The organism is Halorhodospira sp. 9622 (assembly GCF_022228025.1).
Taxonomy (GTDB): Bacteria; Pseudomonadota; Gammaproteobacteria; order Nitrococcales; family Halorhodospiraceae; genus Halorhodospira; species Halorhodospira halophila_A.
Genome location: NZ_JAJNRE010000017.1, coordinates 1 through 55102 on the forward strand (window position 1 = coordinate 1; position 55102 = coordinate 55102).

Sequence of the window (55102 nt, forward strand, 5' to 3'; positions counted from 1 at the left end):
ATGTACTACAGCGTCTGAGCCCTTCGGGCGGATGCTGCATCCATGGGGCGGGGCCGGATGGCTGCCGCCCTTTTTTATTGCATTGCACCAGGATGGTGCGATGGTTGCCTGATCATGGGCGCATCCGCACCGGGTCCACGCGGGACCGTCGGGGTGGCCCGGCCTTTGCACAGGGATGGACATGGACGAACAAGAGCGCGACCACTCGCAGATCCTCGAGGAACTGACGACCGCCGTGCTGTTGGTGGATGATCAGGTGCGCATCCTCCACGTTAACCACGCCGCCGAGACGTTGTTCCGGGTTAGCAGTCGGCAGGTGCTGGGCCAGCCCCTTGCCTCGGCCCTGCGCGGTGCGGAGCTGCTCGAGGGACTCATCCGCCAGACCCAGCGCACTGGCGGTGCCTACACCCAGCGCGAGCGCCGCCTGCCAGTGCGCGACGATCACCCGGTGACCGTCGACTGCACCATCACGCCGCTGTCGGCGCATCGGGTGCTCATCGAGATCGCCGAGGTTGACCGGCACGCCCGGATCACGCGCGAGCAGCACCTGCTGTCGCAGAATCGAGCCGTGCAAGAGCTCATACGTGGGCTGGCGCATGAGATCAAGAATCCGCTCGGTGGCCTGCGCGGCGCGGCGCAGCTGCTCGAGGCGGAGCTGCCCGAGCGCGATCAGCGCGAGTATACGCAGGTGATCATCCGCGAGGCCGACCGCCTGCAGCAGCTGGTTGATGCCCTGCTCGGCCCCAATGCGCCGGCGCGGGCGGAGTGGGTGAACATCCACGAGGTCCTCGAGCGCGTCCGTTCCCTGGTCATCGCCGAGGACGCCGAGAATCGCGAGGATGGTGGCCCGATTGTGCTTGAGCGCGACTACGATCCCAGCATCCCGCCGGTCAGCGCCGAGCACAACCATCTGGTCCAGGCGGTGCTCAACCTGGTGCGCAACGCCCGTCAGGCTGCCGGCCCGGGTGGCACCATCACCCTGCGCACGCGCACACAGCGCCAGTTCACCATCGCCGACAAGCCCCACCGCCTGGTGGCCCGCATCGACATCATCGACGACGGACCGGGGATTCCCCTGGATCAGCAGGAGCAGATCTTCTATCCGATGGTCACCTCGCGCCCCGAGGGCACGGGCCTGGGCCTGCCCATCGCCCAGAGCTTGATCAGTCGCCTCGGTGGTCTGATCGAGTGCGTTAGCGAGCCGGGGCGTACGGTGTTCACCATCTGGCTGCCCATGGAGACGGAAAATGACTGAGGCCGAATCGCAGGTATGGGTGGTGGACGACGACCGTTCCATCCGCTGGGTGCTGGAGAAGGCGCTGCGCCGCGCCGGCTTTGGGGTCCACACCTTCGAGAGCGGCGACGCGGCGCTGGAGGCGCTGTACCGGGAAGAGCCCGACGTGCTGATCACCGACCTGCGCATGCCCGGAATCGGCGGTCACGATCTGCTGCAGCGGGTACAGAGCACCTCGCCGCAGCTGCCGGTGATCGTGATTACCGCCTACTCGGACCTGGATGCGGCGGTCAGCTCCTACGAGGGCGGCGCCTTTGAGTATCTGCCCAAGCCGTTCGACGTGGACGAGGCGGTGGATCTGGCTGGCCGCGCTGTGGCGAGTCGGCGCAGGGGTTCGGCCGCGGAAGCCAGTACCGAGGGCTCGGCCGACATCCTCGGCGAGGCGCCGGCGATGCAGGAGGTCTTCCGGGCCATCGGCCGGCTGTCCCGCTCAAGCGTGACCGTACTGCTCACCGGTGAATCGGGCAGCGGCAAGGAGTTGGTGGCGCGTGCGCTGCACCGGCACAGTCCGCGCGCCGGCGGGCCCTTCGTGGCCCTGAACATGGCCGCGATCCCCCACGACCTGATGGAGTCGGAACTCTTCGGTCATGAGAAGGGCGCGTTCACCGGGGCGCAGCAGACCCGGCGCGGACGCTTCGAGCAGGCCGATGGCGGCACCCTGTTCCTCGACGAGATCGGCGACATGCCGGCTGACCTGCAGACCCGCCTGCTGCGGGTGCTTGCCGACGGGGAGTTCTATCGGGTGGGCGCCCACACTGCGATGAAGGTAGACGTGCGCATCATCGCGGCCACCCACCAGGATCTGGAGCAGCGCGTGGCCGAGGGGCGTTTCCGCGAGGATCTCTACCACCGCCTGAACGTAATCCGCATCCAGCTGCCGCCGCTGCGCGAGCGGCGCGAGGACATTCCTGCGCTGGCGCGGCGTTTCCTGGCGGCCGCTGCGCGCGAACTCAACGTTGATCCGAAGGCGCTGCATCCGGACGTCGAGCGCGAGCTGATGCAGCTCGATTGGCCGGGCAACGTCCGGCAGCTGGAGAATACCTGCCGCTGGCTGACGGTGATGGCCAGCGGCCAGGAGATCGTCCCTGAGGACTTGCCGGCGGACCTGCGCGGGGCGCGCAGCACTGGCGGTGGTGACGGCGGGGCGGCGGATGGCGGGGACTGGGAGACAGCGCTGGCCCGCTGGGCCGAGCAGGCCCTGGACGGTGGCGGGGATCACCTGCTCGACGAGGCCCTGCCGCGCTTCGAGCGCGCCCTGATCCGTGCCGCGCTGAGCCGCAGCGGCGGCCACCGTCAGGAAGCGGCGCGCCTGCTCGGCTGGGGGCGGAATACGCTGACGCGCAAGATCAAGGAACTCGGCATGGACTGACTCGGCGGTGGCCGCTCAGTCATCGAACTCCGCCTTGGGCGTTCGTTCCATGAGTTCGCGTACGGCCTGCTCAAGCGGGGTATCCCCGCCGACGACCCGGTAGACCATGTTGCAGATCGGCATCTCCACCCCGTGCCGTGCCGCCAGGGTGTGCAGCTCGGCGGCGGTGCGTGCGCCTTCGACGGTGCTACCCACCGAGGCCAGCGCACGATCCACGTCGGCCCCCTGCCCCAGGGCGAAGCCGAAGCGCCGGTTGCGCGACTGATCGTCGGTGCAGGTCAGCAGCAGATCCCCCATCCCGGCCAGACCGATGAGCGTCTGTGGATCGGCGCCGAGGGCGGCGCCCAGGCGCGAGATCTCGGCCAGCCCCCGGGTGACGAGCGCGGCGCGGGCGTTGGCGCCGAGCCCGAGTCCGTCGCTGACGCCGGTCGCCACGGCGAGCACGTTCTTCACCGCCCCGCCGAGCTCGACGCCGATCATGTCGGTGCTCGAGTAAGGCCGGAAGCGGTCGTTGTGGAAGGCGTGGACGACCTCGGCGGCCAGGTCCGAATCGGTGGCCGCTACGGTGATCGCGGTGGGCAGGCCGCGTCCAACCTCGGCGGCAAAGCTCGGCCCGGAGATGACCGCCATAGCGGGGGTCGGGTCGAGGACGCCCTCGACGACGCCGTGCAGGAAGCCGCCGGACTCCGATTCGAGCCCCTTGGTGGCCCAGACCACCTTGCCGGGGCGATAGGGCGCAAGGCGCTCGATCAGGCCGCGGAAGGCGCTGCTGGGGACGGCGATCAGCAGCCACTCGGTACCGGCGAGGGCCGTGTCCAGATCGGCCGTAGCAGCGAGGCTCTGCGGCAGCGGACAGTCGGGGAGATGGCGGCGGTTGACCCGCTCGGCGTTGATCGCCGCGGCGTGCTCGGCGTCGCGGGTCCAAAGCTGAACCGCGTGGCCATTGCGACCCAGCACCGAGGCCAGGGCGGTGCCCCAGGCCCCGGCGCCCAGTACCGCGATGGTCGCCACGGCGTTACGCCCTCCCCCCGTCCTGCTCGCCGGCCGGGGCGCTGTCGGCGTTGCCCTGCTCACGGCGCTGCTTCTGCTGCTGGTAGAGCGACTCGAAATTGACCGGGGCCAGAAGCAGCTGCGGGAATCCGCCCTTGACCACCAGGTCGTTGATCGCCTCTCGCGCGAAGGGGAAGAGCTGCGCGGGGCAGTAGGCACCGAGCACCCGCTCCATATCGGCCTCAGGGAAGCCCTCGAGGCGGAACACCCCGCCCTGCTTGACCTCGCAGAGGTAGGCGGTGCGCTCGTTGTTGCGCGCGGTCACGGTGACGGTCAGGACCACGTCGTAGGTGTTTTCGCCCAGTGGCTGGTGGCGGGTGCCCAGCTCCACGTCCAGCTGCGGTTTCCACTCGTCGCGGAAGGCCTCCGGGGCGCTCGGCGCCTCGAAGGAGACATCGCGCAGGTACATCTTGGCGATCTGGAAGCGCTGCCGCTGACCCGCGTCGGTGGCGCCGGTGCTGCCGTTGCCGTTGTTCTCTGCCATCGTCCCTTACCCCTTCTTGACGTTCTCCATCGGGTACCCGCTGCCCTGCCAGGCCCGCAGCCCGTGCTTGAGCCGGTAGACGCGGGAGAACCCGGCCTTGCGCAGCTTGCGTCCGACCCGTGCCGCCTGCGGCCCCTGATCATCGTAGACGATCAGCGGCGGATCACCGTCGGCCTCTTTGCGCAGCTTGTCGATCAGCTGATCGAACTCGGCCTCGGGCAGGCTAAAGGCGCCAGGCAGGTGCCCGCCGTCGAACTCCTTGCGCGGGCGCATGTCGATGAACCGGGCCGACTCACGGTTGTACATTCGCGTGGCGGTCTCGGCGTCGATCATCTTTACGCCGCTGTACCAGTGGAAGAGCTCTCCGCCGATCCACCAGCCGAGGATCAGCACGAAGGCCAGCACCAGGCCCCAATTGTTTTGTGCGAATTCGAGGAATTCCTGCATGGACGCTGCCGTGCCTCTGTCACCGGGATCAAGGCGGGGATGATACCAGCCGTCCGCGGTGCCTGCAGGTCCGGACGGCGTGATCGCGCTACCATGGGCGATCCGTGGTAAGGCAGTGGAGAAGGGCATGGCCGCAAGGCGACCGCGCACAGGTCTGGCGATGGGTGTCGTACTGATGGCGCTCGCCGGTGCGTCGTCGGCGGATTACGAAAGCGAGCGCGAGCAGCTCGAGGCCCTGCGCGACGATCTCGAGACGATCCAGGAGCAGCTTGCGGCGGATCGGGCCGCGCGCGACGAGGTCGAGGAGGAGCTGTCGCGGCTGGAGCGGGCGGTCTCGGAGGCGGCCCGCGAGTTGGAACGCCTGCGTGAGGAGCGCGCCCATGCCCGCGAGCGGGTGGCGGAGCTGCGCGAGGACTACGAGGCGGAGGCCGAGCGCCTCGGCCGCCACCGCGAGACCCTCGCCTGGCAGATCGTTGCTGCCTATGTCAGTGGTGGCGACGATCCCCTGCGCCTGCTGCTCAACCAGCAGGACCCGGCCGCAGTCCAGCGTCTGCTGGTCTACCACGACTACTTCAACGAGGCGCGGGCCGGGCACATCGAGGCGGCCATGGCGGAACTGCAGAGTCTGGCGGCCCTGCGCGAGGAGCTCCGCACCGAACTGACCGAGCTTGAACGCCTGGAGCAGGCGACGCGCGAGGAGCGCCAGGCCCTGGCCGAGCAACGCGCCGAGCGCGATGCCCGGCGCGAGCAGCTGGAGGCGCGCATCGCCGAGCGGGGGGCCGAGGCGGAGTCCCTGGAGGCCGAGGTGGCCGAGCAGGAGGCGCTCCTTGAGGATCTGCGCCAACGCCTTGCCGACGTGCCGGAAGAGGCTGCCGAGGTGGAGGCCTTCAGCGAGGCGCAGGGGCGGCTGCCGTGGCCGGTGGAGGGCGAGGTGGCCGAGGCGTTCGGCGAGGCCCGGGCTGGTGGTCTGCAGCGCACCGGCGTCGTGATCGCCGCCGATACGGGCGATGAGGTCCACGCCGTGGCGCCGGGCCGGGTGGTCTTCAGTGATTGGTTGCGTGGCCACGGGCTGCTGGCCATTATTGATCACGGCGATGGCTATCTGACGCTCTACGGCCATACAGAATCGCTCTATGTGGACGTCGGCGAGTGGGTCGAGGCCGGTGACCTGGTCGCCACCGTGGGCAACAGCGGCAGCCGTCGGGATCCGGGGCTCTACTTCGAGATCCGCGAGGGGGCCGAGCCGCGCAATCCGCTGAGCTGGCTACGCTGAGTCCGCCGGCCCGATGAAGGAGCTGCAATGCAATCCTGGAGCCTGACCCTGGCCGCTGCCCTGCTCGCGCTATGTATCGGCGGTGCCGCCGCCGCGCCGCCGGCGGAGGTCGATGACGACCTGCCCATGGCCGAGCTGGAGCTGCTTACCGAGGTCTACAGCCGGATCAAGCGCGACTACGTCGACGAAGTGGAGGATGCGGATCTATTCCGCGCCGCCATCCGCGGCATGCTCTCCGAGCTCGATGCCCACTCGAGCTACCTCGACGAGCGCGAACTCGAGCAGCTTCGCGAGGGTACCCGTGGGGAGTTTGGTGGTGTCGGGCTGGAACTCAGCCGGCAGGATGGCGAGATCCGCGTGGTCGCCCCCATCGACGACACGCCGGCAACTCGGGCCGGCCTGCAGGCTGGTGACGTGCTGCTGCGCATCGACGGTGAGCCCGTGCGTGGCAACAGCCTCAACGATGTGGTGCAGCGTCTGCGCGGTGAGCCGGGCACCGCGGTGGAGGTGACCATCCGGCGCACGGACGAAGAGGGCCGGACCCGCACCTTCGAGCTTGAGCGCGACACCATCCAGGTGGAGAGCGTGCGCGCCCGGATGCTCGAGCCGGGCTACGGCTACGTGCGCATCAGTCAGTTCCAGGAGCGCACCGCCAGTGACCTCTATCCCGCCCTCGACCGCCTGCTCGATGAGGCCGGCGGCGGTCTCCACGGCCTCATCCTCGATCTGCGCAACAATCCCGGCGGGGTGCTCGATCCGGCGGTGGCCGTGGCCGATGCCTTTCTCACCGAGGGGCGGATTGTCTACACCGAAGGGCGCATGCCCCAGGCGCGCATGAGCTTCGAGGCCACGCCGGTGGACCGGGCCCGCGGTGCCCCGATGGTGGTGCTGATCAATCGCGGGTCGGCCTCGGGCTCGGAGATTGTCGCCGGCGCGCTGCAGGATCATCGACGCGCCGTGGTCATGGGTCGGGCGAGCTTTGGCAAGGGCTCGGTACAGAGCGTTATGCCGCTCGGCGGGGCCGCTATGAAACTGACCACGGCCCGCTACTACACCCCGCAGGGCCGCTCGATCCAGGACGAAGGGATCCAGCCGGATATCGTGGTCGAGGAGCTGCGTCTGGCCGAGGCCGCGGAGCGGGAGGCCGAGGTCGTTCCGGATACCCCGGCGGATGCCGATGACGCCGAGCAGGCGGCGGAGCTGGCCCAGGATGACTATGTCCTGAGCGAGGCGCTGAACCTGCTCAAGGGGCTGCGCGTGTTCGAGGGGCGTTGAGCATGGCGAAGGGTTATCGAGGGTTCTTCGCGGCCGGCGTCCTGGCGGTCTGGGGTGCGCCGCTCGCCGCGCATGGGCCGGCGGGCACAGACTGGATGTCGTTCCCCGAACCGCGGGCGGAGACGCCGGCCGGCCAGCCGGCGGCGCTGATCATCGACGACGTCGGCGACGACCGGGCCGCGGGGCGGCGCGCCATTGACCTGGATGCGGGGGTGACGCTCTCGGTGTTGCCGCACACCCCCCACGGCCGATACCTGGCCGAGCGCGCCCATGAGCGCGGTCGCGAGGTGATGCTGCACCTTCCCATGGAGGCAAAGAACGGGGCCGATCCTGGCCCCGGTGCGTTGTTCCTCGATATGGACGAGGTGCAGGTGCGCGAGACTGTGGCCCGTGCCTTGGAGGCGGTTCCCCACGCCGCCGGCGTCAACAACCACATGGGCAGCCTCATCACGCGCCACCCCGGGCACATGACGTGGTTGATGGAGGAACTGGCGGCGCGCGACGATCTGTACTTCATCGACAGTCGTACCTCGGCGCGCTCGGTGGCTCAGCGGATGGCCGATGAGCAGGGCGTGGATAACGCCGTGCGCCACGTCTTCTTGGACCCGCAGCGCGATGCCGATGTGATCGCCGAGCAGTTCGAGCGTTTCGTGGCCCTGGCGCAACAGGGTCAGGGGGTGATCGCCATCGGCCATCCCTACCCCGAGACCCTGGATCTGCTGGAGGAGGAATTGCCCGGACTGCGCGAGCGGGGTGTGACTCTCGTCCCCGCCGGCGAGCTGGTTGATGAACCGGCCACCGATCCAATCAAGGGAGATCGACGATGAGTGTACGAGTTCTGGTTCCGCTGGCCGAAGGCTGTGAGGAGCTGGAGGCGGTCACGGTGATCGACCTACTGCGCCGGGTCGGAGCCGAAGTGGTGGTCGCCGGCCTGGAATCGGGAACGGTGCGCGCCAGTCGCGGCGTGCAATTGGTCCCGGATACCGACCTGGACCGCGTTGCCGAGGAGAGCTTCGACCTGATCGTGCTGCCCGGCGGACTGGGCGGCGCCGAGCGGCTGGAGAGTGACGCCCGCATCGTCCGCATGCTGCAGGCGCAGAATGAGAGCGACGGCTGGATCGCGGCGATCTGCGCTGCCCCGCGCGTGCTTGCCGAGGCAGGCGTCCTGCAGGGGCGCCGGGCCACTGCCTTCCCGACCCAGCTCGAGCGCCACGGCATTGAGCCGGAGGATAGCGCGGTGGTCATCGACGACAACCTGATCACCTCGCGCGGGCCGGGGACGGCGATGGACTTCGCCTTGCGCCTGATCGAGGTTGTCTACGGTGACGAGAAGGCGGCCGAGGTTGAGGGTACCCTGCAGCGTCCGCTCTCACACCAGCGCTACTGAGTTGCTCGGCCGTGGGGGGGGGGCCCCCCCCCCCCCGGGGGGGGGGGGGGCCCCCCCCCCCCCCCCCGGCAGGGCCAGAACCAAAGCCATCAGCCCCAGTCCGCCCAGGCCCCAGGTGGCCGGGGGCACATCGGCCCAGGCCTCGGGCGTCCCCTCGCCGGTGTGGCTGAGCACGGCGGCGATGATCAGCGCAGCCCCGGCGATGGCGGCGTAGACCCGTCGGTTGCCCCGGTCGACCTCCCGACGCAGCTGTTCCATCTCCTGGCAGTGGCGGTGGAGTTCCGCGCGCATGCTGGCCAGGTCGTCCAGCCCGCGGTCGATTCGGTTGGGCAGCTCCGGTAGCTTGTCCCCCCACTCCGGCAGCTGTTTGCGGATGTTGCGCAGCGCTGCCGCCGGGCCCAGCTCCTCGCGCATCCAGCGCTCCAGGAATGGTTTGGCCGTGGTCCACAGGTCCAGATCGGGGTAGAGGTTGCGGCCCAGCCCCTCGATGTTGAGCAGGGTCTTCTGCAGCAGCACCAGCTGCGGCTGCACCTCCATGTTGAAGCGCCGGCCGGTCTGGAACAGCCGCAGCAGCAGCTGGGCGAAGGAGATCTCGTGCAGCGGGCGGGCGAAGGCCGGTTCGCAGACGGTACGGATGGCGGCCTCGAACTCCTCGACCCGGGTACCCGCCGGGACCCATCCCGACTCGACGTGCAATTCGGCCACCCGCCGGTAGTCCCGGTTGAAGAAGGCCATGAAATTACCGGCCAGGTAGTGGTGGTCCGTCGGTGCCAGCGAACCCATGATGCCGAAGTCGATCGCGATGTAACGCGGCTCGGTGGGCCGCGTGGGGTCGACGAAGATGTTGCCCGGGTGCATGTCCGCGTGGAAGAAGCTGTCGCGGAAGACCTGGGTAAAGAAGATCTCGGTGCCGCGCTCGGCGAGCTTCTTGAGGTCGATGCCGTGGGCCTTGAGGGCCTCGATGTCGCTGATCGGCAACCCGTGCACCCGCTCCATGACCATTACGTTGCGCCCGGTGTAGCGCCAGTAGACGGCTGGCACGTAGAGCAGCTCCGAGTTCTCGAAGTTGCGCCGCAGCTGCGAGGCGTTGGCCGCCTCGCGCATGAGGTCGAGCTCGTCGTAGAGGTTCTTCTCGAACTCGCGGATGACGTCCACCGGGTGCAGACGTCGTGCGTCGGGTACGTAGCGCTCGGCCAGGGCGGCGGCGGTATGTAGCAGGTCCAGGTCGCGGCGGATGACCGCCGGGATGCCCGGGCGTACCACCTTGACCACCACCTCGCTGCCGTCGTGCAGCTGCGCGCCGTGGACCTGGGCGATAGAGGCCGAGGCGATGGGGGTGTCCTCGAAGTGGGCGAAGACGTCCTGGATGGGGCAACCGTAGGTCCGCTCGACGATGCGCCGGGCATCCTCATGGGGGAACGGCGGTACGCGATCCTGTAGCCGCGCCAGCTCACGGGCAACGTCGGCCGGGAGCAAGTCCTGGCGCGTCGACAGGATCTGCCCGAGCTTGACGAAGATCGGTCCCAGCTCCTCCAGGGCACGCCGGACGCGCACCCCGCGGGGGACCTTGCGCCGTACCCAGCGCCAGGGCATGAAGATGACCAGAAAGCGCAGCGGGCGGAAGATGGGGGCCGCCAACACGACGTCGTCGACGCCGTTGCGGAGCATCACCAGCTGGATCCGGGTCAGGCGCAACAGGCGACGCGGTCCGATCATCAGCGCCCTCGTTCCAGCCGCTGGATGCGTACGGCGAGGCGGTCGGTGTCAGCGCGCAGGCGGTCCACGTCTTCCAGGAAGGCGCGGGCGCGCTCGGGCTCCGGCACTAGGCCGGACTCCTCGGCCAGCCACTCGCCGAGGTCGGTGGCGCTCTGCTGCGCGCTGTCGTTGAGCCAGCGGCCTGCGTTGCGCAGGGTGTCGGCGCTCCACTGTGCCAATGGGTCGCCGAGCAGGCGCGCCAGCGGTTCCTCCCAGTCCGGGCGCAGGCCGCTGAACAGGTTGCGCAGGTGCTCGACCACCGCCACCTCACCGCGGATGCGCAGTCGTCCCACGGCGTCGCTGCCCTGACTCAGTAGCGCCGTCAGTGCCTCGCGGCTGGCGATGATCTCGGCGTCGGTCTCCTCGTCGGCGTCGGCCCCGCTGCCGCAGAGCACGACACCCGATTCGCGGAAGCGCACCACCAAGTGCGGGAATCCCTCCACGCTCAGACGCACCCGCCGGCCGAGCAGCGGGGCGAGCAGCTCGGCGGCGTCGGGATCCAGGTGGATCCAGCGGTTGATCAGGGCGTCGAGCATGGCATCGGCGTCTTCAGTAGACCCAGCCGGTGTGGATGGCAGCCACACCGGCGGTGAGCAGGGTGTAGTCGCAGTCCTCGAAGCCGGCCTCCTCCATCATGCCCTTGAGCACCGGGGCCTCGGGGTGCATGCGGATCGACTCGGCCAGGTAGCGGTAGCTCTCCGCATCGTTGACCACCAGCTTGCCCATCATCGGCATGATGCGGAAGGAGTAGAGGTCGTAGAGTGGTCGCAGTGCCGAGACGTACACGTGGGAGAACTCGAGGATCACAGCCCGTCCACCGGGGCGTAGCACGCGGCGCATCTCGGCCAGGGCGTTTTCCTTGCGGGTGACGTTGCGCAGACCGAAACCGATGGTCACCCGATCGAAGGAGGCGTCGGGAAAGGGCAGTTCCTCGGCGTCGGCAAGGACGCAAGCAGCCTGTTCGCCGACGCCCTCGTCGATCATGCGGTCCCGCCCCCGGGCGAGCATGGAGAGGTTGATGTCGCTCATCACCACCCGGCCTTCGGGGCCAACGCGGGGCAGCGCCAGGCTGGCCAGATCGCCGGTGCCCGAAGCGATGTCCAGAACCTCGTGGCCCGGGCGCAGCACGGTCTGGCCGATGGTCTGGCGTTTCCAGATGCGGTGCAGGCCACCGGACATCAGGTCGTTCATGAAGTCGTAGCGGTCCGCCACCGAATCGAAAACCGAGCCGACCCGCTTGGCCTTCTCCTCCAGCGGGACCTCGCGGTAGCCGAAGTGGGTGGTCTTGTCGTCGCTCACGCTGTCCTCCCCCTACCCGCCCCTGCGGGTTGTCTCGGATGGGCCGGTCACAGGATGTACCGACTCAGGTCCTCGTCCTCGGCCAGGCCGGCCAGGTGCTCTTCCACATAGGCCGCATCGACGGTGCGGGTCTGGCCGCTGTGGTCCGCCGCCTCGTAGGAGAGCTGCTCGAGCAGGCGTTCCATCACGGTGTGCAGGCGCCGGGCGCCGATGTTCTCGGTTCGCTCGTTGACCTGACGGGCGATCTCGGCGATGCGGCGCACGCCGTCGTCGGTGAATTCCAGGGTCAATCCCTCGGCGGCCATCAGGGCCCGGTACTGCGCCACCAGCGAGCTGCTCGGCTCGGTGAGGATGCGCACGAACTCTTCGGTGCCCAGGGCCTCCAGTTCAACGCGGATGGGCAGGCGCCCCTGGAGCTCCGGGATCAGATCCGAGGGCTTGGCAACGTGGAAGGCGCCGGAGGCGATGAACAGGATATGGTCGGTACGCACCATGCCGTGCTTGGTGGAGACCGTGGCGCCCTCGACCAGCGGCAGCAGGTCGCGCTGGACGCCCTCGCGGGAGACGTCCCCGCCGCCGCTCTGCTCGGCACGCTTGGTGACCTTGTCGACCTCATCGAGGAAGACGATGCCCTGCTCCTCGACCCGCTTGACGGCCTCGGCCTTGACCTCTTCCTCGTTGACCAGTTTGGCGGCTTCCTCGTCCCGCAGCACCCGTTTGGCCTCGGCGACGGTTAGCTTGCGCCGCTGGGTCCGCTCCTGGCCCATGTTGCGGAACAGCCCCTGGAGCTGGTTGGACATCTCCTCCATCCCCGGCGGAGCCATGATGTCCACGCCGGGCCCGCTGGCCTGGACCTCGACCTCGATCTCGCGGTCGTCGAGTTCGCCGTTGCGCAGCTTCTGCCGGAACTTCTCCCGGGTGCGGTTCTCTACGTCCTCGGGTCCGCCGCCGCTGGGCCCGGGCAGCAGGGTGTCGAGCAGGCGGTCCTCAACGGCCCGATCGGCCTTGTGGCGCATCTCGGCCATGGCCTCTTCGCGAACCAGCTTCAGGGCCAGGTCGGTGAGGTCGCGGATGATCGACTCGACGTCGCGGCCGACGTAGCCGACCTCGGTGAACTTGGTCGCCTCGATCTTGATGAACGGCGCCCGCGCCAACCGTGCCAGCCGGCGGGCGATCTCGGTCTTGCCGACGCCAGTGGGGCCGATCATGAGGATGTTCTTGGGGGTGATCTCGCTGCGCAGCGGCTCGTCGACCTGCATGCGCCGCCAGCGATTGCGCAGGGCGATGGCCACGGCGCGCTTCGCCTCGCCCTGGCCGACGATGTGCTTGTCCAGCTCCTGGACGATCTCGCGCGGGGTCATCGTGGCTTCCGACATGTCGTTACGACTCCTCACGGGTCTCGGGCAGCGTCTCCACGGTGATGTGGCGGTTGGTATAGACGCAGATATCGCCGGCGATCTCCAGCGCCCGCTGGGTGATCTGGGCCGCGGGCAATTCGGTGGACTCGAGCAGGGCCCGGCCGGCGGCCTGGGCGTAGGGACCGCCGGAGCCGACGGCCATCAGGTCGTGCTCCGGCTCGATGACGTCGCCGGTACCGGAGAGCGTCAGTAGGGATTCGGTGTTGGCGACCACGAGCAGGGCCTCCAGGCGGCGCAGGACGCGGTCCGAGCGCCACTCCTTGGCCAGCTCGACGGCGGAGCGGGCCAGTTGCCCGTGGTGCTTCTCAAGCTGCGCCTCGAAGCGCTCGAACAGTGTGAATGCGTCCGCCGTGGCGCCGGCAAAACCGGCCAGAACCCGGCCGTGGTAGAGCCGGCGGACCTTGCGCGCGTTGCCCTTGAGCACCGTGTGCCCGAGGGTGACCTGTCCGTCGCCGCCGAGGGCGACCTGCCCCTCGCGGCGGACGGCGAGGATGGTGGTGCCGTGCAGTGTTTCCAAGATCGGCCTCCTGAGTGTTCGCGCCGCTCATTGTACCCGAGAGCATCGCCCGCGGGTCGACGCTGCCGTGGCACCGAGCCCGCGGTTCACTCCGGATCCGGGTCCCGGCGCCGCCGGGCCCGGGGGTGGGCGCGGTCGTAGACCTGGGCCAGGTGCTGGAAGTCGAGGTGCGTGTAGATCTGGGTGGTGGAGATGTCGGCGTGCCCGAGCAGCTCCTGGACGGCGCGCAGGTCGCCGCTGGACTCGAGCATGTGTGTGGCGAAGGAGTGGCGGAGCATGTGCGGGTGGACCCGCCGTTGGACCCCGCGCAGTCGGGCCAGGCGCTGGAGCCGGCGCTGCACGGTGCGCGGACCCAGCCGCGCACCGTGGCGGCCGACGAACACGGCGGTCTCCTCGGCGTCCGCCCAAGCCGGTCGGTGGCGGAGCCAGGCGTCGAGGGCTCGCAGGGCTTGGCGTCCGACCGGCACCACCCGGTCCTTGGCGCCCTTGCCGCGCAGCACGCGGACCAGCCCGTCGCGCCGGTCGATGTCCATCACGTTCAGCCCGACCACCTCGGAGAGGCGCAGCCCGCTGGAGTAGATGAGCTCGTAGAGCGCGGCGTCGCGGGCCTGGAGCGGGTGCTCGAAGTCGGCGCCGTCGAGCAGTCCGGCCGCCTCGTCCGGGTCGAGGGTGCCGGGCAGGCGCCGCGGGGTCTGTGGCGGACGCACCTCGGCGGCCGGGTCCGCGGCGGCCGCCCCTTCCCGGATCAGGAAGCGATAGAAGCTGCGCAGCGCGGCCAGCTGCCGGCCTAGGGTGCGGCCGGCCAGGCCGCGACGGCGGCCGCGGGCGACCCAGGCACGGACCACGTCGTGATTCACGGCGGACCAGCTGGAGAGGTCCTGCTCGGCGCAATAGGCGGCGAAGGCCTCCAGATCCTGGCGGTAGCGCTGCCGTGTCGGTTCAGCCAGGCGGCGCTCCGTGGCCAGGTGGCGGTCGAACCGCTCCAGCCAGCTAAGGTCCAAGGCTACCCCCGGTGCAGGAGCCGGTCGAATACGCGCGCCGCGGTGGTACCGAGCCGGCGCAGGAAGACCGTGCCCTGGCCCGGGTGGTAGCGCTGGGGATCGCTGCTGCCGATGCCGAGCACGCCCACGGCACGCTCGTCGATCATCGGTACCAGTGCGGCACTGGCCACGGTTGTCTCGGTGTCCGGAAAGATGGTCCGGGCCTGGGCGTCGGTGGGTGCCCCGCAGCTGGGGCGGCCGCGCTCGAGCAGGGGCCTGAAGCAGGTCAGCGTCGAGTCGCCGTCGCCGAGCAACTCGGGGAGGGGCTCGCGCGCCGCGGCACTGCCCTGCTCCGGGGCGATGAGCAGCAGACCGACGGCATCGGCCTGGAAACCCTCGCGCAGTCCGGCACGCAGGGCCTCGACCGCCGCCTGCAGGTCGTCGGCGGCGAACAGGTCCAGGGTCAGCTCGTGGAGCCGTTCGGCGGTTCCCTCGTTCTGCCGGGCCACCCGGACCATGTCGTCGAGACGCCGGCGCAGCCCCGCACTCTCCTCGCGCAGGACCCGGACCTGGTGTTCGATCAGCGAGGTGGCATCGCCGCAGTCGTGGCGGAGTTCGAGCCGCGCGAGAACCTCGGGGTGGCGGTGCAGCAGGTCGGGGTGTTCGACCAGGTAGGCGGCCACCTCGGCCTCGTCGAGCAGCGGGGCCTCTTCACGCTTCGCGCTCTCTGTCACACCGTTCGTCCTGCTTGCTTAGCGGGTCGGTCCCCGGGGCGTCACCGCGGCGGAGGCGGGTAGCTCGATCTCGCCGCGGAAAACGGTGCGTGCCGGGCCGGTCATCCACACCGAGCGCCCGGGACCGCGCCAGTGTATCACGAGCACTCCGCCGGTCAGCTCCACGGTCACCGTGGTGTCGAGCCAGTCGCGCAGGCGGCCGGCGACCACGGCGGCACACGCCCCGGTGCCGCAGGCCGGCGTCTCGCCGACGCCGCGCTCGAAGACACGCAGACGGATCCGATCGCGGCTGCAGACCTCCATGAAGCCGACGTTGACCCGCCGCGGGAAGCGCGCGTGCCGCTCGATTTCGGCCCCAAGCTCGGCCACGGCGGCGGTGTCGACGTCGTCGACGCGGAGGACGGCGTGCGGGTTGCCCAACGAGACCGCACCGATGGTCCGCTCACCGCTGCTAGTGGCCAGCCGGTACGCCTCCTGCCTCACCGGCGCCTGGAACGGGATCCGTGCGGGCTCGAGTTCCGGTGGACCCATGTCGACGCTCACCTGGCCGTCGTCGCGGGGCTCCGCCTCGGTGATCCGGCCGTCCGTCTCGATCCGCAGCACCCCCGGCGCGGCCAGCCCCTCGTCGATTAGGAAGCGGGCCAGACAGCGGACGCCATTGCCGCAATGCTCGACCTCGCCGCCGTCGGCGTTGAAGATCCGGTAGCGGACGTCGGCGGCGACGTGCGCCGGCGGCTCGGCGACCAGCAGCTGGTCACAGCCGACGCCGAGCCGGCGGTCGGCCAGGCTGCGGATGGTCTCGGTGGTCAGCTCCAGGCGCTGGCGGACGCCGTCGAGGACGACGAAGTCGTTGCCCAGCGCCTCCATCTTGGTAAAGCGCACGGCTTCAGTCCTCCGGTAGAGACGCTTCCCCGGTCATCAGCTCGTCGAGGGTCTCACGGCGGCGGATCAGGTGGCTCCGGGGACCGTCGACGAGTACCTCCGGCGGCCGAGGCCGGGCGTTATACGCTGAAGCCATGACGGCGCCGTAGGCGCCGGCGCTGCGGATGGCCAGCAGACCGCCGGCGGCGGCCGGCAGCGGGCAATCGCGGGCGAAGGTATCTGCGGACTCGCACACCGGTCCGACCACATCCACCGGGCGGCAGTGCGCGCTCGTCGGGGCGATGGACTCGACGGTGTGGGCGGCGTCGTAGAGCGCCGGGCGCAGGTAGTCGTTCATGCCGGCGTCGACGATGGCGAACTCCCTGCCTCCGTTTTGTTTGAGATACTCGATGCGCGTGACCAGGACGCCGGCCTCGGCGACGATGGCCCGGCCCGGCTCGACCAGAACCGCTACCCCGAGATCCCGCAGCGGCGCCGTGACGGCCTCGATGTGCTCCGCCGGGCTCGGTGGCCGCTCATCGACGTAGTGCACCCCGAGCCCCCCGCCGGCGTCGACGTGGTCCAGGACGATCCCCTGCTCCTGCAGACGGCGCGCCAGTGCCGCCAGCCGCTCGGCGGCCTCGGTCAGGGGAGCCACCGAGAGCAGTTGCGAGCCGATGTGGCAGGCGATGCCGCGTACCTGCAGGCGTGGGTCGTCGGCCGCCTGCCGATAGAGGGCTTCGGCCTCGTCGAGGGCGATCCCGAACTTGCTCTGTGCCAGTCCGGTGGCGATGTAGGGGTGGGTCTCGGGGTTGACGTCGGGGTTGACCCGCAGGGCCACCGGCGCCGGGGTGCCCTCGGCCTCCGCGACGCCGGCGATGCGTTCGAGCTCGGCGGCGGACTCCACGTTGAAGCAGCGGATGCCGGCGCGCAGCGCGCGGCGGATCTCGTCGGTGCCCTTGCCAACGCCGGAGAAGACCACCCGCGCGGCTTCCCCGCCGGCGCGCAGGACCCGTTCCAGTTCGCCGCCCGAGACGATGTCGAAGCCGGCGCCGTGGCGGGCGAGCAGATTGAGCAGGCCGAGGTTGCCGTTGGCCTTGACTGCGTAGCAGATATCGGCATCGCTGCCGAGGGCGGTGCGGTAGCGATTCCAGCGCGCCTCGATAGCGGCGCGGGAGTAGACGTAACAGGGGGTGCCGTAACGCTCGGCCACCTCGTCGAGGGGCAGTGATTCCACCCACAGGCGGTCATCGTGTCGGGTGAAGCCGGGGTGCGTCATGACGGGTCCTCTTCGCCGCTTTCGTCGGGGAGGTAGAGATCGGCCTTCTGGCCGCAGCCACCGGCGAGGATCAGCAGGGCGAGCAGCACCAGCGCCGCCGTCCGGGATCGCGTAGGCATGAGCCTCTCCACGGATGGGTGATAAACCGCTCATTATAGCGGCTAGCGGGGCCCATCGTGAGGGCGGCGGGTGCCGGCCGTTCCGCGGTTTCCGTCCCCGGACCCCCTCGTTATACTGATCCAACCATCAGATAAACTAAGGCATTGAGAGGGGTCATGACGGACAATCCGCTTCGAGGGCTGGCCGGCGTCGGGCAGAGCGTCTGGTACGACAACATCCATCGCGGCATGCTGCCGGAGGAGCTGGAGCGCCTGGTCCGGGAGGACGGGCTGAGCGGCGTGACCACCAATCCGGCCATCTTCCAGAAGGCGATCGGTGGCACCGACGCCTACGACCAGGCCATCACCGAGGCGATCGGGCAGGTCGGCCGTGACCCGGAAGCGGTCTTCGAGGCGCTGGCCATGGACGACATCCGCGCCGCGGCGCGGGTCCTGCGTCGGGTTTATGAGGCCAGCGACGGCGTCGACGGCTACGTCAGTATGGAGGTGTCACCGGATCTGGCCGGGGATGCGCGCGGCACAGTCACGGAGGCTCTGCGCCTCTCCGCCGAGGCCGGCGAGCCCAACGTCATGATCAAAGTCCCCGCCACCTCGGCCGGCGTGGAGGCCTTCGAGGAGCTGACGGTCCGGGGCATACCGGTGAACGTGACCCTGATCTTCGGGGTCGAGCGCTACCGGCAGGTGGCCGATGCGTACGTGCGCGCCCTTGAGCGGCGCCGTCAGGCCGGGGATCCGGTCTCCGCGCCGGCGTCGGTGGCGAGCCTGTTCATCAGCCGCCTCGACGCCAAGATCGATCCGCTGTTGTCGGACGATGCGTCGGCGCCCGTGCCGCCCGTGCCGCCCGGGCAGGCGGCCATCGCCAACGCGCGGACCGCCTACTCGGTCTATCGGGAGATCTTCCACGGCGCCGGCTTCGCCGCCCTGGCCGAGGCCGGAGCGCGGCCCCAGCGGCTGCTCTGGGCTAGCACCGGGGTCAAGGGCGAGCGCTACCCGGAGACCTACTATGTCGAGGCGCTTGCCGGCCCGGAGACCGTCACCACCTTGCCGCCGGCCACCTACGAGGCATACCGCCGGGACGGCCAGCCGCAGGAGCGGATCACCGAGCGGCTCGAGCAGGCGCCCGCGGTGCTCGACGAGCTGCGGGCGCAGGGCATCGACCTCGACGGTGTCCTCGCCGAACTTGAGCGCGAGGGAATCGATGCCTTCGTCCAGGCCCACCGGGCCCTGCTCGAGGCCCTGGAGAAAAAGCTGCAGGCCGCCGCCGGGACGTGAGACCCTGACCCGCCGAGATCCCGTAGGCGTCATGCAGAGGAAGGAGGCTGCCATTGGCCACGTACGCGATCGGTGACATCCAGGGATGCTGCGACCCGCTCAAGCGACTACTGGAGCAGATCCGCTTCGATCCGGCGCAGGACACGATCTGGTTCGTGGGCGATCTGGTCAACCGTGGCCCGGACTCGCTCGGTGTGCTGCGCTTGGTGCGCAACGAGCTCGGCGATCGGGCGATCACCGTCCTCGGCAACCACGACATCCACCTGATGTCGGTCTGGAGTGGCCACGGCCGGCTGAAGAACGCCGATACCCTGCGCGGCACCTTGGATGCCCCGGACGTCGATGAGCTGATCGAGTGGCTGCGGCGCCGGCCGCTGATGCACGTCGACGAGAGCCTGGGCTACGCCATGGCCCACGCCGGCCTGCCGCCGGCCTGGAGCGTGGCCGAGGCGAAGCTGCGCGCCCACGAGCTGGAGCGGGCCCTGCGCGGCGACATCCCCCTCGACGACCTGATGGACAACATCTACGGCAACCGGCCCATCGAGTGGTCCGACGAGCTCGAGGGCTACGACCGGCTGCGCTTCATCACCAACGCCTTCATGCGCATGCGCTTCGTCGACGGTCAGGGTCGGCTGCTGCTGCGCGAGAAGGGTCGACCCGACCGTGCCCCAGAGGGGCACTACCCATGGTTTGTCGCCCGGAGGCGGCTGCGCGCCTCGCCGGATCCGGTGAAGCTGGTGACCGGGCATTGGTCGCTGCTTGGCTTCCACAATGACCACGGGGTGCTGAGCATCGACACGGGCTGCCAGTGGGGCAATACGCTGACGGCCGTGCGGATCGATGACGGCAGCGAGGCGGTGCATAGCCTCAAGTGTCCCGAGCACGCCTGAGCGGCGGCTCAGAGCGCCTTGAGCAGTCGCTGCCAGTCGAAGGCCGGCCCCGGGTCCGTCTTGCGTCCCGGGGCGATATCGCTGTGGCCGGCGATGCGATCCGGCTTGATCGCCGGGTAGCGGGCCCGCAGCGTCTGTACCACCGGGAGCAGCGTCACGTACTGAGCCTCCGTGAACGGAGTGCGCTCGTCGCCCTCGAGCTCGATCCCCACCGAGAAGTCGTTGCACTCGGGGCGTCCCCGGAACGACGAGCAGCCGGCGTGCCACGCGCGGCGGTGGAACGGTACGTACTGCGTGACATTGCCTTGGCGGTCGATGAGCAGGTGGGCAGAGACGCGCAGATCGGCGATCGACTCAAAGGTGGGGTGAGCCGCCGGGTCGAGCTGGTTGGTGAACAGCTCGTCGATCCAGCCGCCGCCGAACTCCCCGGGGGGCAGGCTGATGGCGTGGAGGACTAGCAGGTCGACGACGCAGCCAGGCGGGCGGGGGCCGTGATTCGGTGAAGGGCAGTGGCGGGCCGGGTGCAGGAGCCCTGTGGCGGGATCAATGCTGTAGCGTCCGCTGCTGGGCACGGGACGGCTCCGGCAACCGTTGACCGATGGCCCCCGCCGCCTGGCGGGGGCCATCAGATACCGTCGAAAGGGGTCGCCTCAGCGGCCGATGGCCACGTCGAGGCGGGTGCCGAAGGCCGACTCGTAGCGGCTCTTGAAGCTATCGGCGTCGATGGAGTGGTTCTGCGTACCGCTCTGCTCGACCTTGATCGCGCCCATCAGCGAGGCGATACGGCCGGTGGTCTCCCAGTCCAGATCGCGCAGCAGGCCGAAGAGCAGCCCGGCCCGGAAGGCGTCGCCGCAACCCGTGGGGTCGGCGACCTGGCTGATCGGTGCCGCCGGCACGTGGATGATCTGGCCGTTGGTGTAGATGTGGGAGCCCTCGGCGCCGCGGGTCACGATCAGCGCCTCGACCTTGTTCGCGATGTCCTCGAGCTCCATGTGGGTCTTCTCGGTGAGCAGGCGCGACTCGTAGTCGTTGACCGCCACCCAGGTGGCGCCCTCGACGAACTCACGCAGCTGATCACCGTCGAACGCCGGCATGGCCTGGCCCGGGTCGAAGATGAACGGGATACCGGCGTCGACGAACTGCCGGGCGTGCTTGACCATGCCCTCCGGGCCGTTGGGGGCGACCACCCCGACCTTGCCGCCGGCGTCGGTGGGGACGTCAACCTTGTGGGCGTCGCCCATGGCGCCCGGGTGGAACGCCGTGATCTGGTTGTCGTCCATGTCGGTGGTGATGTAGGCCTGGGCAGTGTAGTGCTCGTTGAGCGTGCTGATATAGCGCTGCTCGATGCCGTGGCTTGTCATCCAGTCGGCGTAGCTGCCGATGTCGGCGCCGACGGTGGCCAGGGTGAGCGGCTCCTCACCGAGCATCTTCAGGTTGTAGGCGATGTTGCCGGCGCAGCCGCCGTATTCGCGGCGCAGCTGCGGCACCAGGAACGAGACGTTCAGGATGTGGACCTGCTCCGGCAGGATGTGGTTCCGGAAGCGGTCGTGGAACACCATGATGGTGTCGAAAGCGACAGAGCCGCTGATAATGGCGGACATTGAATCCTCCTTGTCGTGGGTGTTCGTTAGCCTTCCCAGCGCAGATCGAGCTCACGCGCGGCCTTGACGTCGTCGAGCCGGCGCACGGGCAGGCGGTACGGAGCGCCCTTGACCATGTCGATGTTCTCGCGCGCCTCCTCGCGGATGCGCACCATGGCGTCGACGAAGCCGTCGAGCTCGCGCTTGGACTCGGTCTCGGTCGGCTCGATGAGCAACGCCTCGGGCACCAACAGGGGGAAGTAGGTGGTCGGCGCATGGTAGCCGAGATCGAGCAGGCGCTTGGCGAAGTCCATGACGTTGGCGCCGAGCTCCTTGGCCTCGTGCTTGAGGCTGACGATGAACTCGTGGCTGGCCCGGCGCTCCGGGTAGGCCACGGTGAAGCCGGCCTCGCGCAGCCGGGTCATCAGGTAGTTGGCGTTGAGCGTCGAGTACTCGGCCACCCGGGGCATGCCCTCGCGGCCGAGCATGCGCATGTAGGCGTACGCGCGCAGCAGCACCCCGGAGTTGCCGTTGAAGGTGCACAGCCGGCCGATGGAACTCGGGCAGTCCGTCTCGGTGAGCCAGCGGTAGTGATCGCCCTCCCGGGTGACCCGGGGGATGGGTAGGTAGGGTAGCAGGCGCTCGCTGACGCCCACCGCACCGGCACCCGGTCCCCCGCCGCCGTGGGGCGTGGAGAACGTCTTGTGCAGGTTCATGTGGATGACGTCGAAGCCCATGTCCCCGGGCCGCGCCTTGCCGAGGATGGCGTTGAGGTTGGCGCCGTCGTAGTAGAGCAGGCCGCCGGCCTCGTGGACGGTGGTGGCGATCTCCTCGATGCGCCGCTCGAAGACCCCCACGGTCGACGGGTTGGTGAGCATGATCCCGGCGGTCTGCGGTCCGACGGCCGCCTTGAACGCCTCCATGTCGACGTCCCCGTCGGCACCGGTGGGGATCTCGCGCACCTTGTAGCCGCACATGGTGGCAGTGGCCGGATTGGTGCCGTGGGCCGCATCGGGCACCAGGATCTCGGTGCGCCCGTCGTCGCCGCGTGCGTCGTGGTAGGCGCGGATCATGGCCACACCGGCGAACTCGCCCTGGGCGCCGGCCATCACCGACAGCGTGACATCCTGCATGCCGGTGACGACGGCCAGATCCTGCTGGAGCTCGTGGATGCAGGCCAGGAAGCCCTGCCCCGTCTCGTCGGGCGCCAGCGGATGGCGCTCGAGGAACTGGGGCAGCATCGCGAGGTTGTTGGCACCCCGCGGGTTGTACTTCATGGTGCAGGAGCCCAGCGGGTAAAAATGGGTGTCGATGGAGAAATTCTTCTGCGACAGCCGGGTGTAGTGACGCACCGTCTCCAGCTCCGAGACCTGCGGCAGTTGAGGCTGGCGCTGGCGGCGGAAACGGCGCGGGAGGCTGTCAGCCCCCGGCGCCTCCTTGGGGGCCTGGGCGTAGGCACGCCGGCCCTCACGGCTGATGTCATAGATGAGCACAGCTTCGGACTCCTCAGTCATAATCACAGGGCGCGCTGCACGTCGTCGTAGTCGGGTTCCTCGGCGATCTCGGGGACGAGCTGCGTGTACACCACCTGCCCGCCGTCATCGATGATCACCACGGCCCGGGCGCACAGGCCCTCCATGGGGCCCTCCTCGATGCGCACGCCGTAGTCGCGGGCGAAGGCCGAATCGCGCATGGCCGAGAGCATCACCACGTTGCCGACGCCCTCCGCGCTACAGAAGCGCTGCTGGGCAAAGGGCAGATCGGCGGAGACGGTGGCGAAGGTGACCTCCGCATGGCTGCGGGCCAGCTCATCGAAACGCTTGGCCGAGGCGCTGCACACCGGGGTGTCGAGACTCGGCACGATGTTGAGCACCAGCCGCCGACCGGCGAAGTCGCCCAGTCGGTGATCCTGCAGCTCGCTGTCAACCAGCCGGAAATCCGGGGCTGCCGAGCCGGTGCCCGGCAGCTCGCCGCAGGTACGGAACGGGGTGCCCTTGAGGGTGACGGTGGCCATGGCGCGATACCTCCTCCGCGACGATGCGCGGTTGTGGGGCTCAGGCGCGGGCGCGCTGCCCGGTGTTGCGCAGGGCATCGGCCAGCGCCGCAGCGAACCGGTCGATCTCCTCGGAGGTGCGGGTCTCGGTGGCGCAGACGAGCAGCGCCGGACCCCACTCCGGGAATTCCTGACTGAGGTCGTAGCCACCGAGTACGCCGCGGTGGGCGAGCGTCGGCAGGACCTCCTCGGCAGGCGCGGGGATCCGCAGCGGGACCTCGTGGAAGAAGGGGCCGTCGAAGAGCCGCTCGACTCCATCGATGGCTGTCAGCTTCTGTACCAGCTCCCGTGTGCGCTCGTGGCTGACCGCCGCCACGCGGGCGAGCCCCTCGGCACCGAGCAGGGACAGGTGCACGGTGGCCGCGGTGACCATCAGCCCCTGGTTGGTGCAGATGTTGGACGTCGCCTTGGAGCGGCGGATGTGCTGCTCCCGGGCCTGCAATGTCAAGGTATAGCCGGTTCGCCCGTCGGCGTCGACCGTTCGCCCGACGATCCGGCCGGGCAGTTGACGCACGTGCTGCTTGCGCGTGGTCATGTAGCCGAAGTATGGGCCGCCGGAGGCCAGCGGGATGCCCAGCGGCTGCCCCTCGCCACAGGCGATGTCGGCGCCTTCGCTGCCCCACTCGCCGGGTGGGGTCAAAAGCGCCAGAGCGACCGGGTTACACACGGCAATGACCAAGGCGTTCAGACCGTGGGCCCAGTCGGTCAGGCGGTCCACCTCCTCGAGGGCGCCGAAGAAGTTCGGCTGCGGGACCACCACCGCGGCGAAGGGTTCGTCCTCGAAGCGGCCGAGTGCCTCGGGATCGATGCGCCCGACGGTGTCGTCCAGGGGCGCCTCAACCAGCTCGATGCCCTGGTTGGCGACAATGGTCTCGACCACGCGCCGGTAGTACGGATGCACGCTGCGCGGCATCAGTACCCGCTTGCTCTTGGCCTTGCGGTTGGCCCGCACGGCCATGAGCACCGCCTCGGCCAGCGCGGTGGCGCCGTCGTAGAGCGAGGCGTTGGAGGCGTACAGCCCGGTGAGCTCCGACATCATGGTCTGGAACTCGTAGAGCAGCTGCAGGGTGCCCTGCGACGCCTCGGCCTGATACGGCGTGTAAGCGCTGTAGAACTCACCGCGGGTGGTGATCTCCCAGACGGCCGCCGGAACGTGGTGATCGTAGGCGCCGGCGCCCACGAAGCAGGCCGGCTGCACGTCCTGCGCGGCCCGGCGACGCATAAGCTGCGTCACCTCCATCTCGTTCATCCCGGCGGGGATGGCATCGATGGACGCCTTACGCAGCGATTCGGGGATTTCGTCGAAGAGATCCTCGATCCGCTCGACGCCGATGGCGTCGAGCATCTCGCGGATCTCCTGCTCGGTATGCGGTACAAACGGCATCGTTCGGGTCCCGTGTTAGCGGACGGGTTTCAACCCTCGTCGGCCACCAGCTCCTGATAGGCGGCGGCATCCAGAAGACCGTCGATCTCACTAGTGTCGGCGGGCTGGATGCGCATGATCCACCCATCGCCGTAAGGGTCGGTGTTCACGGCCTCGGGGTTGTCGGCCAGGGCCTCGTTGCCCTGGGTGACCTCGCCACTGATCGGGGCGTAGACGTCGGAGGCGGCCTTGACCGACTCGACCACCGCGCACGCCTCTTCGGCCTGGACCTGGCTTCCGGCCTCCGGCGGTTCGACGAAGACCAGGTCGCCCAGCGACTCCTGGGCGTGCTCGGTGATCCCCACCGTCACGCTGCCATCGGCTTCCACGCGGACCCACTCGTGGTTGCGCGTGTACTTGAGGTCTTCAGGTACCTGACTCATGGGATGCGTTCCTCGCAATTCGGGGATGAATTCGCGTCTGAAAGCCGTGGAAGGGCTAGACGCATACCTTACCATGGCGGACGAAGGGCGGTTTGACACGCCGCGCGGCGGCCTCGCGGTTGCGGATGACCACGCGGAAATCGCCCTCGGCGTCGGCGGGGATGCGGGCCAGTGCGATGGGCCCGCCGAGGGTCGGCGAATGGGCGCCGCTGGTGATCACCCCGTCGCCAGCGTCAGTGCGCACGACGTAGCCCGCGCGGGCCGGGGCGCGACCCTCGACCACCAGGCCGATCAGGCGCCAGGCGACGCCCTGGCGGTGCTGCTCCTCGAGTGCCGCACGGCCGACGAAGTCGCGATCCTCCGGGGCCCACGCCACGGTCCACCCGAGCGCGGCCTCCAGCGGCGTGGTCTCCTCGTCCATCTCGTTGCCGTTGAGGTTGAGTCCGGCCTCGAGGCGCAGGCTGTCGCGGGCGCCGAGCCCGCACGGTTGGGCGCCGGCCTCAGTCAGCCGATCCCACAGAGCGGGGGCCTGGTCGGCCGGTAGGATCAGCTCGAAGCCGTCCTCGCCGGTGTAACCGGTGCGCCCGGCAAAGACCTCACCCACCGTGGCCGCCTGGAACGGTTTACAGGCCAGCGCTGCGGCAGCCTCATCGCCGTAGAGCTGCTCGAGCAGGGAGGTCGCCCGCGGCCCCTGGACCGCGACCATGGCCAGGTCGTCCCGGGCCTCGGCGGTGACGCCGGCCTGCTGCGCCTGTTCGAGCAGCCGCGGGCGGACCTTCTCGCGGGTGGCGGCGTTGGAGACCACGCGGTAGGTCTCCTCGTCGCGTAGGTAGACGATCAGGTCGTCGACGACACCGCCGCGCTCGTTGAGCAGGCAACTATAGAGGGCTTGGCCGGGGCGCCCGTCCAGCTTGGCGACATCGTTGGCCAGCTGTTGGCGCAGCAGGCCACGGGCAGCCGGGCCGGAGAGGTCGGTGACGGCCATATGGGAGACGTCGAACAGGCCGACGTCGCTGCGCACGGCCTGGTGTTCGGCCAGCTGAGAGCCGTAGTGAAGCGGCATCTCCCAGCCGGCGAAATCGACCACGCGGGCGCCGGCGCCCACGTGTCTATCGTAGAGCGGAGTTCTTTGCGGCATCTCTGGAATCGGTCGCTAGGGTGGCGAAATACTATACGCACAAAGTCCGATAAACCCAAACGAGGGGCCCTGAGGCGCCGGGTGCCGGGCCCTAGTGACCGCGGATCGTGCCCCGTACGAGCAGGATCACCGGCAGCAGCCCGACGCCGACCAAGGTAATCGCCGGCACCGCCGCCCGCTCCCACACGCCCTCGGTGGTGAACTCGTAGATGCGCACCGCCAGGGTATCCCAGCCGAAGGGTCGCAACAGCAGGGTGGCGGGCATCTCCTTCATCACGTCGACGCCGACGAGCAGCAGTGCGGTGAGTAGCCCCGGGGCGAGCATGGGCACGTAGATCCGGCGGATCACCTCGCGGTCGCCGGCGCCCAGGCTTCGCGCCGCATCGCGCAAGACCGGACGGACCCGCTCGAGGCTGCTGTCCACGGCGCCGTAGGCGACCGCCATGAAGCGCACTACGTAGGCGAGGATCAGGGCGAAGATGCTTCCCGCAAGGAAGGTGGTGCCCAGTCCGCCCCAGGGGCCGACCAGGCTGGCTACCAGGTGATCGAGCCAGGTCAGCGCCAGCATGATGCCGACGGCCAGCACTGCGCCGGGTAGCGCGTAGCCCAGGGTCGCGGCGGTGACCGCGCGCTGGGTCAGCCGGTCCGGCTGCACGCGGCGGGCATAGGCCAGCAGCAGTGCGATCAGCACGGTGAGCACTGCGGCGCTGGCGCCGAGGGTGAGGGTGTTCTGGATCAGCGACCAGTAGGTGCTGTCCAGATCCTCGAGGCGCCGGGAGGCCCAGATCAGCAGCTGGATCATGGGTAAGACAAAGCCCAGCGCCAGAACGGTGCCGGCTGCCGCTGTGGCCGCCCAGCGGCGCCAGCCCCGCAGCTGGATGCGCTCCAGGTGCTGGGTGCCGCCCTGGGAGAAGCGAGCCCGGCCGCGGGCCCGGCGTTCGACCCACAGCCCGGCGAGGATGATCAGCAGCAGGATGGCCGCCAGCTGCGCGGCGGCGTTGATGCTGAAGAAGCCGAACCAGGCACGGTAGATGGCCGTAGTGAACGTCTCGAAGTTGAAGATGGCTACAGCGCCGAAATCGGCCAGCGTCTCCATCAGGGCCAGGGCCGTGCCCGCGGCGATGGCCGGCCGGGCCATGGGGACGGCCACCCGGAAGAACGCCGCCCACGGTGACAGCCCCTGGATGCGGGCGGCCTCCAGGGGGCCTCGGCCCTGGGCGAGGAACGCCGTCCGGGTGAGCATGTAGACGTAAGGATAGAAGACCAGCGCCATGACCAGCACCACCCCCGGTGCCGAGCGCACCGAGGGTAGTTCGAAACCGGGGCCGATGAGCTCCCGCAGTCCGGTCTGCAGCGGGCCGGCGTACTCGAAGAAGCCGATGAATACGAAGGCCAGCACGTAGGCCGGAACCGCCAGCGGCAGCATCAGGGCCCAGTCGAAGAAGCGGCGCCCGGGGAATTCGCAGACCGCCGTCAGCCACGCCAGGCCCACGCCCAGGACCATTACGGCGCTGCCGACGCCAAAGATGAGGATGGCGGTGTTGCGCAGGATCTCGGGCAGCAGCGTGTCGGCCAGGTGGCGCCAGACCTCGTGATCCGGGTTCAGCCACGAGAACAGGGTCACCAGGATGGGCGTGAACAGCAGGCCCCCGGCGATGACTGCGAAGACACGCCAGGGGCCGATGCGCTGCCAGAGTCGGCGCAGCCTGGGGCTGCGCGCCGCGCTCGTGAGCGAGACCACGTCGCTTACCGGTACCCGGCCCGATCCATCAGCATGGTGGCCTGGCGCTGGAGCCGGCCGGCTTCGCTGACGTTGATGGTATCGGGCTTGAACTCGCCCCACCCGGCGACGATGGGATCGAGTTCGACGCCCTCCACCGCGGGATACTCAAGGTTAATGGCGGCGAACTGCTCCTGGGCGTCATCGCTGGCCAGCCACTCGAGCAGCTTTTGGGCCTTCTCGGGGTTGGAGGCGTGCCGGGTTACGCCGGCCCCGGACACGTTGACGTGGACGCCGTGGCCATCCTGATCGGGCCAGAAGACCTCGACCGGGAAGTCCGGGTCATCGCGCAGGATGCGCCCGAGGTAGTAGGTGTTGGTGATGCCCACGTCGCACTGGCCGGCCTCGATGGCCTCGAGGACCGAGGTGTCGTTGGAGAAGGGTGAGGTGGCCAGGTTGTCGACCCAGCCCTCGACGATGCGGGCTGTCTCCTCCTCGCCCTCGTGGTGAAGCATCATGGCCACCAGAGACTGGTTGTAGACTTGCTGCGAGGTCCGCAGGCACAGCCGTCCCTCCCACTGGTCGTCGGCCAGGCCGGCGTAGGTGTCGAGTTCTTCGGGATCGACCCGCTCGGGGCTGTACATGATGGTGCGTGCGCGCACGGACAGACCGAACCAGCGATCCTCCGGATCGCGCAGGTGCTCAGGGATGCGCTCGCGCAGCTGCGCCGAGTCGAGGCTGGCGAGCAGGTCGTTCTCGGTGGCCTGGTGCAGGTTGCCGGCATCCACGGTGAGCAGCACGTCCGCTGGGGTGCGCTCGCCCTCGGCCTTGAGCCGCTCCATCAGCGGGCCGGCGTCATCGGTGACGAAGCGCACGGAGATCCCGGTCTCTTCGGTGAAACGCTCGAGAATGGGGCTGATCAGGTGATCCTGGCGCGCCGAATAGACGGTCAGCTCATCGTCACCGGTGTCGCACCCGGTTACCAAGACGGCTCCTGCGACCAGCGCGGTCACGACGGGGATTCGACGGGACATGGGTTCTCCCTGTGTTTGGTCCATGACAGCGATCGATGATAATGATTCTTGTTTCTGGCTGGCAAGCGTCTTGTCACCCTGGACCGGAATTCGTTATACGCCAGGTCCGCGGGCGAGCTCCGGGAGGTCGCCGTGGAGGCCCATCAGACCGGTCATCAGCGCCTGTCGCAGGCGCGGCAAGCGGGCCGCGATGCGTAGCCCCGTGCCTCGCAGCAGGGGCAACGGCGCTGCCTGCGCGCCGAAAAGCCACTGGGTGATGTCCAGACCGTTCTGCATGCGCGCGTTGCTGCCCCGGCGACGCCGCTCGTAGCGACGCAGCGGGCCGATGCCGCCCGGATCGCGCCCGGCCGAGTGGGCCTCCAGGACGCACTCGATCAGCGTGGCGGCATCCAGCAGGCTGAGGTTCACTGCCTGCGCGGCCAGCGGGTGTACCGTGTGGGCCGCATTGCCGACCAGCGCCAGTCGCGGTCCGATGTAGCGCTCCGCACGCCCGCGGATCAGCCGTTGTGCCTGGCGGGCGGATGACGCCTCGATGCCGCCGAGCAAGGCGCCGCTGGCGATCTCCAGCTGATGGTGAAACGAGCTGCTGTCTGCCTCCAGAAGCCGCCGAGCGCGCGTCCGGGGTACCGGCCAGAGCAGGGCTGACTCGTGCTCGTCGAGGGGCAGCAGGGTCAACGGCTCGTCGCCGCAGAAGCGCTGGCGGACGGTGTGCCCCGGGGGGCGCTCGGTGCGGATCCGGGCGATCACGGCGTCCTGGCCGTAACCGGCGCGGCGCCAGCGGATACCCGCCAGCCGGCGCAGGGGGGAGTTGTCGCCGTCGGCGGCCACCAGCAGCCTGGCGGTCAGCGCCTGCCCGTCCTCGAGGTGAATGGTCAGCCGCTGCCGGTCGGCGGCGATGTCGCGGACAGGGCCCGTGGCCAGGCGGCGCGTCTGCGGTAGGGCGTCGAAGAGCTCGCGCAGGGCGCGGTCAATCACGCCCCGCTCAACCACGTGCCCGAGGCGCGTCTCGCCGACTTCACAGGCGCTGAGGGTCAGGTGAGCCGCGGCGTTGCAGTCCTCCAGTTCCAGCGCCTCGATCGGGTAGGTGCGGTCCCGGGTGATGAAGGGCCAGCCACCGAGATGGCGCAGGACCCGCTCGGAGACGATGTCGATCACCGAGTGCCGGGGCTCGCTCCCCGGTGCCGGGGCCGCACAAACCTCTGCGGCATCCAGCAGGGTGACCGCCAGGCCGCCTCGAGCGAGTCCGACGGCGGTCGCCAGCGCCGACGCGCCGGCGCCCTGGATGATGACGTCCGCTTCCTTCACGACGGGTCCTCCCCGGTGGCCTCCGGTGGTCGGCAGGCGGCGACCGGCAACGGGCCGACCCGCCCGGCGCCGGTGCGCAGCAGGGTGCGCCGCATGGGGGGGCAGCGCTGCAGGGCGGCTAGTCCGGCACTGCGCGCCAGCCGCAGCAGCGGGTGGGCTGACCCGAAGCCGCTCACCAGGGTGTTGGTAAAGGCCCGCGTGCGCAGGAGATCCTCGGAGCGTCGCCGGACGTAGGCCCGGAGCAGCGGTTCGGCGCCGGGGTCGCCGCCGCCGGCGCGGCTGTCGCCGATGAGCTCGACCAGCGTCGCCGCGTCGCGCAGAGCGAGGTTGAGGCCCTGTCCGGCGACCGGGTGCAGGGTATGCGCCGCATTGCCAAGCAGCAGCACCCGGCCGGTATACGGGGTCGGGGTGTAGCGTTCCACCAGCGGGTAGGTGAGGCGGTGACCGCAGCTGCGGAAGGGGCCCAGGCGGTAGCCGAAGGCCTGTTGGAGGGCGGCCAGGAACCGCGCATCGTCGCCGTCGCGGTAGGCCTCGGCGCGTTCCGGCGGCACGGACCAGACGATGGCGCAGCGCCCCTCGGCGATGGGCAGCAGCGCCAGGGGGCCGGCTCGGGTGAAGCGCTCGAAGGCCCAACCCTGGTGGTGTCGGGCCGGCGTCACGGTGGTGATCACCGCGCTCTGGCGGTAGTCACGGCTGTGCACCGAAAGTCCGGCCAGCTTGCGGGTCTGGGAATCGGCTCCGTCCGCGGCGACGAGCAGGCGCGCGCTGAGCCGTTGCTCACCGTCGGTCCCGGCCGAGGTCACCCGGACGCGATCGCTGCCCTGTTCCACGGCCTGCACCTGAGCGGGACTGATCAGGGTGATGCGCTCGTCGGTTTCCAGACGCTCGCCGAGGACGGTGCCCATCTGCCGGTTGGCGAGCAGCCAGCCAAGCGCATCCACCCCCTCTTGCCCGGCGTCGAAGTGGACGAAGCCCCAGCCGCCCTGCTCCGATACGTGGATGTGTCGGATCGGGGTGAGCACCGACCGCACTGGTTGCCACAGCCCCCAGGCGTCGAGGATGTAGCGGCTGGAGGGAGCGAGGGCCGTATGGCGTTCATCGAAACTTGGCTGTGCACCATGATCCGCTGGGACCGGCTCGATCACCGCCACGCGCAGCCCGGCCTGGGCCAGCCCGCAGGCCAGGGCGCCGCCGACCAGGCCGCCGCCGGCGATGATGATGTCGTAGGGCTCGGTCTCCAACGTCAGTCGAAATCTCCACTTTCCTCGTAGCCCGCGCCGCGCACGGCGCCCATCAGATCCTCGATGGCCTCGGGCGTTTTCGGGACGCCGCTGGTGAGCACGCGCGGAGTCTCCCGTTCGACAACCACGTCGTCCTCGATACGCACGCCGATCCCGTGCCAGCGACGGTCCACCTCCTCGCTGCCCGGTGGGCAATAGAGCCCCGGCTCGACGGTCACCACCATGCCGGGATGGAGGACGCGCCACGCTCCCTCTACTGCATAGCTGCCGACGTCGTGCACGTCCAGTCCCAGCCAGTGCCCGGTGCGGTGCGGGAAGAAGCGCCGGTGGGCGCCCTGCTCGATCAGGCCGTCGACTTCGCCTTCAAGCCAGCCAAGATCCACCATGCCCTGGGTGAGGATGCGCGTGGCGGTGCGGTGGAAGGCGTCGAAGTCGTTGCCGCTGCGCACCTGCTCGATAGCTGCCTCCTGGGCGGCGAGGACCACGTCGTAGACGGCCCGCTGTTCGGCGCTGAAGGAGCCGCTGACCGGGAAGGTGCGGGTGATGTCCGCGGCGTAGCCGTCCACCTCGGCGCCGGCGTCGATGAGCACCAGATCGCCCTCGCGCAACCGGTCGCGCAGGGTGATGTAGTGGAGCACGCAGGCGTTGGCGCCCCCAGCGACAATGCTCGGGTAGGCCGCCTCGCCGCCGTGGCGATGGAAGATGCCGAGCAGTTCGGCAGCCAGGGTGTACTCGGGCATGTCCGGCTGCACCACCTGCATGGCGCGCCGGTGGGCGGCCACCGAGATGCCGGCGGCCCGGCGCATGGCCTCCAGTTCAGCCGGGCGCTTGATCAGGCGCTGCTCGTGGATGTTGTGATCGAGCAGTTCGATGCTGCTCGGCGCCACGCTTAGGCCACGGGCGCGTTCGCGGCCGGCCTGCAGCCATTGCAGCAGCCTGCGATCCCAGTGTTCGTCGCGCCCCAGCGGACCGATGAGCCGCTCCCGGCCGACGAGCAGATCGGGCAGGCGTTGATCAAGCTCGCTCAGCGGCCAGGCCTGGTCAGCGCCGTAGGCCGCACAGGCCGCCTCGGGACCGGTGCGTGCCCCGGCCCAGCGCTCCGCGTCGGGATCCCGCTCGCGGACGAACAGGATGTACTCGCCTTCGGGCCGGCCCGGGGCGATGACCGCTACGGCGTCCGGCTCCGGGAAGGCGGTGAGGTAGCGGAAGTCGCTGTCCTGGCGGAACGGATGATCCACGTCGCGATTGCGCGGCTGCTCCCGTGCCGCCGGGATCACCGCCACCGCGGCCTCGCCCATGCGCCGTGCCAGGGTCTCCCGCTGCTCGCGGGCGAGCTGCCGGAAGTCGATGGCCTCGCTCATGAGTTCTGCGCCTCGATGCTCGGGTGCCCCATGTGCTCGCGGCAGAGCAGGACGCCGACGCGGATGTACTCGAGCAGCTCCGTGTAGGACGCCTCATCATCCTCGTCGTCGGCTGGCTCGGCGGCAACCCGGGCGATCTCGGCCAGGTCGCTGAGGAACTCGCGGACCTCGGCGGGCAGTTCGGTGTCCTGGCCGGGCTCGGTGCGCCCAATCCCGAACAGGAACCCGCTGCTCCAGGCGGCCAGGGCGCGGACCCGCTCGTTCAGCGGCTCGTCCTCGGGCGGCAGCAGCGGCGCAAAGCCCATGGCGTCGTCAGCGAGTTCGGTGGCGGTTTCGTCGTAGAGCAGCGTCAGGGTCTCTAGGCAGGCGCGGGCCGACTCGCCGCGCGGTTCGGTATCCGCCAGCACCTCGGCGATCCAGTGCGCCTGCCCGGCCTCGCCGGTGCCGCTGAGCATACCGGCCAGCATCCCGTGGGCTTCGGCTGCACCCACCGGCGTACCGACCGCCTCGAGGACCTCGGCGACCCCCTGATAACGTTGTCCGGAAGCCATGGCTCGTCCACCCTCATCTGTCGTGGAACCGGGATGGTCCCATCCTAACAGCGGCGCTGCCGATTGACCGTGCCCGACCGGCGCACTATAGTCGGCGATCAGGGGAGGTGACTCCAAGTGTCTGATTACTCGGTCGAAGAGCTGGTGCGTCTGGAGCAGCGCATCGAGCAGCTGCTGCGCCAGCACGAGCGCCTGCGCGAAGAAAACCGCCTGCTTCGCCAGGCGCAGGAGCAGCTCCAGGCGGATCGGGCCGCGCTTCAGGAGAAGAACGAACTCGCCCGGTCCCAGATCGAGTCGATGATCAGCCGGCTCAAGGCGATGGAGCAGTAGCGCATGACCGAAGCGGTCAAGGTACGCATCCTCGATCAGGACTTCACCGTGGCGTGTCCCGAGGACGCCAAAAACGAGCTGTTGCAGTCCGCGGACTATGTGGATCGCAAGATGCGCGAGATCCGCAAGAGCGGCAATGTGGTCGGCACGGATCGGGTTGCCGTGGTGGCGGCGCTGAACATCGCCTACGAACTGCTCAGCGTCCAGGCCGAGAACGAGCAGCTGGCAGACGTACGCCAGCGCCTGGCCCGGCTGGACGCGCGCATTTCGGAGGCTGTCGACGGTGGCTCCTGAGATTGCTTGCACGAAACCCTGCCGTGGGTGATCATGGAGTCACGGCATCCCCTGCGGTGTTCGATCTCAGGCCGAGTTATCTTGAGCCTCAGAGCAATGCCCAAGGGACCGGGCGTGGGTTGACCGGTGTGCATGTCCGCTTCGAGCGGAAAGCCTAAGGCAGCTCCCCCCGTCCCTACCTGAACCGAAGGGTTCAAGGGCAGGCCTGTACGGCATCCGCGGGGGGTGTCCTTTTTCCCTTGCCGCGCATACCTCCTTCCCCCTTGTGTCGAGGAGTGCCGCCTTGGCTGCCAAGCGCGACATCCGCCGTCGCTTGCGCGAGCACCGTCGCCGGATCCCTGCCAGCGACCGTCGTCGTGCCGGACTCCGCTTGCGCGACGAGGTGCTCAGGCTGGTCGTGACCCGGGGCCTGCATCGCGTAGCCGGATACCTCGACGCCGACGGCGAGGCGCCTACCGGGGCGATCCTCACGGCACTGCACCAGCGCGGGAGGGCTGTCTACCTGCCGGCGTTGCGTCGGCACGGTCGCCGCATGGCCTTCCGGCGCTGGGTCCCGGGCACTCCGCTGCGCCCCAATCGGTACGGAGTCCCCGAGCCGCCGCCCGCGCTGGCGGACGAGGTGCCGGTGCGGGGGCTGGATCTGGTGCTGGCTCCGCTGGTTGCCTTTGATCCCGCCGGGCGGCGGCTCGGTATGGGCGGCGGATTCTACGACGCCACCTTCGCCCGAATGCGCCGCTACCCCTGGCACCCTCCGCGGATCGTTGGCCTGGCGTTCAGCACGCAGCAGGTGGCGGAACTGCCCGGCGAAGCCTGGGACCTGCCCCTGGACGGGGTGATCACCGAGCGTGGCTATGTCAGTCTGCCGGTACGCACGATCCGGCAGGAGGCGGCATGAACCGCTGGTTGATGAAGTCCGAGCCCGACGTGTTCGGCATCGAGGATCTCGCTGCGGCCCCGCAGGGGACTGATCGTTGGGATGGGGTGCGCAATTACCAGGTGCGCAACATGATCCGTGATCACATGCGTCCGGGTGATGTGGCCTTCTTCTACCACTCCAACACCCGTCCGCCGGGGGTGGTCGGGTTGATGGAGGTGGTCAGCGACCCTTACCCGGATCCTACGGCTTTCGATCCTGACGACCCCCACTACGACCCGAAAAGCACCCCGGAGGCGCCCCGCTGGTTCTGCGTCGATGTCCGCTTTCGCGAGCGCCTGTCCCGCCGGGTCACCCTTCAGGAGCTGCGGGATTGCCCCGAGCTTGAGGGGTTCCCGTTGATCCGGCGGGGCAATCGTCTGTCCATTGTCCCGGTCACCGAGGCGCAGTGGACGGCCATCCTCCGCCTGGCCGACGACTGAGCGGGGCCTTTCCAACCCGGGTGCGTCGCCGGCGTCCGCGGTCGGTGGGCTCATCTTCCCGTCGACGCGGCCGATCCCCTCTCCACGGGCCGGCGCCATGGCAGCGCCGGCATCAGCCCACAAAAGGGAGCCGACGCGATCATGAACGAATCCGGCACCAGAGACTGGCGCATGGGGCGCTGGGTGGTCATCAGCGCGATCCTGGCGGTGTTTTTCGCCGCGCCGGTGGCTTACTGGGGTTACCAGTCGTTTGAGGAGCGGGTCGACGGGCAGCCACCGCCGGAGGTCGTGGATCCGGAGCCGTTTCGGGTCCCCGAGCTGACCTTCATCGAAGCCGACAGCAGTGAGGTTCTGCTTGAGCGTCTGCGCGAGCACGGCGGCGAGCAGTGGCCTCCCGACGAAGTGGTTCCGGCGGTGACTGCGGGTAGCTTCCCCGAGGACCTCGACGAGGTGGACGTGCAGACCCGCAAGGAGGTCTTCTTCCGTATCCTGACGCCCATCGTACTGGCAGAAAATGCCCGTCTGCGCGAGGCCCGCGCGTTCGTGGTCGAGGCCGGGGCCCGTCGCGACGAGCTCGAAGGTGCCGCCGGCGAGCGCCTGGAGGCCCTGGCCGAGCACTACCGGGTCGATCTCGACGACGACGATGCCATTGAGGTGTTGCTCCACCGGCTCGACGAGATCCCGCCGGATATGGCTCTGGCCCAGGCCGCCAACGAGAGCGGCTGGGGAACCTCGCGCTTCACCCGGCAGGCCAACAACCTCTTCGGCGAGTGGACCTGGACGCAGGAGGAGGGTCTGGTCCCCGAGCGTCGCGGCGAAGGTGAGAGCCACCGCATCCGGGTTTTCCCGTCCCTGCAGCGCTCCGTGCGCTCCTACTACTTCACCCTCAATGTCGGGCACGCCTACGACGATCTGCGTGATCTGCGCGCCGAGATGCGGGATGAGGCGCGGGAGCTCGACGGGGAGGCACTGAGCGCCGGATTGACGGCCTACTCGGAACGCGGCCAGGCCTACGTTGAAGAGGTGCGCTCGATGATCCGTTTCAACGAACTCGCACGGATCAACGGCCTGCGTCTCGACGAGGTCGAGCACGAGCCGACGCAGCTGGCCGAAGCCGGGGGGCCGGACGAGGCGGAGGCGGCCGGCGAGTGATCGCCCCCGCCGCCCCGGGTCAGGGGTTGAGCCACTGCTTGCTGAACCAGAAGAAGCGCCCGCTGCCGTCGCGGTGCGGCGCGGTGCAGTTGTAGCGGGCGCGACCCTTGCCGAAGGGCTCCTCGGCCTGCACGGCTAAGCGGGTCTGCTCGTCGTCCAGCCATTCCACCTCCATCGCCCCCTGGCCACTGGCGAAGCAGTTCAGGCGGCCGGCGCCGACGTCGTGGTCCTCGGCCAGCTGGATCTCCATGCGCGGCGGGTTGTTGTCCGCGTCGAGGAGCGGGTCGAAGGGTTCCATCGACTCGACGGGCAGCGGCAGGCTGTTGGCACGCAGTTCGAAGTCCTCCATGTCGCCGAACTGTTCGTTGACCGCGAAGCGCGGCAGGGCACGCTTGTCGCTGAGTGTTCCGATGGCCCCGGAATGCTGTCCGAAAGCGGTGTACCCCTTGTCACGAAGCAGGTCGGCCAGTTCCGGGTTGTACTCGCCGAAGGGGTAGGCGTAGAGCTTCGGGTCGGTGTTCACGTCCTCGCCGAGTTCCTCCTGCAGGCGCTGCTGGGCGTTGTCGACGTCCTCGCGCATGCGCGCCCGCCACGCCTCGTCGTCCTCCTCGTCATCCCGGCGGACGAGGTAGTCGTGGCTGGAGGAGTGATTGGCGAAGCGGACGAGGCCCGAGTCGCGCATCTCGCGCATCTGCTCCCAGTCCATATAGGCGGAGCGGCCCGAGTCGACGTCGTCGGTGGCGACGAAGACCGTCATTGGCCAGTCGCGCTCCTTCAGGCGGGGGAACGCCTCCTCGTACACGGAGGCGTAGGCGTCATCGACGGTAATCGATACCGTCCGTTCCGGGAGCTCGCCACCGTGGCGGAGCACGTCGATGACCCACTCGACGGGCCAGACGTTGAAGTCCTCCTCCTCAAGGTAGTCGAGCTGTGCCTCGAACTGCTCGAGCCGGACGCTGGTGGACGGATAGCGGTCCTCGCCGAAGCGGTGATACATGAAGACGACGGCGCTGCCCCGGGGCTCGGCCTGCGGATCCTTTTCCGGCGGCTGTTGCCCGAGGGCGTGGCTGCTGCCGCCCGCCGTTAGGGCGGCCAGGGTGATGCCGAGCGGCAGCCAGGTGCGTGCGTGCATAACGGATCTCCTCGTGTGCGCGGGCTCAGCTCAGGAACAGCTTGTAAGCCGGGTTGTCCGTCTCCTCGACGCAGCTGTAGTCGAGTTCGTGCAGGAACTCCTGGAAGGCCTCGCGCGCGTCGGCGGGCACCTGGATCCCGCAGAGGACCCGACCGTAAGCGGCGCCATTGTTGCGGTAGTGGAATAGGCTGATGTTCCAGCGTCCCCCCAGGCTGGCCAGGAACTGCATCAGTGCACCGGGGCGCTCCGGGAACTCGAAGCGGTAGACCACCTCGTCGGCGACACCGTGCCCACGGCCGCCGACCATGTGGCGCACGTGGACCTTCGCCATCTCGTCCCGGGTTAGGTCGAGCACGGGGTACCCCTGTTCGCGCAGCCGGTCGATCAGGGCGTGGCGCTCCTGGTCGCCCTCCTGCAGGGCGATTCCGGCGTAGACGTGGGCGGTGTCCGGGTCGGCCATGCGGTAGTTGAACTCGGTGATCGGTCGTTCGCCGATGGTCTCGCAGAAGCGCCGGAAGGCGCCCGGGCGCTCGGGGATGGTCACCGCCAGCACCGCCTCGCGGTGCTCACCCAGCTCGGCGCGCTCGGCTACGTGGGACAGCCGCGAGAAGTTCATGTTGGCGCCGCTGTTGATCGCCACCAGGGTTTCGTTGCGGATGCCGTGCGCGCTGGCGTATTTCTTGGCGCCAGCCACACCGAGTGCCCCGGCCGGCTCCAGAATGGAGCGGGTCTCCTCGAAGACCTCCTTGATCGACGCGCAAATCTCATCGGTACTGACCAGCACCACCTCGTCGATGTGGCGGCGCAGGATGGGCCAGGTATGCTCGCCGATCTGGCGCACCGCCACGCCGTCCGCGAACAGCCCCACCTGATCGAGGCGGACGCGCTCGTCGCGCTCGAGGCTGGTGGCCAGGGTCGGGGCATCCTCGGGCTCGACGGCCACGATGCGGATATCCGGGCGCAGCTGGCTGATGTAGACGGCGATGCCCGCGGCCAGTCCGCCGCCACCGACCGGGATGAACACGGCATGGATGTCGCGCGGGTGCTGGTGGAGGATCTCCATGCCCACCGTGCCCTGGCCGGCGATGACGTCCGGGTGGTCGTAGGGTGGGATGTAGGTCAGGCCGTGGCTGTCGATCAGTTCTTGCGCCTTGCCCGACGCGGCGTCGTAGCCGTCGCCGTGCAGCACGACGTTGCCGCCGAAGCGGCGCACCGCGTCCACCTTGATCTGCGGTGTGGTCCGCGGCATGACGATGGTGGCCTCGATGCCGAGCCGTCGCGCCGAGAGCGCAACACCCTGGGCGTGGTTGCCCGCCGAAGCGCAGATCACTCCGCGTTGGCGGGCCTCCTCGGAAAGGCGGATGATGCGGTTGTAGGCGCCGCGCAGCTTGAAGGAGAAGACCGGCTGGAGATCCTCGCGCTTGAGCAGCAGGTGGTTGCCCATGCGCGCTGAGAGGATCGGCGCGGCCTCCAGCGGCGTCTGCTCGGCGACGTCGTAGACACAGGCGGTCAGGATGCGCTCAAGGTAGGCGCGCTGATCCTGTTCCAGCGCCGGTTTGTCGGCGTCGGGCTTGACTTGGTTATGATGGGTAGCCATATCACCTACAGCATACCGCTAGCGGCGGTCGTACCGAACCCACTTGGATCAAAATGCATCAGGAGTCGAGATGAGCGATCAGGGCAAGCGTCTGGCCGCCGAGGCGGCGCTGGAGTACGTCGAGGAAGACGCCTATGTCGGCGTCGGGACTGGCTCGACGGTCAATCTGTTCATCGATGCCCTGGCAGACATGCGCGATCGCATCGCCGGGGCGGTCTCCAGCTCGGAGGCCAGCACCCAGCGGCTGCGTGACCGCGGCATCGACGTGACCGACCTCAACAGTGCCGGCCGCTTGCCGGTCTACATCGACGGGGCCGACGAGGCCAACCGCTTCCTGCAACTGATCAAGGGCGGTGGCGGGGCGCTGACCCGCGAAAAGATCGTTGCTTCGGCCTCGGACCGGTTCGTCTGCGTGGCCGATGAGGGCAAGATGGTCGATGTCCTCGGTGCCTTCCCGCTTCCGGTGGAGGTGATCCCGATGGCGCGCAGCACCGTGGCCCGGGAGCTGGTTCGGCTCGGCGGCCGGCCGGAGCTGCGCGAGGGGTTCACCACCGACAACGGGAACGTGATCCTCGACGTTCACGGTCTGTCGATCACCGAGCCCATGAAGCTCGAGCAGACCCTGAACAATATCCCCGGCGTGGTGACCAACGGGATCTTCGCCCTGCGCCCGGCGGATTTGCTGCTGCTCGGCAGCGACTCGGGGGTCCGGCGTCTGACGGCCGAGTAAGGGCGTCCGCAACGGGAGGTCGTGTTGTCGGACATCCCTCGCCTGCTCATCGTCCTCGGGATCCTGCTGGTTCTGGTCGGGCTCGCCTGGCCCTGGATCGACAAGCTCGGTCTGGGTCGCCTGCCCGGGGACATCGCCATCGAGCGCGATGGATTCCGCTTCTACTTCCCCATCACCACCATGCTGCTGGTCAGCGCGGTGGTGACCCTGCTGCTGTGGCTGTTCCGCAAATAGCCCCAGGGCTAGCCACCGCTGACCGGTGGCAGCAGAACCAGGACGCTGTCGTCGTCCACCCGCGTATCCGGCGGGACCAGGGTATCGCCCACGGCCACGGCCACCTGCGGCAGGTGCTCGGCCAGCCCCGGGCAGGCCACGGCGGCCGCATCGAGCGCCGCGGCCACCGTGCCCTCGGGCGGGGCCGGCAGCTCGAGCCGGGTTGCTCCGGCGGCCTCGGTCAGTACCCCGTACAGTTCCAGTTGCATGGCCGTCTCCCTCCCCCGCCAGACTGGACCTCTCCCCGCGGACCGGTCACAATCGCCGCATCCCGGCGCGGTTCGCGCTCCGTTCGTTCTTGCCGCTGAACAGGTTCTCGCATGGATCGGTCGATGACGCAAACGTCCCCGCGCCCGTCCTGGCCAACGATCGCCTGGCACGCGATCCGGCCGCGCACGCTGCCGCTTTCGCTGTCCCCGATCCTCGCCGGCTCCGCTGTGGGCTGGGTGGAAAGTGGTGTCCTGCGCCTGGACGTGACCCTGGTTGCGGCGCTTTCCACCGCGGCGATCCAGATCGGAACCAATCTGCAGAACGATGCCGCCGACACCCTCAATCAGACCGATAGCGCCGAGCGGATCGGTCCGGTGCGGGTTACCGAGCGCGGTTGGCTCACCCCGCGCCAGGTCATGGCGGCCGCCTACAGCGCCTTTGCTCTGGCCCTGGTCTGCGGTGCCTACCTGGTGGCCATCGGCGGGTTGCCGATCCTGGTGCTGGGTATCCTCTCGGTGCTGGCCGGTTACGCGTATTCCGGGGGGCCGTTCCCGATCTCACGCGGCCCCTTCGGCGAGTTGTTCGTCATCTTCTTCTTCGGGCTGGTTGCCGTCGGTGGTGTGGTCTATCTGTATACGGGGGCGATCAGCCCCCCGGCGCTGGTGATGGGACTGGCCGTCGGGTTGCCCGCGGCCGCGGTGCTCCTGGTCAATAACTTGCGCGACCGCGAGGGAGACCGTGAGGCCGGGCGCTGGACGCTGGCCATCCTGCTAGGGCCCTTGGGATCGGTCTGGCTGTTCGGCGGGCTGCTGGCTGGCGTGGCGCTGGGCTTGCTCGGGTTGGCCGCGTTCGGGGTGCCGTGGACCGGTGCGGCCCTGGGGCTGGCCGTGCTGCCCTTCGGGGTGCGCATCTGGCGCTCGCTGATGGGTGCGAGCAGCGGCGAGGATTACAATCGCTGCCTGGCCCGTACCGGCGTGTTCCAGCTGCTGCTCGCCCTCGTCGCCGGCGCGGGGCTGGTCGCCGGGGCCTACCTCCACGGGATCGCCTAGGGGCCGGGCCCGGCGCCATGGATGCTTGTTGAAGGCATCCGGGGCAAGCGTTATGGTCCGATTGACCGCCCGGTTGGTCGTCACCGCACGGATTCAATAGGCACAGGAGAGAGGCTAGCGATCATGCAAACGGCGCGAGATCTGCTTTTCGGAGGGGTGGCCCCGGCTACGCTGGTCGCTGATGCGGGGTTGACCGCGCTGCGGGTTGGCGCCGGACTGATGATGGCCGTGGGCCACGGTTTGCCCAAGATCCCGCCCCAGGAGGGGTTCGTCGGTATGGTGGAGGGCATCGGCCTGCCGGTGCCCCTGTTCTTTGCCTGGCTGGCGGGGATCGCCGAGTTGATCGGAGGCCTGCTACTCGCCGCCGGCCTGCTGACCCGCCCCGCGGCTGCGGTGATCCTCGGCACCATGCTGGTTGCCGCTTTCGGGGTGCATTTCGCCGCGGGCGACCCGCTGTTCGCCGTTGATGGCCCGAGCGCCGAGATGGCCGTGCTCTACGCCTTCGTCGCCCTGGCGTTCATGCTGGTCGGTTCCGGCCGGCTCGGTGTTGACCACCTGGTGCGCGAGCGTGTCGCGCGGCTGACCCCCTGAGGAGGTGCCATGAGCGAGGAAGAGGCTTCCACGCCCGCGGAGGGAACTTGGAAAAGCCGGCTGGGGCGCTGGCTGAACATTGCCCTGGCCATCGGTGCGCTGGTCGCCCTGGTCGGGACGTTCATCGTCTGGGGCGAGGGTGCATTCGGCTTCCTGCTGGCGTTCGTCGTCCTCTTCCCGGCTGCGCTGGTCTCGGCGCTGATGCGCTGGTGGCCGCGGCACTCGGCCGAGGGCGTGCGTGATGGCCTGTGCTGGCGGCGCCGGCTGTACATCAGCGCCGGCGGTATCGCCTTCGCGTCGCTGCTGTGCCTGGTCATCGGGGTGGCGTGGTTCGGGACCGCTCCCGGGACCATGTTGCTGGTGGCCGGAACCATGCTGCTGCCGCCGGCGGTGATACTGGGGCTGCTGGCCTTCTCCCTGCGCGATCGAGAGCGTCTGGCGGATACGGTGCGCGATCCGGGCGAGCCAATCGTCTACCAGGCCGAGGTGCACTGGGGGGTTTTCCTGCCCACCATCCTGGTGCTGACCGCGACGCTGCTGCTCGTGCTGGCGCCTCTGGGTACCTTCGGGTACGTCCTGGCCACCATCCTCTATTTGATCGTGCTGCCCGGCACCGCGGCCCATTCGCTCAGCATCTTCCTCAACACCGAGCTGGAGCTGACGCCGAACAAGCTGATCGCCGGTACCGGTCTGATCGTGCGCACGGCGCGTGTCTTCGAGCGTGAGCATATCCAGGCCGTCGGGGTCTACTACGGCTGGATGGGGCGCATCCTCGGATACGGACGCCTGAGCTTCGTCTGCAAGGACGGCACCAGCTTCAAGGTGCCGGGCATTGTCGATCCCGACGGTCTGCGCCACATCGTCGATCGAGGTCTGTAGGCCCTCGTGGTTACCCCTTAGTCGGCCGCGGTGGCGAGTCGACCCCGGTGTCCGCCAGGTACGGGTCGATGAGGCCGCGCAGGTCGACCCGTGCCTGCAGGCGCCGGCAGAGCATGAAGGTGCCCATGAACTTGCGGTGCAGGAACAGGGTATCTGAGGCTGGCGTCCCGGCGAAGCGGTCGCTGAAGAACATGGTCCGGCCCCGGTGGTAGACCCGCTCGAACAGGTCCGACGCGCCGAAGTCGTAGGCCCCTTGGTGACGCAGCGGCTCACTGGTCATCTCCAGCAGCTCCAGTAGCGCCCCCTCCTGCTCCGCTGACGCGCCAGGCTCCAGATACCCGAGTTCCCGTGCGCACGACTGCAAGACTTCACGGTCCCGATCCCGAGCGGCGCGCCCCATGCGCCGATAGGTTTCGACCAGTTCGGGGCGCACCGAGTGCGTGGCGCCGAAATCGAGCAGCACCAGGCAGCCGCGTTCGGCGTCGTAGAGGAAGTTGCTGAAATTGGGGTCGGTCTGCACCAGGCGGAACTCGAAGAGCTCGCGCAACGCCAGCCGGCTGAGCAACGAGGCCGCATGATCGCACAGGGAAGCCGGCTCGCCGCCCCGATCGGCCAGCTGATCGACCGGGGTGCCGTGGACATAGTCCATGGCCAGCACCCGGGGGGTGGTCAGGTCCCGGTGCACGCCGGGCAGGGTGATCTCCGGGTCGTCGCCCAGCGCCCGGTCGTAGGCCTCCAGGGCGTCGGCTTCCGCCTCATAGTCGGCCTCCTGGTGAAGCTGGCGCCTCGCCTCGTCGAGCAGGCCCTCGACGCGTAGGCCGCGCGGCATGAGGCCGCTGTGACGCATCACGAAACCGAGATTGTCCAGATCGCTGTCGATGCTCTCGCGCACCCCGGGGAACTGGATCTTCAGCGCCAGTTCCCGCCCGTCGGCGGCCACGGCACGATGGACCTGGCCGATCGAGGCGGCGGCTACGGGGGTGAAGTCAAAATCACGGAACCGCTTGAGCCACCCTTTGCCGAACTCGCGGCGCAGGACGCTGTCGAGCTGGCTTAGCGGCATCGCCTCCGCCTCATGGCGCAGTGCGCCCATGATCTCCGCGATCTCGGGGGCCAGTACGTCGGTGCCGTCCATGGACATCAACTGGCCCATCTTCATCACGGCGCCCCGCATGCGCCCGAGTCGGTCGGTAATCCGCCGGGCGCGCTCCGGGGAGAGCTCGATCCGGCCCTCGCCCTCTTCGCCCCCGGTCAGGTCGCGCAGGCCGCTCCAGCCGATCCCCAGAGCTAGATCGCCGGTGGCCCGCCCCAGGTGATAGAGGCGACCCCACCGGCTGCTGGGTACAGCCCGGCTGCGGCGCTCGTCACCGCTGCCGCTCATGCGTTGTCGAGGGTCGAGAGCATGTACTCGATGGCCTTGATCAGTTCGTCCTCATCGGCCCGCCCGCGGTAGGCCGGCATGGCGCCCTTGCCCCGCAGGGTGGCGTCGAGCAGCTCGTCGATGTCGCGCGAGCGGTCCGCCCAGTCTGCCTCCTGCCCGAGGACCGGCGCACCGGCGATGCCGCGGTCGTGGCACGAACGGCAGCTCGGAGCGGTGCCACTGCGGTAGATGGCGAGTCCGGGGTGGTCTTCATTGCCTTGTTCGGTTTGGTCGGCCACTGGCTGTGCCTCAGCTTCCTCATCGGCCGATGTCGCCTCGTCGGTCGACACGCTGTTGTTTCCTTCCTCGGTTGCCGCCTCCTCGCGGGCGCCCTCCATCGGATCCTCGGCCGGCTCGAAATGCGCCTCCTGATCGCCCGTCTCGTCCGTCTCGGGGGTTTCAGGGGCGGATGAATCGTTGCAGCCCGAAAGGGCCAGCAGGCCCGCGGCGATGATCACCAACATCCAGTACCGCACGTGCATGGTGCACTCCTCTTGCTCAGACCGGCGTCTCTATCTCTGCAGTGTAGGCGGAGTGCGGTCTTCCGTCACGCTGCACCGATAGGGTCCCGGCGAGGGTGTTTTGCCCCTGGCACCGCCGGAGTCGGAATCAGTAAGCTGTGGCTCAGGATTCATTCGGGGGAGTGCCCATGCATTGGAGTCGCGAGTCCTGGATCGGGCTGGCAGCACTGGTGTTCGCCATCCTGATCTACTACCTGCTGCACTGGGTGGGGATGGCCTTCCTGGACGCCATCTGGGCCGGCCATGGCCTGGAACGCGGCTCGCCGGTGGCCGTGCTGCTCGGGCCGTTGGTCCTGGCTGTGGTCCTTGTCGTGACCGCCGCGGTCGCCGCAGTGCCGGCCTGGGCGCTGCTCTTTGCCATGGGGGTTGGGCGCTTCCTGGGCCACCGCGCCGGACTGTGGCCCCTGCTCGGATTGAGTGCTCCGGAGGGCAAGGATCTGCGTGCTCACCTCGGGGCCGCGCGTCACGCCGTGCGCACGGCGCTGGAGGCCGTGGTGGGGGTCGGCCTGTTCGTCCCGATGGGCATCCTCTACGGGGGGATCCTGATCGCTTTGGGTGGTGGCGGTGCACCCGGTGCTCTGGTCGACATCCTCGGTTACGGTCTGGGGTTTTTCCTGGCTTGGGCGACCATGCGGCTACTGGTGCGCTACTGGGGGCGCCTGGAAGCCCTGCGCGCCGATGCGCTGGCGCAGGCCGAGCGTGGGGCGCTGTGGCTCGAGCTCATCGGGCAGCGCATCCTGCGCCAGCTCAACGGCGGGCGACTGCCCCGCGATTGACGGGTGCGCACCGCCCTGGCGGCGGTGCGCTGGCTGGAAGTTCTCCCCCTCGCCGTTTTGTCGCTCTCCCGCAATCGAAGCGGGTTGTCAGGCATGCACCGGCGCTATGCTATAGGTGATTACTCTGGTCCCTCGCGTCGCGTCGCGCGGGATGGTCGGTGGCGATGAGATTGCCAGGGACGCGGTGGATAGCCGCGAAGCCGAGGGAGAGGTGCATGTTCGAGCGCATCAAAGACTGCCGTAATGTAAGTGACTTTCGCGAGCTGGCCCGCAAGCGGTTGCCCGGGCCCATCTTCCACTACATCGACGGGGCGGCCGAGGACGAGATCACCTATCGGCGCAATACCCAGGCCTTCGAGCGGTGCGATCTGGTACCGAACGTGCTCGCCGGGGTGGAGGAGGTCGACCCCTCGGTGACCGTGATGGGGCAGCGGCTGGGCATGCCCGTATTCTGCTCGCCGACCGCGCTCCAGCGCCTGTTTCACTACCAGGGTGAGCGCGCGGTGGCCGCAGCCGCGCAGAAATACCATACGTTCTTCGGTATCTCGTCGCTCGGTACGGTCAGCATTGAGGAGATCGGCGAGCGTTACTCCACGCCGAAGATGTTCCAGTTTTATTTCCACAAGGACCGCGAGCTGAACCGGGCGATGATCGAGCGTTGCCAGGCCGCCGGTTTCGAGGCCCTGACGCTGACCGTGGATACCATCACCGGGGGGAATCGTGAGCGGGACCTGCGCACTGGTTTCACTTCACCGCCGCGACTGACGCTGCGCAGCCTGGCTAGCTTCGCTTGGCACCCGCGCTGGGCATTCAACTACTACACCAGGGAGCCCTTCAGCCTGCCGCAGCTCAGCACCCACGTGCGCGAGGGGAGCAAAGTCCCCATCTCGGTGGGCGAGTACTTCTCGACCATGCTCGATCAGGGGCTGACCTGGCGGCACGCCGAGCAGTTGTGCGCCCAATGGGGAGGACCGTTCTGTCTCAAGGGCGTGATGAGCCCGGAGGATGCGCGGCGGGCGGTGGATATCGGTGCCTCGGCGATCATGGTCTCGAACCATGCGGGAAGGCAGCTCGATGGCTCGCGGGCGCCCTTCGATCAGATCGCGGAAATCGCGGACGCCGTCGGCGGGCAGATCGACATTATATGTGATGGCGGCATCCAGCGCGGTACTCACATCCTCAAGGCGCTTGCTGCCGGCGCCACGGCCTGTTCCGGCGGTCACCTGTACCTTTACGCGCTGGCCGCCGGTGGCCAGGCGGGGGTCGAGAAAGCGCTTGACAATCTCTACAACGAGGTCATCCGTGACATGAAGCTGATGGGGATTACGTCGCTGGATCAGTTGACACGGGATCATCTGCGCTATCGATAGGCGGTCCGCGTCGATCCATCGGCACCGCCGTCGCTGTCCGCCAAAACCATGCAGTCAGCAGATGCGGGCGGGCTCAGGAAGCCTCCCAAGCATCTCTCAAAGGCGCTGCCGAGGAGGCCCCGCAGCAAGCATGTGGTTACGAGTCAGTTGCCATCTGGAACTCGAGCTGGAGGGCGAGAGCCTCATGCTATTCATGCTGCGTGCACGCAGCAGTGGACGGCAGTGGGTGGCCCGGGATCGCTACGCCGTGCGGCCAAGCCTGCCCATCACGGAGTACCGCGACCTCTACGGCAATGCCTGCCAGCGCCTGCTCGCTTCTGCGGGAGCGCTTACGGTGTCGGTGAGCGCTGATGTTCGCGTGCCGGCTGGCGTCGAGCAGCAGCCGGGCGCGCCGTTCGTGCCCGTACAGGACCTTCCCCAGGAAACACTCATCCACCTGCTGCCCAGCCGCTATTGTGAATCGGACCGACTCCTTGCGCAGGCGAGCGATATCGTTGCCGGCCAGTCACCCGGCTATGACCAGGTGGCAGCCATCGCGACGTGGATCTATCACAATGTCGCATACCAGCCGACAACGGATCCGGAGCCGATCTCAGCGCAGCAGGTCCTTGAACGCCGTGCGGGGGTCTGCCGTGACTTTGCGCATCTGGGTATTGCACTCTGCCGCAGCCTCAGTATCCCGGCGCGCCTCGTGACGGGTTATCTCCAGGGGTTGGAGCCGATGGACCTTCACGCTTGGTTCGAGGCGTATGTTGGTGGTGGCTGGTTTACCTTTGATCCGACCAGGGAGACCCTTGAGGGTGCGCGGGTTCAACTCGGGCACGGCCGCGATGCGGCCGATGCCCCGGTCTTCCACCAGTTCGGACCGCCCGTCGTGCCGAGCGTGATGCAGGTGCAGGTTGAGCCGATCTCCGGTCCTGACGCAGGTCTCTTCGCCGCCGGGGTGGAACGATCCGCACGGGATGTTGGCTGACCCGGGGTCTGAAGAGACAGCGCCTGTGCCTCAGGGTTCAGCTATACAGGGGGCTAAGGTGGCGTTGGGGCTTTGCAGGACGCCGCGGGAAAGAGAAATGGTGGCCGGGGAATCCACCTCAAAAATACTACAACTCGCTGTTTGAAAAGGAGGTTTCGGGGGGGGCATGCAAGCGCTACCCACGGCGATACCCGCACTACGCAGGCCCTGTTTCGCGCCCTTGAGCGCCATGAATCGAGAGCTGCGTCTCCTCGTGCCGACTGCTTAGGCTCAGGGCTACGAAGCGCTAGAAGTCGACGCGCACGCCGCTGGCCAAGGCCCAGGTGGAGCTACCGTCACGCACCCTCTCGTCCTCGCCTCTGGGCCGGCCACCCGGCCTTAGTGCTACGGCACGAGCTGCGACGCGCTGTCGTTGTTCAGGTTGGCGTAGGTGACGTAAAGTCGGGTCCGCTCATCGGTGTGGAAGACTGCGCCCATCACCGCCATGCGTCCACCGTGGCTGCTCTCGTCCAAGTCGATGGCGTAGTACTGCCCGCGCAGGTCCGAGTCGTCGGCCAGGCCATGACGCAGGCCGAGGCCGTATCGATCCGCTTCCTCGTATTCGTCATTGACCTGCCACCTCTCCTTGGAGCGCTGCCCGAAGCCGATCACCGTCTAGTCGTCGCCGATTGCCCACTCGGCGCCCAGGTGAAAGACGTCGGTGGCGGCTCGCCGAGTGGCTGTATAGCGTCCAGCGGGGCAGCGGCAGCTACGGCATATCCTGCCGTACTTGCTCCATCCTGACGATCTTAAGCGGTGTGCCACCGAGGGCGCTGAGCGCACTATCCTGCAACAGCTGGAAGGCCCCGCTACGCAGATCGACTTTGCCGAGATGCGTCGGCAGCAGCGGAATCAGCAGCTGGCTCGGACTGGGCTTCAGGTCGGGCCTCGCGTCCGCGACCGGCGGTAGATCAGCAGTGGGTCCGGTACAGGGCGAAGTCAGCCAAGGCGCACCTATTGCCCTTCCCTTACCGACGCGTTTCATCGTGCGCTAAGGTGACCATGCGAGACAAATCCGCGCGCGCGGGGGCTATGTGGAGGCCCTGGTAAGCGTGGAAGAAGGGACCCAAAGGAAGACCCGCACGGACTGTCTTCGCTCACGCGAATGATCGCTTGTGGGGGATTACCTTTGGCTGAAGCCGGGCCGGGACCGGCTCGTGGCCGTAAACCTGCCCCTGGAGGTTCAACCCAAAGGGAGCATGCTGGCAAAACGGCTGGATCCCCGCTCGGTCCAGATCAGTGCGGGGCGGTCCGAGGTCGCACTCGGCGCACTGCCGGTGCTGACCGATTCGTTGGCCTGGTTCGATTCCGAGGCGGATTTGGCGGAGCGCATGGGGGAGCGGATGGAAGAGCTGGCGCATACCTGGACTCCGATCAGCAAGCGCAACGGCTCCGGAGTGTGAGATTGCACCAATCCCTCGTTTTTCGGGGTGTTGGTGCAGCGCGTGAGGTTGCCCAGATAGCGCGGATGCCTATAATAAGGTTAACGAGCCAGCCTTGATGTGGGTTCCATCCCTGCACGAGGCCCCGATTGCAGTTCGTGGCCTTGCAGTTTTAGGCACCTCCTTTCTGCTTGGCTGCGGGCTGCCCCTTTCCCTTTCCTGAGTTGTCTGCCAGATCCCAGCTACTCTCTTGGGAAACTATGCCGTTTAAGGGGGGCGGGCAAATTCCATCGGTGTCCTGGCGACTCCCCGCAAGTCGTCTGGACGGGGTCTGGGGTCCCTGGATCCTCGACATCTGTCTCTCAGACCCCCTTCGTTGCGGGCCTTCAGGCCGACGTGCCTTAGGTGTCGAATGGCCACCGCCCCACGGACCCTCGGCCTTCATCACTGCCGCTGCCTCACCTCCGGACCGCTAAGGTGACCACCTACGGTGGGAGCGATCAGACTCCGCCATGCCGGGGCTTTACGGCGCGACCGTCGCGGAGACTCCGGCATAACGAGGCTCATCGGAGAAGTACTCACGGTCTCCCGGCCCGAGGCTCAAGTAGCTGGCGTCCAGGCGAGTTGTGTCCGCACCCCAGGGTCAACCTGGAGCGGTGTTGACAAGTTCTAGGCAAGCTCGCCAACCCATTGTACAATTGTCCGTATGAACATCGTCGCTGACACTAATATCTTCCTCGCGGTTGCGCTGAATGAACCAGACAGAGACCGCATCATCACGCTGACGGCCGACGCGTCAGCGTTGGCACCTGAAATTTTGCCCTATGAGATCGGCAACGCCCTTTCTGCGATGGTGAAGCGGCGTCAACTTTCGTATTCAGAGGCTCTGGAGGCCGAGAAGTCAGTCAGACAGATTCCGGTGCGGTTAGTGTCCACGGATATACGTAGCTCGCTGCAGCTTGCTCTGGATCAAGATATTTACGCCTATGACGCATATTTCCTGCAATGCGCTCAGGCACTATCGTGCCCGTTGTTGACCCTTGATCGTCGTATGAGGCAGGTGGCGAGAGAACTTGGGATCAGGGTGCTGGAGTAAACGTGATGAAGGTATTTACATACTCTGAAGCTCGGCAGAACCTGTCGAAATTGCTGGTCCTGGCCCAGCGCGAAGAGGTAGAAATCAGGAGAAAGGACGGTAGTACGTTTTCTCTCCGTGCGAAGCCCAGGGAATCGAAGTCGCCGTTTGACGTGCCTGGAGTAAGTACAACCGCCACAACGTCAGACATACTTGAGGCAGTCCGGGAATCCCGGGAGCGCTAACAAGGCCATTTAGCCGACGCTCGTTCCTCGCGCGGCTGATTTGCGACGTTAGAACGATCTGGTAGATAACTGTAATCGGCGCGAAGCCTCGAGACCAAGGCTGCCTTGGGCGGTTGAGCAATTCAGCAGGCCTTGACGCGGGCGAGGTCTGAGCAGGCCTCAAAATTGAATTCGCGGATAGCCGACCCGCCTGAATGACGGGGCGGCCGCGTGGGATGGGGAAGCAACCCGACACATGCGCCCGTTCTGATCCGCTGGGGTAGTGGGCACGGCACGCTGGAAAGGTGAACCGGGTAATCGGGGGACCCTTCCCATCCGCGACGAGGGTAGCGGCCTCAAAGATGCTTCGGGCATCGGTCAGGGTGGGAGTCGGATCGGGCCACCTCGGAAAGGATCGACAACACGGGCACACGCATCAAGAGACTCACACAGCTGCTATGCACGGCCCCTGAGCCTCTTTGCGGAATCGGCGCAGCTTATCCAGTCTTCGATCGATTCATAAGCCTTCGCGCCCCCACACGACGACCTGATTGCGGCCGGCCGCTTTCGCCCTATACATCGCCTGGTCGGCGCGGGAGATCAGATCGTCGAGCGACAACCCTGGCTTGATAGCGGCAACACCGGCGCTGACCGTGGTCCGCATCGTCTCTGCATGCACCTCAAAAATGCTCTCAGCGATGAGCATCCGGAGTCGCTCGGCCAGTTCGGCTGCCGGCTCCTGGTCTGAGCGCTCCAAAAGGATCAGGAACTCCTCGCCGCCCCATCGACTTGCGGTATCTTCTGTTCGGAGCGCGGTGTCCATTGCCTCGGCCACCTGCCGCAAGACCTGATCGCCGCTGACATGGCCGTGCGCGTCGTTGAGCTGCTTGAAGCGGTCAATGTCGAGCAAAATCAGAGCGAAGGGCGTGCCGTGGCGCTGATAAGCAGCATAGGCCTGCTCGAGCCGCAGACGCATTTGGCGGCGATTGAACAGCGCAGTCAGCGGATCATGTGCGGCATGGTAGGCGAGCTCCTCGCGCAGGGCCCGCTGCTCGGTGATGTCCTGAACGACGCCGATCACTCGATCCACCTGCGCCTCTTCGCCGTAGATCACGCGTCCGAGTTCTGAGACCCAGCGCACATCTCCGTCGGGGCGCAGGATCCGATGTTCCACGCTGAACCCCCCGTGCCGATCTGCATTACGGATCGCGGTGTCGACCGCGTCACGGTCAGCCGGATGGACCAGAGCGTAAAACGCCTCGATACTCGGCGTGAACTGCTCCGGATCCTGGCCGAAGATCGCGTAGACCATCTCTGACCACCAGAGTGCGCCGTGTGCGTGGTCTCCTCGGGGGTAAGAGACCCAGTACCCAAGCCGAGCGATCTGCTGCGCCTCCTCCAGCCACTGCTTTTGCGCGAGGAGCCGATCCTCGGCTTCCTGCCGATCAGTAATGTCCTCGTTGATACCGACCTGCCGCACCGGGGCGCCGTCGACGCCCAGGAGTTGACGACCAAAACTACGGACGGTTCGACATGCGCCGTCCGGCCGCATGATGCGAAAGGTTACGTCCCAGTACGATGTCTTAGCGCTCGCGTGATGGACCGCCGCCTCCGTATCGGGGAGATCCTCGGGGAGTACCATGCTGCGCCACTGTTCGTAGGAGGCGAGGTCTTCCGGGTCTGAAAGTCCATAGAGCGTGAGCAACCGCCCATCGACGGCTACGGATCCGGTAAGCGGATCAAGCTCGAACACGCCGAGCCCGCCCGCGTCCAATGCCAGCGTCAGGCGCTGCTCAACGACACGGCTATCGGTGACATCCTCGAGCGTGCCCTCGATGACAGTCCCGAACCCGGGGACCTCGCGGTACTGTGCGGCTTTAACCACCCACGCGAGGCGACCATCCAGGGTTAGCAGACAGAACTCTTCGCGGGCCGCGCCGTGCGCCCGTACGCGACCATGGAAATCGTCCCGGTTCGAGGGCTGCAGATAGAACGAGGCCGGCGGATGGCCGAGCAATTCGTCCACGCTAGCCGCGCCGAGGATCTCGGCAAGCGCCGCGTTGGCGTCGAGGAAACGGCCCTGCGGACCCGGTGTTGTCTGATACATGCCAACCGGAAGGTGTGCAAACCGGCTCCGTAGGCTGTCCGTGGCCATGACACCTCCCCGAGACTAATGAAGGGCGTTGCTCTTGAGCGGTTCCCGGTAGAGCGCTGCCCCCCCCCCTACTGATCCGGCTCTGCACCTTGAACCACCTCAGCTCGTCCACCATGAACGAACACCCATATAACCTGTGAGGCTAGACCCTCAAGGAACCGTATCGCAGCGGATATGCCAGTGCCACCCTCTCCACGCGAACGATGGACAAAGCCAGGGAGACAGGACTTCAGATGCGGCCAACAGCCTTACGTGATAGCGGACATGCGCATGCTTTGCCCTGTCCCGCCGGATACCGACATGAGCCAGGGTGCAATAGGTCCGGGCGATGGGGCTGTTGCCGCGCAACTTGTGGGTAAAGAGCCCGGTCAGCTCACGGCGGCGGGGCGAGCAAAGAGATACCCCTGCCCCTGACGGCACCCCTCGGCGTAAAGCGCCTCACGCTCGGTTTCGTATTCGATGCCTTCCGCAACGGTCTCCAGCCCCAGGGCTCGTGAGAGGCTAACGACGGTGCGGATGATGGCGCGCTTGCGGGCTGATTCCGCCACCCCTTGTACAAAAGAACGGTCGATCTTGAGCCGATCCACTGGCAGGTCAACCAGGTAGCTGAGCGCCGAATACCCGGTTCCGAAGTCGTCCACGGCCACGCTGATGCCCTGGACACGAAGTGCAGCGAGGCGCTCGAAGACCTCCTTTCCCGGGGTCACGACGAGGCTCTCCGTGATCTCGATCTCGAGCCGGTCAGCGGGTAGTCCCGTTCGCTCCAGAGTTTCCTGGACCTGTCGGGGGAACTCGGGATCCATGAGTTGAGGCGCGGCGACGTTGATGCCGACGCGCCTAAACTCCCTGCCCCGCGCAAGCCAGTCGGCGGCGTCGGCACAGGCGCGCTCGAGAACCCACCCACCGAGTTCTCCCATAAGCCCGTTTTGCTCCGCAACGGGGACGAATTCGGCAGGTGGAATCCAGCCCCTCTCCGGATGGGGCCAGCGGACTAGTGCCTCGTAAGCGAACGCCTTGGAGCTATCGAGATCGCATTGTGTCTGGTAATGGAGTTCCAGTTCGCCCTCGGCGAGCGCGCGGCGCAACTCGGTAGTGAGCTTCATGCGCTCGAAGTCCCGGCGAGAGGACTCTTCACTGTAGAAACGGTAGTGAACGCCCTCTTGCTCGGCCTCCCTGCGGGCGGCGTCTGCCCACTCCAAAAGAGCTTGGCCGCGACAGTAGTGGACAGGTGCAGTGTGGAAGTATGTGCTGATCCCTAGGTGCACACGGACCGTGTATTCCATCTCGCCCAGCATGCAGGGGGCTTCAGCCACCCTAATGACGCTGCGCGCCATGCTCGAGACCTGGTCCGAGTGCGACACCCCGCAAAGGAGGATCGCGAACGCATCCCCGCCGATGCGCGCGACTGTATCGGCCTCAGCCACTGCTTGAGTAAGGCGCTGGCCGAGCAGATGCAGCAGTTCATCTCCGGCCTCGTTGCCCAGGGCATTATTGACGGAGCGGAAATCCCAGACATCGAGGACGATGACCGCCACGCCATGTCCACTTTCCGTCCGCCTCAGCAGGGCCTGATCGAGCCGGTCGAGGAAGACCATTCGGTTTGGGAGTTCGGTGAGCGGGTCTTCGTAAAGGAGCGCTTCCAGTGCGCGAAACTGTGTCAGGTCCTGGATCAGTGTTGAATAGGTACTGATCTCGCCCTTCCAATCACGATGGGCCAGCAAAGTCTGCCAGGCGGGCGCGGAGGAACCGTCTGCGCGCAGGATGGCGGTCTCGCCCTGCCAGATTCCGGTGCGCGCTGCCTCAGGCAGCGCCTCCTCGCGGACCTTGCGCGCCGCCCAGGCCGGGTGGTAACTGTCGATGGTATCGTTAGGAAAATCGCCGGGAGTCGCCCCCGTCTCCCGGTCGAAGGCGAAGTTTTGGTGGAGCACACGGCCCCGCGCGTCGGCGTAGCCGATACAGATCGGCGCCGCTTCCACCGTTTGGAGCAGCTGATCGCGCTCCTCTAGCGTGCGGTACCAATCCGTCACCTCCATGAGAGTGACCTGGTAGCGCGGCAGGTCCTCCCCTTCCCCTTTGGGTTCC

Annotated in this window: 57 protein-coding genes and 1 other RNA gene (1 of these 58 cut by a window edge); 24 read left to right on the forward strand and 34 right to left on the reverse strand. The window is 68.0% G+C overall.

What is annotated here, in order from left to right:
• The first annotated feature begins 181 nt into the window (after positions 1–181).
• Both glnL and glnG read left to right on the forward strand, forming a co-directional pair.
• A complete protein-coding gene (gene glnL, locus LRG07_RS09900) occupies positions 182–1255 on the forward strand; it encodes a nitrogen regulation protein NR(II) (RefSeq protein WP_201170189.1) in 1074 nt (357 codons plus the stop codon).
• Positions 1248–2663, forward strand: a complete 1416-nt coding sequence (gene glnG, locus LRG07_RS09905) for a nitrogen regulation protein NR(I) (protein ID WP_201170186.1) — start codon at positions 1248–1250, stop codon at positions 2661–2663. Before glnL ends, glnG begins: the two co-directional genes overlap by 8 nt.
• 15 nt (positions 2664–2678) lie before the next feature.
• Here the strand turns inward: glnG and LRG07_RS09910 are convergent, their stop codons facing one another.
• Genes LRG07_RS09910 through LRG07_RS09920 form a run of 3 tightly spaced genes read right to left on the reverse strand, consistent with a single transcriptional unit; the run spans position 2679 to position 4644 of the window.
• Positions 2679–3674: an NAD(P)H-dependent glycerol-3-phosphate dehydrogenase gene (locus LRG07_RS09910; RefSeq protein WP_201170184.1), complete on the reverse strand. Its 996-nt coding sequence runs from the start codon at positions 3672–3674 to the stop codon at positions 2679–2681.
• Between the two features lie 4 nt (positions 3675–3678).
• Positions 3679–4197, reverse strand: coding sequence for a protein-export chaperone SecB (secB, locus tag LRG07_RS09915; protein WP_201170181.1), 519 nt, complete (start codon positions 4195–4197; stop codon positions 3679–3681).
• Positions 4198–4203: 6 nt separating this feature from the next.
• Complete coding sequence (locus LRG07_RS09920; RefSeq protein ID WP_201170178.1) at positions 4204–4644, reverse strand: rhodanese-like domain-containing protein; 441 nt, start codon at positions 4642–4644, stop codon at positions 4204–4206.
• A 127-nt stretch (positions 4645–4771) separates the two neighbouring features.
• On the opposite strand from LRG07_RS09920, the gene LRG07_RS09925 reads away from it, so the two are divergent.
• The 4 genes from LRG07_RS09925 to LRG07_RS09940 are packed head-to-tail and all read left to right on the forward strand — an operon-like array spanning position 4772 to position 8579.
• Positions 4772–5917 carry a murein hydrolase activator EnvC gene (locus LRG07_RS09925; RefSeq protein ID WP_238642266.1) on the forward strand — a complete coding sequence of 382 codons (1146 nt, stop codon included), beginning with the start codon at positions 4772–4774 and terminating at the stop codon, positions 5915–5917.
• Between the two features lie 27 nt (positions 5918–5944).
• Positions 5945–7192, forward strand: a complete 1248-nt coding sequence (locus LRG07_RS09930) for a S41 family peptidase (protein ID WP_201170172.1) — start codon at positions 5945–5947, stop codon at positions 7190–7192.
• A 2-nt stretch (positions 7193–7194) separates the two neighbouring features.
• Positions 7195–8019: a divergent polysaccharide deacetylase family protein gene (locus LRG07_RS09935; RefSeq protein ID WP_201170170.1), complete on the forward strand. Its 825-nt coding sequence runs from the start codon at positions 7195–7197 to the stop codon at positions 8017–8019.
• Complete coding sequence (locus LRG07_RS09940; protein WP_238642267.1) at positions 8016–8579, forward strand: DJ-1 family glyoxalase III; 564 nt, start codon at positions 8016–8018, stop codon at positions 8577–8579. The genes LRG07_RS09935 and LRG07_RS09940 overlap by 4 nt, the downstream gene beginning before the upstream one ends.
• Here the strand turns inward: LRG07_RS09940 and ubiB are convergent.
• The 10 genes from ubiB to LRG07_RS09990 all read right to left on the reverse strand — a co-directional run bounded on the left by ubiB (position 8562) and on the right by LRG07_RS09990 (position 17541).
• Positions 8562–10295, reverse strand: coding sequence for a ubiquinone biosynthesis regulatory protein kinase UbiB (gene ubiB, locus LRG07_RS09945; RefSeq protein WP_238642268.1), 1734 nt, complete (start codon positions 10293–10295; stop codon positions 8562–8564). The genes LRG07_RS09940 and ubiB overlap by 18 nt on opposite strands.
• Positions 10295–10870, reverse strand: coding sequence for an SCP2 domain-containing protein (locus LRG07_RS09950; protein WP_201170165.1), 576 nt, complete (start codon positions 10868–10870; stop codon positions 10295–10297). The genes ubiB and LRG07_RS09950 overlap by 1 nt, the downstream gene beginning before the upstream one ends.
• Positions 10871–10883: 13 nt before the next feature.
• A complete protein-coding gene (locus tag LRG07_RS09955; RefSeq protein WP_201170163.1) occupies positions 10884–11633 on the reverse strand; it encodes a class I SAM-dependent methyltransferase in 750 nt (249 codons plus the stop codon).
• A gap of 47 nt (positions 11634–11680) precedes the next feature.
• Positions 11681–13009 (reverse strand): ATP-dependent protease ATPase subunit HslU, encoded by a 1329-nt coding sequence (gene hslU / locus LRG07_RS09960; RefSeq protein ID WP_201170160.1) that lies wholly within the window; start codon positions 13007–13009, stop codon positions 11681–11683.
• 4 nt (positions 13010–13013) lie between these two features.
• A complete protein-coding gene (hslV, locus tag LRG07_RS09965) occupies positions 13014–13568 on the reverse strand; it encodes an ATP-dependent protease subunit HslV (RefSeq protein ID WP_201170157.1) in 555 nt (184 codons plus the stop codon).
• Positions 13569–13654: 86 nt separating this feature from the next.
• Positions 13655–14569 (reverse strand): tyrosine recombinase XerC, encoded by a 915-nt coding sequence (xerC, locus tag LRG07_RS09970; RefSeq protein ID WP_201170154.1) that lies wholly within the window; start codon positions 14567–14569, stop codon positions 13655–13657.
• A 2-nt stretch (positions 14570–14571) separates the two neighbouring features.
• Positions 14572–15282: a DUF484 family protein gene (locus LRG07_RS09975; protein ID WP_238642269.1), complete on the reverse strand. Its 711-nt coding sequence runs from the start codon at positions 15280–15282 to the stop codon at positions 14572–14574.
• Between the two features lie 18 nt (positions 15283–15300).
• Positions 15301–16149: a diaminopimelate epimerase gene (dapF, locus tag LRG07_RS09980; protein ID WP_207189768.1), complete on the reverse strand. Its 849-nt coding sequence runs from the start codon at positions 16147–16149 to the stop codon at positions 15301–15303.
• A 19-nt stretch (positions 16150–16168) separates the two neighbouring features.
• A complete protein-coding gene (gene lysA, locus LRG07_RS09985) occupies positions 16169–17422 on the reverse strand; it encodes a diaminopimelate decarboxylase (protein WP_238636552.1) in 1254 nt (417 codons plus the stop codon).
• Positions 17419–17541, reverse strand: a complete 123-nt coding sequence (locus LRG07_RS09990; RefSeq protein ID WP_201170142.1) for a lipoprotein — start codon at positions 17539–17541, stop codon at positions 17419–17421. The genes lysA and LRG07_RS09990 overlap by 4 nt, the downstream gene beginning before the upstream one ends.
• Before the next feature lie 156 nt (positions 17542–17697).
• Between LRG07_RS09990 and tal the strand changes: the two genes are divergently transcribed.
• Positions 17698–18813: a transaldolase gene (tal, locus tag LRG07_RS09995; RefSeq protein WP_238642270.1), complete on the forward strand. Its 1116-nt coding sequence runs from the start codon at positions 17698–17700 to the stop codon at positions 18811–18813.
• Between the two features lie 53 nt (positions 18814–18866).
• Positions 18867–19703 (forward strand): symmetrical bis(5'-nucleosyl)-tetraphosphatase, encoded by an 837-nt coding sequence (locus LRG07_RS10000; protein WP_201170136.1) that lies wholly within the window; start codon positions 18867–18869, stop codon positions 19701–19703.
• Between the two features lie 8 nt (positions 19704–19711).
• Here LRG07_RS10000 and ampD read toward each other — a convergent pair whose 3' ends face one another.
• The 13 genes from ampD to LRG07_RS10065 form a co-directional block, all read right to left on the reverse strand.
• Entirely contained in the window at positions 19712–20275 is a 564-nt protein-coding gene (gene ampD / locus LRG07_RS10005; protein WP_238642271.1) for a 1,6-anhydro-N-acetylmuramyl-L-alanine amidase AmpD, read from the reverse strand.
• Positions 20276–20353: 78 nt separating this feature from the next.
• Positions 20354–21304 carry a carbohydrate kinase family protein gene (locus LRG07_RS10010; protein ID WP_201170132.1) on the reverse strand — a complete coding sequence of 317 codons (951 nt, stop codon included), beginning with the start codon at positions 21302–21304 and terminating at the stop codon, positions 20354–20356.
• Positions 21305–21330: 26 nt separating this feature from the next.
• The gene (gene gcvPB / locus LRG07_RS10015) at positions 21331–22797 is read right to left on the reverse strand and encodes an aminomethyl-transferring glycine dehydrogenase subunit GcvPB (RefSeq protein WP_201170131.1); all 1467 of its coding nucleotides are present in this window, start codon (positions 22795–22797) and stop codon (positions 21331–21333) included.
• Between the two features lie 2 nt (positions 22798–22799).
• On the reverse strand, positions 22800–23297 hold the full coding sequence (gene tpx / locus LRG07_RS10020) for a thiol peroxidase (protein ID WP_201170130.1): 498 nt from the start codon (positions 23295–23297) through the stop codon (positions 22800–22802).
• Positions 23298–23337: 40 nt separating this feature from the next.
• Positions 23338–24720: an aminomethyl-transferring glycine dehydrogenase subunit GcvPA gene (gcvPA, locus tag LRG07_RS10025; protein WP_201170129.1), complete on the reverse strand. Its 1383-nt coding sequence runs from the start codon at positions 24718–24720 to the stop codon at positions 23338–23340.
• A 29-nt stretch (positions 24721–24749) separates the two neighbouring features.
• The gene (gene gcvH / locus LRG07_RS10030) at positions 24750–25142 is read right to left on the reverse strand and encodes a glycine cleavage system protein GcvH (RefSeq protein ID WP_201170128.1); all 393 of its coding nucleotides are present in this window, start codon (positions 25140–25142) and stop codon (positions 24750–24752) included.
• 55 nt (positions 25143–25197) lie between these two features.
• Positions 25198–26280: a glycine cleavage system aminomethyltransferase GcvT gene (gcvT, locus tag LRG07_RS10035; RefSeq protein ID WP_238633644.1), complete on the reverse strand. Its 1083-nt coding sequence runs from the start codon at positions 26278–26280 to the stop codon at positions 25198–25200.
• Positions 26281–26371: 91 nt separating this feature from the next.
• Entirely contained in the window at positions 26372–28021 is a 1650-nt protein-coding gene (locus LRG07_RS10040) for an iron ABC transporter permease (RefSeq protein WP_238642272.1), read from the reverse strand.
• A 5-nt stretch (positions 28022–28026) separates the two neighbouring features.
• Positions 28027–29034: a Fe(3+) ABC transporter substrate-binding protein gene (locus tag LRG07_RS10045; RefSeq protein WP_201170124.1), complete on the reverse strand. Its 1008-nt coding sequence runs from the start codon at positions 29032–29034 to the stop codon at positions 28027–28029.
• Positions 29035–29127: 93 nt separating this feature from the next.
• Positions 29128–30339, reverse strand: coding sequence for an FAD-dependent monooxygenase (locus LRG07_RS10050; protein WP_238642273.1), 1212 nt, complete (start codon positions 30337–30339; stop codon positions 29128–29130).
• Positions 30336–31580 carry a 2-octaprenyl-6-methoxyphenyl hydroxylase gene (gene ubiH / locus LRG07_RS10055; protein ID WP_201170120.1) on the reverse strand — a complete coding sequence of 415 codons (1245 nt, stop codon included), beginning with the start codon at positions 31578–31580 and terminating at the stop codon, positions 30336–30338. The genes LRG07_RS10050 and ubiH overlap by 4 nt, the downstream gene beginning before the upstream one ends.
• A gap of 2 nt (positions 31581–31582) precedes the next feature.
• On the reverse strand, positions 31583–32941 hold the full coding sequence (locus LRG07_RS10060; RefSeq protein ID WP_201170119.1) for an aminopeptidase P N-terminal domain-containing protein: 1359 nt from the start codon (positions 32939–32941) through the stop codon (positions 31583–31585).
• Positions 32938–33492, reverse strand: a complete 555-nt coding sequence (locus tag LRG07_RS10065) for a UPF0149 family protein (protein ID WP_238633639.1) — start codon at positions 33490–33492, stop codon at positions 32938–32940. The genes LRG07_RS10060 and LRG07_RS10065 overlap by 4 nt, the downstream gene beginning before the upstream one ends.
• Before the next feature lie 117 nt (positions 33493–33609).
• Between LRG07_RS10065 and LRG07_RS10070 the strand changes: the two genes are divergently transcribed.
• From LRG07_RS10070 to LRG07_RS10095, 6 genes are all read left to right on the forward strand, one after another.
• On the forward strand, positions 33610–33822 hold the full coding sequence (locus tag LRG07_RS10070; protein WP_201170117.1) for a TIGR02449 family protein: 213 nt from the start codon (positions 33610–33612) through the stop codon (positions 33820–33822).
• A gap of 3 nt (positions 33823–33825) precedes the next feature.
• The gene (locus LRG07_RS10075) at positions 33826–34116 is read left to right on the forward strand and encodes a cell division protein ZapA (RefSeq protein WP_201170116.1); all 291 of its coding nucleotides are present in this window, start codon (positions 33826–33828) and stop codon (positions 34114–34116) included.
• Between the two features lie 45 nt (positions 34117–34161).
• Positions 34162–34345: non-coding RNA, 6S RNA (ssrS, locus tag LRG07_RS10080), on the forward strand.
• Positions 34346–34399: 54 nt separating this feature from the next.
• Positions 34400–35011 carry a 5-formyltetrahydrofolate cyclo-ligase gene (locus LRG07_RS10085; RefSeq protein ID WP_201170114.1) on the forward strand — a complete coding sequence of 204 codons (612 nt, stop codon included), beginning with the start codon at positions 34400–34402 and terminating at the stop codon, positions 35009–35011.
• Complete coding sequence (locus LRG07_RS10090) at positions 35008–35472, forward strand: EVE domain-containing protein (RefSeq protein ID WP_201170111.1); 465 nt, start codon at positions 35008–35010, stop codon at positions 35470–35472. The genes LRG07_RS10085 and LRG07_RS10090 overlap by 4 nt, the downstream gene beginning before the upstream one ends.
• 141 nt (positions 35473–35613) lie before the next feature.
• On the forward strand, positions 35614–36624 hold the full coding sequence (locus LRG07_RS10095) for a glucosaminidase domain-containing protein (protein ID WP_201170107.1): 1011 nt from the start codon (positions 35614–35616) through the stop codon (positions 36622–36624).
• 19 nt (positions 36625–36643) lie between these two features.
• Here the strand turns inward: LRG07_RS10095 and LRG07_RS10100 are convergent, their stop codons facing one another.
• Together LRG07_RS10100 and ilvA are read right to left on the reverse strand one after the other, a co-directional pair.
• Positions 36644–37756, reverse strand: coding sequence for a polysaccharide deacetylase family protein (locus LRG07_RS10100; protein WP_238636557.1), 1113 nt, complete (start codon positions 37754–37756; stop codon positions 36644–36646).
• A gap of 25 nt (positions 37757–37781) precedes the next feature.
• On the reverse strand, positions 37782–39353 hold the full coding sequence (gene ilvA / locus LRG07_RS10105; protein WP_238634667.1) for a threonine ammonia-lyase, biosynthetic: 1572 nt from the start codon (positions 39351–39353) through the stop codon (positions 37782–37784).
• 70 nt (positions 39354–39423) lie between these two features.
• Between ilvA and rpiA the strand changes: the two genes are divergently transcribed.
• Both rpiA and LRG07_RS10115 read left to right on the forward strand, forming a co-directional pair.
• A complete protein-coding gene (gene rpiA / locus LRG07_RS10110) occupies positions 39424–40083 on the forward strand; it encodes a ribose-5-phosphate isomerase RpiA (RefSeq protein ID WP_201242154.1) in 660 nt (219 codons plus the stop codon).
• A 24-nt stretch (positions 40084–40107) separates the two neighbouring features.
• Positions 40108–40317 carry a DUF2905 domain-containing protein gene (locus LRG07_RS10115; protein ID WP_201170103.1) on the forward strand — a complete coding sequence of 70 codons (210 nt, stop codon included), beginning with the start codon at positions 40108–40110 and terminating at the stop codon, positions 40315–40317.
• An 8-nt stretch (positions 40318–40325) separates the two neighbouring features.
• Here the strand turns inward: LRG07_RS10115 and LRG07_RS10120 are convergent, their stop codons facing one another.
• Positions 40326–40565, reverse strand: coding sequence for a MoaD/ThiS family protein (locus LRG07_RS10120; RefSeq protein WP_201170102.1), 240 nt, complete (start codon positions 40563–40565; stop codon positions 40326–40328).
• A gap of 123 nt (positions 40566–40688) precedes the next feature.
• On the opposite strand from LRG07_RS10120, the gene menA reads away from it, so the two are divergent.
• The 3 genes from menA to LRG07_RS10135 all read left to right on the forward strand — a co-directional run bounded on the left by menA (position 40689) and on the right by LRG07_RS10135 (position 43085).
• On the forward strand, positions 40689–41615 hold the full coding sequence (menA, locus tag LRG07_RS10125) for a 1,4-dihydroxy-2-naphthoate octaprenyltransferase (protein ID WP_201170101.1): 927 nt from the start codon (positions 40689–40691) through the stop codon (positions 41613–41615).
• 123 nt (positions 41616–41738) lie between these two features.
• Complete coding sequence (locus tag LRG07_RS10130; protein WP_201170100.1) at positions 41739–42206, forward strand: DoxX family protein; 468 nt, start codon at positions 41739–41741, stop codon at positions 42204–42206.
• Positions 42207–42215: 9 nt separating this feature from the next.
• Positions 42216–43085: a PH domain-containing protein gene (locus tag LRG07_RS10135; protein WP_201170098.1), complete on the forward strand. Its 870-nt coding sequence runs from the start codon at positions 42216–42218 to the stop codon at positions 43083–43085.
• Between the two features lie 10 nt (positions 43086–43095).
• On the opposite strand, the gene LRG07_RS10140 is transcribed toward LRG07_RS10135, so the two are convergent.
• A complete protein-coding gene (locus LRG07_RS10140; protein ID WP_238642274.1) occupies positions 43096–44466 on the reverse strand; it encodes an AarF/ABC1/UbiB kinase family protein in 1371 nt (456 codons plus the stop codon).
• Entirely contained in the window at positions 44463–44987 is a 525-nt protein-coding gene (locus LRG07_RS10145) for a cytochrome c5 family protein (RefSeq protein ID WP_201170094.1), read from the reverse strand. The genes LRG07_RS10140 and LRG07_RS10145 overlap by 4 nt, the downstream gene beginning before the upstream one ends.
• A gap of 167 nt (positions 44988–45154) precedes the next feature.
• Here LRG07_RS10145 and LRG07_RS10150 point away from each other — a divergent pair, with 167 nt between their 5' ends.
• The 3 genes from LRG07_RS10150 (at position 45155) to LRG07_RS10160 (ending at position 48145) form a co-directional block, all read left to right on the forward strand.
• Entirely contained in the window at positions 45155–45802 is a 648-nt protein-coding gene (locus LRG07_RS10150; protein WP_201170091.1) for a hypothetical protein, read from the forward strand.
• 215 nt (positions 45803–46017) lie between these two features.
• Positions 46018–47172, forward strand: a complete 1155-nt coding sequence (locus tag LRG07_RS10155) for an alpha-hydroxy acid oxidase (RefSeq protein ID WP_201170089.1) — start codon at positions 46018–46020, stop codon at positions 47170–47172.
• Between the two features lie 130 nt (positions 47173–47302).
• Positions 47303–48145: a transglutaminase family protein gene (locus LRG07_RS10160; protein ID WP_201242155.1), complete on the forward strand. Its 843-nt coding sequence runs from the start codon at positions 47303–47305 to the stop codon at positions 48143–48145.
• A gap of 384 nt (positions 48146–48529) precedes the next feature.
• Here the strand turns inward: LRG07_RS10160 and LRG07_RS10165 are convergent, their stop codons facing one another.
• A complete protein-coding gene (locus LRG07_RS10165; RefSeq protein ID WP_201242156.1) occupies positions 48530–48796 on the reverse strand; it encodes a hypothetical protein in 267 nt (88 codons plus the stop codon).
• A gap of 545 nt (positions 48797–49341) precedes the next feature.
• Here LRG07_RS10165 and LRG07_RS10170 point away from each other — a divergent pair.
• Both LRG07_RS10170 and LRG07_RS10175 read left to right on the forward strand, forming a co-directional pair.
• A complete protein-coding gene (locus LRG07_RS10170) occupies positions 49342–49587 on the forward strand; it encodes a hypothetical protein (RefSeq protein ID WP_238642275.1) in 246 nt (81 codons plus the stop codon).
• Between the two features lie 685 nt (positions 49588–50272).
• Positions 50273–50662, forward strand: a complete 390-nt coding sequence (locus LRG07_RS10175; protein ID WP_238642276.1) for a type II toxin-antitoxin system VapC family toxin — start codon at positions 50273–50275, stop codon at positions 50660–50662.
• A 720-nt stretch (positions 50663–51382) separates the two neighbouring features.
• Here the strand turns inward: LRG07_RS10175 and LRG07_RS10180 are convergent.
• Both LRG07_RS10180 and LRG07_RS10185 read right to left on the reverse strand, forming a co-directional pair.
• On the reverse strand, positions 51383–53020 hold the full coding sequence (locus LRG07_RS10180) for a sensor domain-containing diguanylate cyclase (protein ID WP_238642277.1): 1638 nt from the start codon (positions 53018–53020) through the stop codon (positions 51383–51385).
• Positions 53021–53388: 368 nt separating this feature from the next.
• Positions 53389–55102, reverse strand: the 3' portion of a protein-coding gene (locus LRG07_RS10185; RefSeq protein WP_238642278.1) for a bifunctional diguanylate cyclase/phosphodiesterase. 503 nt of this gene lie beyond the right edge of the window; the window shows 1714 of its 2217 coding nt (coding positions 504–2217); its start codon lies off the right edge, out of view; its stop codon occupies positions 53389–53391.

Bases quoted from the DNA above. Each gene is read 5' to 3' on its own strand.
- glnL (WP_201170189.1), top strand. From the start codon at position 182: ATGGACGAACAAGAGCGCGACCACTCGCAGATCCTCGAGGAACTGACG.
- glnG (WP_201170186.1), top strand. From the start codon at position 1,248: ATGACTGAGGCCGAATCGCAGGTATGGGTGGTGGACGACGACCGTTCC.
- secB (WP_201170181.1), bottom strand. From the start codon at position 4,197: ATGGCAGAGAACAACGGCAACGGCAGCACCGGCGCCACCGACGCGGGT.
- LRG07_RS09920 (WP_201170178.1), bottom strand. From the start codon at position 4,644: ATGCAGGAATTCCTCGAATTCGCACAAAACAATTGGGGCCTGGTGCTG.
- LRG07_RS09925 (WP_238642266.1), top strand. From the start codon at position 4,772: ATGGCCGCAAGGCGACCGCGCACAGGTCTGGCGATGGGTGTCGTACTG.
- LRG07_RS09930 (WP_201170172.1), top strand. From the start codon at position 5,945: ATGCAATCCTGGAGCCTGACCCTGGCCGCTGCCCTGCTCGCGCTATGT.
- LRG07_RS09935 (WP_201170170.1), top strand. From the start codon at position 7,195: ATGGCGAAGGGTTATCGAGGGTTCTTCGCGGCCGGCGTCCTGGCGGTC.
- LRG07_RS09940 (WP_238642267.1), top strand. From the start codon at position 8,016: ATGAGTGTACGAGTTCTGGTTCCGCTGGCCGAAGGCTGTGAGGAGCTG.
- ubiB (WP_238642268.1), bottom strand. From the start codon at position 10,295: ATGATCGGACCGCGTCGCCTGTTGCGCCTGACCCGGATCCAGCTGGTG.
- LRG07_RS09950 (WP_201170165.1), bottom strand. From the start codon at position 10,870: ATGCTCGACGCCCTGATCAACCGCTGGATCCACCTGGATCCCGACGCC.
- hslU (WP_201170160.1), bottom strand. From the start codon at position 13,009: ATGTCGGAAGCCACGATGACCCCGCGCGAGATCGTCCAGGAGCTGGAC.
- dapF (WP_207189768.1), bottom strand. From the start codon at position 16,149: ATGGAGGCGCTGGGCAACGACTTCGTCGTCCTCGACGGCGTCCGCCAG.
- lysA (WP_238636552.1), bottom strand. From the start codon at position 17,422: ATGACGCACCCCGGCTTCACCCGACACGATGACCGCCTGTGGGTGGAA.
- LRG07_RS09990 (WP_201170142.1), bottom strand. From the start codon at position 17,541: ATGCCTACGCGATCCCGGACGGCGGCGCTGGTGCTGCTCGCCCTGCTG.
- tal (WP_238642270.1), top strand. From the start codon at position 17,698: ATGACGGACAATCCGCTTCGAGGGCTGGCCGGCGTCGGGCAGAGCGTC.
- LRG07_RS10010 (WP_201170132.1), bottom strand. From the start codon at position 21,304: ATGTCCGCCATTATCAGCGGCTCTGTCGCTTTCGACACCATCATGGTG.
- gcvPB (WP_201170131.1), bottom strand. From the start codon at position 22,797: ATGACTGAGGAGTCCGAAGCTGTGCTCATCTATGACATCAGCCGTGAG.
- tpx (WP_201170130.1), bottom strand. From the start codon at position 23,297: ATGGCCACCGTCACCCTCAAGGGCACCCCGTTCCGTACCTGCGGCGAG.
- gcvPA (WP_201170129.1), bottom strand. From the start codon at position 24,720: ATGCCGTTTGTACCGCATACCGAGCAGGAGATCCGCGAGATGCTCGAC.
- gcvH (WP_201170128.1), bottom strand. From the start codon at position 25,142: ATGAGTCAGGTACCTGAAGACCTCAAGTACACGCGCAACCACGAGTGG.
- gcvT (WP_238633644.1), bottom strand. From the start codon at position 26,280: ATGCCGCAAAGAACTCCGCTCTACGATAGACACGTGGGCGCCGGCGCC.
- LRG07_RS10045 (WP_201170124.1), bottom strand. From the start codon at position 29,034: ATGTCCCGTCGAATCCCCGTCGTGACCGCGCTGGTCGCAGGAGCCGTC.
- LRG07_RS10060 (WP_201170119.1), bottom strand. From the start codon at position 32,941: ATGAGCGAGGCCATCGACTTCCGGCAGCTCGCCCGCGAGCAGCGGGAG.
- LRG07_RS10065 (WP_238633639.1), bottom strand. From the start codon at position 33,492: ATGGCTTCCGGACAACGTTATCAGGGGGTCGCCGAGGTCCTCGAGGCG.
- LRG07_RS10075 (WP_201170116.1), top strand. From the start codon at position 33,826: ATGACCGAAGCGGTCAAGGTACGCATCCTCGATCAGGACTTCACCGTG.
- LRG07_RS10090 (WP_201170111.1), top strand. From the start codon at position 35,008: ATGAACCGCTGGTTGATGAAGTCCGAGCCCGACGTGTTCGGCATCGAG.
- LRG07_RS10095 (WP_201170107.1), top strand. From the start codon at position 35,614: ATGAACGAATCCGGCACCAGAGACTGGCGCATGGGGCGCTGGGTGGTC.
- LRG07_RS10100 (WP_238636557.1), bottom strand. From the start codon at position 37,756: ATGCACGCACGCACCTGGCTGCCGCTCGGCATCACCCTGGCCGCCCTA.
- ilvA (WP_238634667.1), bottom strand. From the start codon at position 39,353: ATGGCTACCCATCATAACCAAGTCAAGCCCGACGCCGACAAACCGGCG.
- rpiA (WP_201242154.1), top strand. From the start codon at position 39,424: ATGAGCGATCAGGGCAAGCGTCTGGCCGCCGAGGCGGCGCTGGAGTAC.
- LRG07_RS10120 (WP_201170102.1), bottom strand. From the start codon at position 40,565: ATGCAACTGGAACTGTACGGGGTACTGACCGAGGCCGCCGGAGCAACC.
- menA (WP_201170101.1), top strand. From the start codon at position 40,689: ATGACGCAAACGTCCCCGCGCCCGTCCTGGCCAACGATCGCCTGGCAC.
- LRG07_RS10130 (WP_201170100.1), top strand. From the start codon at position 41,739: ATGCAAACGGCGCGAGATCTGCTTTTCGGAGGGGTGGCCCCGGCTACG.
- LRG07_RS10135 (WP_201170098.1), top strand. From the start codon at position 42,216: ATGAGCGAGGAAGAGGCTTCCACGCCCGCGGAGGGAACTTGGAAAAGC.
- LRG07_RS10140 (WP_238642274.1), bottom strand. From the start codon at position 44,466: ATGAGCGGCAGCGGTGACGAGCGCCGCAGCCGGGCTGTACCCAGCAGC.
- LRG07_RS10145 (WP_201170094.1), bottom strand. From the start codon at position 44,987: ATGCACGTGCGGTACTGGATGTTGGTGATCATCGCCGCGGGCCTGCTG.
- LRG07_RS10150 (WP_201170091.1), top strand. From the start codon at position 45,155: ATGCATTGGAGTCGCGAGTCCTGGATCGGGCTGGCAGCACTGGTGTTC.
- LRG07_RS10155 (WP_201170089.1), top strand. From the start codon at position 46,018: ATGTTCGAGCGCATCAAAGACTGCCGTAATGTAAGTGACTTTCGCGAG.
- LRG07_RS10160 (WP_201242155.1), top strand. From the start codon at position 47,303: ATGTGGTTACGAGTCAGTTGCCATCTGGAACTCGAGCTGGAGGGCGAG.
- LRG07_RS10175 (WP_238642276.1), top strand. From the start codon at position 50,273: ATGAACATCGTCGCTGACACTAATATCTTCCTCGCGGTTGCGCTGAAT.
- LRG07_RS10180 (WP_238642277.1), bottom strand. From the start codon at position 53,020: ATGGCCACGGACAGCCTACGGAGCCGGTTTGCACACCTTCCGGTTGGC.